Source organism: Stenotrophomonas rhizophila (assembly GCF_003751305.1).
In the GTDB taxonomy this organism is placed as follows: Bacteria; Pseudomonadota; Gammaproteobacteria; order Xanthomonadales; family Xanthomonadaceae; genus Stenotrophomonas; species Stenotrophomonas rhizophila_B.
On record NZ_RJKV01000002.1, the window covers coordinates 1,368,471 to 1,425,695 of the forward strand.

Consider the following 57,225-nt stretch of genomic DNA (forward strand, 5'->3'; position numbering starts at 1 on the left):
CAGCACATTGCCCACCGCCACGCCGGCGATCAGTGCCGGCAGCAGGCCGCCGACGAACAGCGCACGGTCCCAGTTCTCGCGCCAGCGCTTGCCGGGCATCTTGCTGCGGTACTTGAAGGCGACCGGGCGCAGGATCAGCCCGAACAGCATCAGGAACACCGCCAGGTAGAAGCCGGAGAAGCTGACCGCGTACAGCGGCGGCCAGGCGGCGAAGATCGCACCGCCACCGAGCACCAGCCACACTTGGTTGCCTTCCCACACCGGGCCGACGGTGTTGATCACCAGCCGGCGTTCGTCATCGGTCCTGGCCACGAACGGCAGCAACGTGCCGACGCCGAGGTCGAAACCGTCCATCACCGCCCAGGCGATCAGCAGGATGCCGAGCAGCAGCCACCAGATCACGCGGAGCGTGGTGTAATCGAGTCCAATGAATTCCATCTGGGTTCTCCTGCCTTACGCCCGACCGTGGGTCGGCGCAGCGGCATTGGGGGAAAGGGACGTGGCTGCAGCCTGCAGCGACGGCAGGATGTCGTCCGGGCCCTTGCGGATCGCCTTGAGCATCAGCTTCACTTCGATGATCAGCAGCACCGTGTACAGCGCGGTGAACACGGCCAGCGTGGTCAGGATTTCATGCAGGGCCAGGCCCGAGGCGGCGTAGAAGGTCGGCAGCACGCCGTCCACCGCCCACGGCTGGCGACCGTACTCGGCCACGAACCAACCGCATTCGATCGCGATCCACGGCGCCGGCAGCGACCACAGGGCAAGCTTGAGGAACCAGCGCTTGTCCTGGAAGTTGTGGCGGCACGAGTAATAGAAGGCCAGCGCGAAGAAGGCGATCAGGTAGAAGCCCAGCCCGGCCATGATGCGGAAGGTCCAGAACAGCGGGGCGACCCGCGGCACGGTGTCCATCGCGGCCTTGGAGATTTCTTCCGGGGTGGCGTTGAGGATGTCCTCGCGGTAGCGCTTGAGCAGCAGGCCGTGGCCCAGATCCTGCCAATGGCGGTCGAACATCTCGCGCGCTTCGACGTCGTTCTTGTCCTTGCGCACGCGTTCCAGTGCACCGTAAGCCAGCTGGCCACCGCGAATGCGGTTCTCGGCGCGCCCCACCAGTTCCAGGATGCCCGGGATCGGCTGGTCCAGCGAACGGGTGGCGATCAGGCCCATCAGGTACGGGATCTTGATCGCGTAATCGTTCTGCTGGGTGGTCTGGTTCGGAATGCCGAAGGCGGTGAAGTCGGCCGGCGCACGCTCGGTTTCCCACATGGCTTCGATCGCGGCCAGCTTCATCTTCTGGTGTTCGCTGGCGGCATAACCGCTTTCGTCACCCAGCACCACCACCGACAGCGAGGACAGCAGGCCGAAGGCGGCCGCCACCGCGAAGGAACGGCGTGCCATGTCCTTGTGCTTGTTGCGCAGCAGGAACAGGGCGCTGATCGACATCACGAACACCGCACCGGTCACGTAGCCGGCACTGACCGTATGCACGAACTTGGCCTGCGCCACCGGGTTGAACAGCACGGCGGCGAAATCCACCACCTCCATGCGCATCGTTTCCGGGTTGAAGATCGCGCCGGTCGGGTTCTGCATCCAGCCGTTGGCGATCAGGATCCACACCGCCGAGAGGTTGGTGCCCAGGGCCATCAGCCAGGTCACGGTGAGGTGCTTGACCGGGCTCAGGCGCTTCCAGCCGAAGAAGAACAGACCGATGAAGGTCGCTTCCAGGAAGAACGCCATCAGGCCTTCGATCGCCAGCGGTGCGCCGAAGATGTCACCCACGTAGTGGCTGTAATACGACCAGTTCATGCCGAACTGGAATTCCATCACGATGCCGGTGGCGACGCCGATGGCGAAGTTGATGCCGAACAACGTGCCCCAGAACAGCGTCATCTGGCGCCAGACCTGTTTGCGGGTCATGACGTAGACGCTCTCCATGATGGCCACCATGAAGGACAAGCCAAGCGTGAGGGGAACGAAAAGGAAGTGGTACATCGCGGTCAGAGCGAATTGCAGCCGCGACAGTTCTACGACTGTCTGATCAATCATGGCCTGGCTACCTCGTTGGGTTTTGCCGTTTCAGGTGGCGGGAAGGGGGGTCTACGGGGTGAATTCTGTGACCAGCAACTTCAAACAGCCTTGATTCAGATCAATGTACAAACAGACCAGCGCAGGGATCGTATGCATCCCACCCCTGCGACCGCTGGCCGCACGGAGGCGGGGCCAGCACCTACTACAATCGACGGAACCTCCCTGTGGCCGCCAGTGACTTGTTTTGAGCATACCCCCCGACGCGTCCATTGTTGAGACAACCGCCCTGCGCCGCCGTCGCCTGGATTGGCTGGGTGGGCTGGCGGCGGCTGCCCGCGGCAAGCAGCGGCTGGCGGCGATCTGCATCTGCCTGTCCGGCGCCTTGCTGATCGGGCAGGCGGCCGCCATCGCCTGGTTGATCCAGGCGGTGCTGGTCGATCACCGCCCGCTGGCCGACGCTACGCCCGTGCTGCTGGGGTTGCTGGCGGTGCTGGGCATCCGCACCCTGCTGGGGAGTGCGACCCAGGCAGCGGCCGGTGATGTCGCGGATGCGGCGCGGCTGGCGCTGCGTGAACGGGTTTATCAGCGGCTGCTCGGGCGCGGGCCCCTGTGGCTGCGCCAGCAACGCACCGGGGAACTCGGTGAACTGATGCTCGCCCATGCTGATGCGATCGAGAATTATTACTCCGGCTATCAGCCCGTCCGCATCGAAGTGGTGGTGGTCCCGCTGCTGATCGCCATCGCCGTTGCCTGGACCGATTGGGTGATCGCGCTGATTCTGTTGTTCACCGCGCCGCTGGTGCCGTTCTTCATGATGCTGGTCGGTTGGGGCGCTGAAGCCGCCGGCCGTGCGCAGCTGGGCGAACTGGCGCGGATGAGCGGCCACTTCGCCGATCGCATCAAGGGGCTCGGCCTGCTGCGCCTGTACGGGCGAGGCGAGGCCGAACTGGACGGTGTGGCCACAGCGGCAGAAGGCGTGCGCGAGCGTACCTTGAAAGTGCTGCGGATCGCCTTCCTCTCCTCCACGGTGCTGGAGTTCTTCGCGTCGGTCAGCGTGGCGATGGTCGCGCTGTATCTGGGCCTGAGCTATCTGGGCCTGATGTCGCTGCACGCGCACGTGCCGACGCTGGGCGTGGGCATGTTCTGCCTGCTGCTGGCACCGGAGTTCTATGCACCGCTGCGGCGCTTGGCCGCGCACTACCACGATCGCGCCAACGCCCTGGCCGCGGCGGCCGAAGTGGAGCGTCTGCTTGGCGAGTTGCCGGACGCACCCTTGGCCGAGGACGCATCGCCGGCCACTGCACGCGCTCCGGAACTGCTCGAACAGCACGCCCCCCCGGTGGTCGTACGCGGGGTGAGCCTGCGACCACTGGGTGCACATCACGATGTGGTGCAGCAGCTCTCGTTCCAGATCGAGCCCGGGCAGCGCGTGGCGCTGGTCGGCCCCAGCGGCAGTGGCAAGAGCACGTTGCTGGAAGCGCTGGCCGGCTGGTTGCCACCGCGCGAAGGCAGCATCGTACTGCGCCCCGGGTTGGACGTGGGCTACGCCGGGCAGCGCCCGTATCTGTTCCACGGCACTATCGCCGACAACCTGCGCCTGGCCGCACCCGGCGCGACTGATGCGCACCTGCGCGCCGTGGCCGAGGCCGCCCAGGTAATGCGCTTCGCTGCCGCACTGCCACAGGGGCTGGACACGGTGATCGGTGAGCGCGGCTTCGGATTGTCCGGTGGTGAAGCGCGCCGCATCGGCCTGGCCCGGCTGCTGCTGCGCGATCCACAGCTGCTGCTGCTCGACGAGCCGACCGCCTTCCTCGATCCCGATACCGAAGCCGATCTCCTGCGTACCCTGGCCGCCTTCGCGCGTGGGCGCAGCGTGGTGATCGCCACGCACAGCGAGACCGCGATGCGCTGGGCAGATACCCGCCTGACCTTGACTGCCGGCGGCGCGCGCCTGGCCTCGGAGGTAACGCCATGAAGGCCGCGCACATCGATTCGCTGAAGGGCGTGTTCGCCCGGCATCGCGGCCGCCTGCTGCTGACGGTGCTGCTGCTGTGGACCACGATGCTGGCCGGTACCGCCTTGCTCGGGCTGTCCGGTGGGTTCCTCACCGCCGCCGCCCTGGCCGGCGCGGCCGGGCTCGGCAATGGCTTCAACTTCTTCTCGCCCTCGGCGGGCATCCGCGGGCTGACCATGGCGCGCATCGTGTCGCGCTATTTCGAAAAGCTGGTCGGCCACGATGTCACCCTGCGCATCGCGCGTGACCTGCGCGTGTGGTTCTTCCGTCGTGCGCTGCCGCTGGCACCGGCGCGCCTGGCCGGTGTACGCACCGGTGAACTGCTGGCGCGGCTGATGTCCGATATCGGCGAGGTCGACGGTCTGCTGGTGCGCGCGATCGGCCCGCTGCTGGCGCTCGGTGGCATCTCGCTGGTCGCGGTGGTGTCTGCGGGCATCATCTATCTGCCGGCGGCCGCTCTGCTGGCGTTGCTCGCCTTGCTGATCGGGGTGGGGGTGCCGTGGCTGACCGTGCGTGGCGCGGCCGACCAGGAGCGCGACCGCGCGCTGCACCGGGCGCAACTGCGCACCCAATCTTTCGAAGGGCTGGAAGGCGCGGCCGATCTTGCCGCACTGCAGGCGAGCGAGCATTGGAACCAGCGCGTGCTGGTGGCGGCCAAACAGCTGAAGTCGCGTGACAAGCGCCGCCGCTGGCGCCTGATCAGTGGCAACGCACTGCACGGTCTGTGTGGCGCGGGTGGCTTGGTAGCGATGCTGTGGCTGGCCCTCCATGCCTTCGAGCGTGGCAGTGTGGATGCGGCGCTGGCGGCCGCACTCGTGTTCCTGACCGTCGCACTGCTGGAGCTGTGGGCCGGCATCGGGTTGGCCTGGCAATCGTGGCTGTCCGGTCGCGTCGCTGCGGTGCGGCTGGAGGCCATCGTGGATCAGGCGCCGGGCGTGGTGGAAGCCGACGCGCCGGTGGCCGTACCGTCGGTGCCCGTGACGCTGCGGTTCGATCAGGTGGTGTTCCGTTGGCCCGGCCAGACGCGCGTGTTGCTGGACCGTGTGCAGCTGGAGCTCGCGCCGGGCGAACGGATCGCGATCCGCGGTGACAGCGGCAGTGGCAAGACCACGCTGTCCTCTCTGCTGCTGCGGCTATGGGATCCGGAGGCCGGCAGCGTGCGTTACGGCGATGCCGATATCCGCAGTTTCGCGCAGGCCGACTGGCACCGTCAGATCGCCTGGCTGCCGCAGAACGCGCCGGTGTTCGCTGGCACCGTGGCGGACAACCTGCGGCTCGGCGATGTACAGGCCAGCGACGCGCGCTTGTGGCAGGTGCTGACGGAGGTCCGGCTACATGCCTGGGCCGAGCAGATCGGCGGGTTGGCGGCGTGGGTGGGCGAAAACGGCGCGACCATGTCAGCCGGGCAGGCGCGGCGCCTGGCGCTGGCGCGCGCGCTGCTGCGTGACGCGCCGATCCTGTTGCTGGATGAACCGACCGAAGGCCTGGATGTGGATACCGCGCATGCATTGCTGCAGGACATGGTGGCGGCGCTGGGTAATCGCAGTCTGTTGATGATCACCCACGACGAACTGCCCAAGGGCATCGTGCATCGCAGTTATCGATTGCGGGATGGACGGTTGGAAGGGTAGCGGCGAAGGCGATCCGCACACGGCGTGCAAAGCATCCACGCATGGCGTGGATCTACCCTGGGATGCTGCCGTTGTGGATCAGCCAGCCCATCGCCGCTATGTTGATCACTACCGCCACCCAGAACACTCGCTGGAAGGAGGCCTTGCGGTTCTTGTGGCGCAGCATGGCCTGCGCGATCAACGCACCCGGCCAGCCGCCCAGCAGGGCCAGGCCCTGCAGCGTGCTTTCCGGTGTGCGCTGGCGATCATTCTGGGCGGCGGATTTGTCATGCCAGTACCAGGCAAACGTCACCAGGCTCAGGCCCACGTAGGCACCCGGTACCCACATCGGCCAGTGCTGCCACATCGCCACGGCAATGAGGCCTGCGAGGAACACCAGTGCGATGGCCGTACGCGGCAATCGATCCGGCCCCGCACCACGCACCGCGGTGCGCGCAGCAGGACGGCCTCCATCCCGACCCAGCGCAAACCGCACCGCTACCGCACTGCGGCGCCCCTGCGCATCGGTCTGCACGTCATAGGTGATCACATCGCCCAGCACCGGGCGTCGATCGCGTGCCGAGAATGCGCGGATATGCACGAAGCATCGCTCGCCGCCGCCATTGGGCTGTACGAAGCCGAAGCCGCGCGCGTCGTTCCACTCGCTGATCTTTCCTTGAAGGCGCATGGGTAAACTCAGAGTGAGGAAAGAAAGCCGCTGACCGCCGGCCCGAACCGTGCGAAATCCACCAGGAACGCATCGTGCCCCTGCGGCGAATCCAGCCCGATGAACTGCGCCTCGGCACCGCCGGCACGCAGACCGTCGGCGATCTGCTGTTGCTGCTGCACCGGGAACAGGATGTCGGTGTTGGCGCCGATCGCCAGTGCCTTGCCCACCTGGATACGGGCCAGCCCGGCCATCACGTCGCCGTCGGCGTATTCGGCCAGGTCGAACCAGTCCATCGAGCGGCTCAGGTACAGATAGCAGTTGGGATCGAAGAAGCGCACGAAGCGGCGGGCATGGCCTTCCAGGTAACTCTCCACCTGGAACTCCAGGCCGAACGGATCGTCATCGGCCTGGTCCGAATCCAGCCGTACGCGGCCGAAGCGGCCATCCCATTCCAGTGCGGAGCGGTAGGTGATCACGCCGAGCTTACGCGCCATGCGCATGCCCGATTCCGGATAGGCCTGGTCGGTGTAGCGACCGCCATTCCACTGCGGATCAAGCCGGATCGCCTCGCGCTGCAGCGAGCGGATCGCGATGGAAAACGGCAGCGCCTGGGCACTGCCGGAAATGTTGATATGGCTGCGCGCGATGCCCGGGTGCAGCAGCAGCAGCGCCAATGCGGTCATCCCGCCCATCGAGTTGCCGATCACGCAGGCCAGCTTGGTGACGCCCAAGGCGCGCACCACCTCGACCGCCGCCCGCGCGCCATCTTCGATGGACAGTTCGGGGAAGCGCAGGCCATAGAGTTCGCCGGTGGCCGGATCGATACTGGCCGGCCCGGTGGAGCCCTTGCAGCTGCCCAGCGAGTTCACGCAGATCACGAACCAGCGGTCGGTATCGATTGGTTTGCCAGGCCCGACCATCGCCTCCCACCAGCCGGCGGCCGGGTTGTCGGCGTTGGCTGCGGCATGTGCATCGGGGGAGAGCCCGGTGACGATCAACACCGCATTGCCGGCATCGGCAGCGAGCGTGCCCCAGGTTTCGTAGGCAACGTGTGCGTCGCGCAGTTCACCGCCGCGCTTGAACGCGAACGGCGAGGGCAGGGCGTGATAACGGGTGCCGGGGGGAATGAATTCAGTCATGCGCGCAGTTTAGCCGGGCGCCGCGATGGCGCCGTAGTGGTGAGCGGCACGCTGCGTCGCGGCCGCGCATCGGTCATGGGCGATCAAACACCAGTGGCACCGGCCCGGCATGCGGCAGGCGCACCCGTACCGGCGCGGTCTCCACATCGTCCGGCTGGCGGTTGGCCTGGCCCGAACGCGACAGCCGCGCAATGACCTCGACCTCCTGCACCTGGGAGAGCGTGCTGGTGGGCATCGGGCTGTCGCCATCGCCGAGCGTGACCCGCAGCGGCAACTGGCTGGCCGGATGTTTCTGCACCGCGATCGGCATCGGCGGGCCATCGGGCGCGCGCGCGATCACGAACACGGTTGCGTTGGCCAACGTGGGATCCAACGTGGTTCCGGGCGCGAACCGGACCTGCACGGTGAGGGCGTGGTTGCCCGCCGCCGCAGGGGCGGAGGTGTCGGTCATGGGCGGCAGCCCGGCATTGCCGCGGGCGATGGCGATCTGCTCGCGCAGCGCACGCGCCGCGCCCGGTTCCAGGCGTGGCAGCAGCGCTTCCCAGGCGGCCGCCGCTTCGGCGTCCTGCCCGCGCTGGCGCAGGGCAATGCCGATCAGCCAGCCGGCGCGCTCACTCTCCGGCGCGAGTGTGTTGGCGTGTCGCAACCATTGCAGGGCCTGGTCATCGAATTGTTTGCCCGGTGCCGCCTGCGCGCGCGCCTGCGCTGCTTCGACCAGCACGCCGGGATCGTCCGGGGCGAGTTGCACCGCGCGGTCAAACGCGGCCGTGGCCTCGGCGAGCTTGCCCAGCGCCAGCTGCGAACGGCCAAGCAGAGCCCAGCCATCGGCGCGCTGTGGGTCCTTGGCCAGCGCCTGTTGCAGCGCCTGCACGCCATCCTCCAGCGTGGCAGGCTCGTCACTGGCCGCCGTCCGCTCGGCGGCATCCGGCGTGCCGACCAGCAGGTACAGCGCGCCACCGGCCAAGCCAAGGGCCAGCATCGCAATCACGAAGGGGCGGTGCTGGCCGCCCGCACGCAACGGCCACAGTACGCGTGCAGCAACGGCCGCCGCGACCACGGCGGCACTCAGGGCCATCCAAAGGCTCACCAGCGCTCCTCGCTCTTGTCCATCGGTTCAATCCCGCGGCTGCGCCGACGCACCACCCAGACCAGCACGCCTGCGCCGATCAACAGTGCCACCGGCGGCCCGAACCAGAGCAGCGCATTGCGTGCCTCCATCGGTGGCCGGTACAGCACGAACTCGCCATAACGGTCGACCAGGAACTGCTTGATCTGTGCGTCGCTGTTGCCCTGCTGCATCAGCACCAGCACCTCGCGGCGCAGGTCGTGCGCGATCTGCGCATTGGAATCGGCCAGCGACTGGTTCTGGCATTGCACGCAGCGCAGCTCCGCGGCCAGCGCATGGAAGCGGGCTTCCTCGGCGGCATCGCGGTACTGCAACGGGGTCGGGTCGGAGACGGCCTGCGCCATCGCCGGCGAGGCCAAGGCCAGCGACAGCGCGATCAGCGCCGCGCCGGCCTGGCGGAGCATCCGGTTACGGCGAGGCGGGGAGCTGCGGCTGGGCATTGGCATGGGCACGCTCCACCTTTTCCAGTTCCGGAATCAGCTGTGTATCGATGACGCGCTGGCTGAGTGCGCCGCTGTACTTCCAGCGCACCACGCCGCTGGCGTCGACCAGGAAGGTCTCCGGCGCGGCGGTGACGCCCCAGTCGATCGCGGTGCGGCCTTCAATGTCGCTCAGCACCAGCACGAACGGATTGCCCAGCTGCTCCAGCCAACGCAGCGCATCGGCCGGCTCGTCCTTCCAGTTGTAGCCGATCACGCGCACGCGCTTGGTTTCGGCGAATCTGGTCAGGATCGGATGTTCGTCGCGACAGGCCGCGCACCAGCTGCCCCACACGTTGAGCACGTAGGGGGCGCCGCGCAGTTCGGTGCTGCTGACCTTGATGTGCGGATCGTGCAGCACCGGCAGCTCGAAGGCCGGTGCCGGCTTGCCGATCAGTGCAGAAGGCAGGACGTCGCGGTCCGGCGCGCCGGATTTCATCACCCCGTAGATCATCAGCCCCAGCAGCCCGAAGAAGAACAGCACCCCGATGACGATGGCCACGGGCGGCAGCGGACGGGAGGCAGGGCGGGGATCGGACACGGGGAACTCCTAGGGACGACGGAAACGACGATCGGCGGCGGTGACGAAGCCACCCAGTGCCATCAGCAGCGCGCCCAGCCAGATCCAGCGGACGAACGGTTTGATGTGCACGCGCACGGCCCATGCATTGTTGCCCAGCGATTCGCCGAGTGCCACGTAAACATCGCCGTTGAGACGGGCGTGGATGCCCGCCTCGGTCATTACCTGCCCGCCACTGGCGTACAGGCGTTTTTCCGGATGCAGCAGGGCCAGTTCGCGGTCGTGCTGGAGCACGCGCAGGTGCCCGCGGTCGGCAATGTAGTTGGGGCCTTGCTGATGGTCCACGCCTTCAAAGCGCACTTCATAGCTGCCCACCACCAGCGACTGCCCGGGGGCGAGCGCGACTTCGCGCTGCACGTTCAATGCTTCCACCAGCAGCGCACCGGCCAGGAACACGGCCACGCCGCCATGGGCCAGCAGCATGCCGACCATCTCGGCAGTGAACCTGCCGTTGCCGCGCAGGCGGGTCCAGACGAAACGCCCGGTACCGAACGCGACCCAGGCCGCACCGGTCACGCCGGCAGCGGTCTTCAACGCGCCCTGCGGCGCCATGAAGTACGCGATCACGCCCAGCAGCAGCGCCAGCCCCGCCCACGGTGCCAGCATCGCCAACCGCCGCGAGGCCTGGTCGCGCTGCCAGTTGACCAGCGGCCCGAACGGCAGCAGCGCCACCAGCGGCGCCATCAACACCACGAACAGCGTGCCGAAGTAGGGCGGCCCGACCGAGACCTTGCCCAGGCCCAGTGCATCGGCCAGCAGGGGATACAGGGTGCCGAGCAGCACCATGCCGCAGGCGGCGGCGAGCAGCAGGTTGTTGGCCAGCAGCAGGGTCTCGCGCGAGGTCGGCAGGAAGCCGCGGCGCGGATCTTCGCTGGTCAGCGCGCCGGCCCGCAGCGCGTAGAGCAGCAGCGCGCCGCCGATCACCAGCGCCAGGAAAATCAGGATGAAGGTGCCGCGCGACGGATCGGCCGCGAACGAATGCACGCTGGTCAGCACGCCCGAGCGCACCAGGAACGTGCCAAGCAATGACAGCGCGAAGGCGGCGATGGCCAGCAGCAGCGTCCAGCTGGCGAAACTGCCGCGTTTTTCAGTGACGGCCTGCGAATGGATCAACGCGGCCCCGGCCAGCCACGGCATGAAGCTGGCGTTCTCGACCGGATCCCAGAACCACCAACCGCCCCAGCCCAGCTCGTAATACGCCCACCAGCTGCCCAGCGCGATGCCGATGGTCAGAAAGCCCCAGGCCACATTTGTCCACGGCCGGGTCCAGCGCAGCCAGCGCGCATCCACGCGTCCTTCCAGCAGTGCGGCGATCGCGAATGCGAAGGGCACCGAGAAACCCACGTACCCGATGTACAGCATCGGCGGGTGGATGATCAGCCCGGGATCCTGCAGCAGCGGATTGAGGTCGCGCCCTTCCAGCGGCGCCGGAATCAGCCGCGCGAACGGGTTGGAGGTGAAGATCAGGAAGGCGAGGAAGCCGATGCTGATGATGCCAAGCACACCCAGCACGCGGGCGGCCACCTCGGCCGGCAGGCGTTTGGACCACAGCGCCACGGCGCCGCACCACAGCGCGAGCACCAGCGCCCACAGCAGCAGCGAGCCTTCATGCGCGCCCCAGACCGCCGAGTAGCGGTAGGCCAGTGGCAGCAGCGAGTTGGAGTTCTCCGCCACATAGCGCACCGAGAAATCCTGGGTGACGAAGGCGGCCGTCAGCACGCCGAATGCACCCAGCAGCAGCGCGAGCTGCGCATACGCCGCCGGTCGTGCCACCGCCATCCACGTGGTGCGGCCGCGATGGGCGCCCCACAGTGGCAGCACGGTCTGCAGCACGGCCATCAACAGCGCGGTGACCAGCAGGATCTGCCCCAGTTCCGGCAGCACTCAGTACGTCTCCGGCGCCGGCACGGGCACATCGTGTTTGGTGTGTGCCTGGCCCATCTTGTCGGCCACTTCCTTGGGCATGTAGGTCTCGTCGTGCTTGGCCAGTACTTCCTCGGCGACAAAGCGACCGTCCTGCAGGCGGCCGGTGGCGACCACGGCGGTGCCCTCGGCGAACAGGTCCGGCAGGATCCGCGAGGTGATCACCGGCAGGGTCGCGTCACCGTCGGTGACCACGAAGTGCGCATCCAGCGAGCCGGGCGCACGTTGCAGCGAGCCTTTGACCACCATGCCGCCCAGGCGGAACCGGGCGTGATCGCCGGCATCGCCGCGCAGCACTTCGGACGGGGTATAGAGGTAGGCGATATTGCGTTGCAGGGCCATCGCGACCAGCGCGGTGGCCAGGCCGGAGGCCAGCACCAGCAGCATCACCCAGAGCAGGCGGCGACGCCGGACCGGATTCATCGGGTCAGCTCCGGCGCCAGCGGCGGCGCGCTGCCGGCCGCCGCACGGGCCTGTTGGCGCTGCTGGCGGCGGACCGCCAGGCGGCGCGCCCAGCGCAGGCGCAGCCAGGAGCCGATGGCATCGCTGCCCAGCACCAGCACGAACACCGCGTAGGCGGCAATCACATAGGGCAGGTGGGTCATGGGCGGCGGTCCTCCAGCGGTGCACGGATGCCGGCGGTGACCCAGGCCTTGCCGGCCTCGCGCAGCAGGTTGTCGGCGCGGGCCTTGGCCAGCAGCGAGCCGGCGAACCACAGCTTGGTCCCGATCACCATCAGCCACAGCGGCAGCGCCATGCTGGCATCCAGCGTGGATTCGCCGAACAGGCGGATGGTCTGGCCCTGGTGCAGGCTGCCCCACCATTCCACGGAATAGCGGATCACCGGCAGCAGGCTTACCCCGACGATGGCCAGCAGCCCGGCCGCGCGCGCGGCGCTGCGACGGTCCTCGATGGCGTAATACAGGCCGATCACGCCCAGGTAAAGGAGCAGCAGGATCAGCTCGGTGGTCATGCGCGGGTCCCAGTCCCACCAGGTGCCCCAGGTCGGCTTGCCCCAGATGCTGCCGGTGAGCAGGGTGATCAGGGTGAAGCCGGCGCCGAGCGGGGCGCAGGCCATCGCCAGGATTTCGCAGGTCTTGATCCGCCAGATCAGCGCGATCGCCGCGTACAGCGCCATCAGCGCGAACACGAACAGGCTCATCCACGCGCTGGGCACGTGGATGTAGAGAATGCGGAAGCTGTCCAGCTGCTTGGAATCGGCCGGCACCACTGCCAGCGCCTGCCAGATGCCGATCAGCAGCACCGGCACCGCCGCCAGGTAGAACACGCGCGACCAGCGCGCGGCAAAGCGGTCGAAGGTGGGCGGCGAACCGAGTTGGTGGAACCAGCGGACGATCGGGTGCATGCGGCAGTGGCTATCCAACGAAGGGCGACGATGGAACGGACGTGGAGTGGCTCGGCAACGGATGACGCGGATGCAGGTGACGCTCACAACGCAGCGCACGCCTCCGACAGTACGCCATACCGCTCAACTCAGCGAGATGCGGATCGCCGCGGCCGTCGCCAGCGGGGCCAGCACCAGCGCCACCACCAGCCCGGCGCCCAGCATCAGCAGCGCACCGATCGGATCCTGGCCGCGGGCGACCGCCGCCACACTGCCCGCACCGAACACCAGCACCGGCACATACAGCGGCAGGGCCAGCAGCGCCACGAGAATACCAGAGCGCCGGATGCTGACCGTCAGCGCGGCGACCACCCCGCCGATCAGGCTCAGCAAGGGCGTTCCCAGCAGCAACGATGCCAGCAACATCGGCAGCTGGTCATGCGGCAGATGCAGCATTTCCGCCAACAGCGGCGACATCACGATCAGCGGCAGCGCGGTGGTGAGCCAGTGCACCAGTACCCGCACCAGCACCAGCCAGGCCAACGGGACGGGGGCGAGCAACCATTGCTCCAGCGAGCCATCTTCGGCATCGCTGCGGAACAGCGAATCCATCGCCAGCTGACCGGCCAGCAGCACCGCCAGCCACATCACGGCTGCCGCCACCCGCGCCATGGCCTCCGGATCACGACCCAGTGCCAATGCGAACAGCACGACCACCAGCAGGGCGAACAGCACGGGCTGCAGCGCATCCCCACGGCGGCGCCAGAGCAGGCGCATGTCGCGGGCGACCAGCGCCCGTGCGGTCTGCCACAGGCCCGGTTCCGTCCCCGGCGCGATCATGCCGCCGCTCCCAGGGTCAGCAGGCGCGTGCGCACCGGCGGGGCGGAATAGGCGCCATGGGTGGTGACCAGAGCGGCGCCGCCGCTGCGCAGATGCGCGGAAATCATGCGGTTCACCAGGTTGATGCCGTCCAGATCCAGATTGGCGTAGGGCTCGTCGAGCAGCCACAGAGGCGCGGGCGAGAGCCAGATGCGGGCCAGCGCCAGGCGGCGCTTCTGCCCGGCCGACAGTTGCCGCACCAGGGTGTCCTCATACCCGGCCAGGCCGACGATGGCCAGCGCGTTTCCGGGCATCTGGCGGGCGCGGCGGCCGTGCAGGCCGCACAGGAAATGCAGGTTCTCCAGCGTGTCCAGGTCCTGCTTCAGCGCGGGCAGGTGGCTCAGGTAGGCCACGTAGTTCGCGCGTTCCTTGTGCCCGGCACGCTTGCCATCGATCTCCACCTGGCCGCTGTCGGCGCGCAGCAGGCCGGCCAGCACCCGCAGCAGGGTGGTCTTGCCGGCACCGTTGTCACCCTGCACCAGCAGGGCTTCGCCGGCATCCACGTGCAGGTCCAGCGGGCCGAAGACGGGTTCGTCGTTGCGACTGAAGCCAAGGCCATGCGCGGCCAGCAACGGAGGGGCGTTCAAGGGGCGGGATCTTTGCACCGGAATGGGCCGCCATTGTATCGGGGGAACGGGCTGGATGATTTGCGTACACTGGGAGTTCCCCCGGATCTTTCCCTGCTGCCGATGCAACCGCAAACCAAGCTGCCCAAGGTGGGCACCACCATCTTCACCGTGATGTCCCAGCTCGCCGCCGAACACGGGGCGGTCAACCTTGGCCAGGGGTTCCCGGATTTCTCCGCACCGCAGCGGCTGATCGATGAAACCATCGCCGCGATGCAGGGCGGTCTGAATCAATACCCGCCGATGACCGGCGTGGCGCCACTGCGTCAGGCCATCGCCCAGAAGTCGCTGGATCTGTACGGCGCCCAGGTGGATCCGGATACCGAGATCACCGTCACCAGCGGTGCCACCGAGGCAATCTTCAACGCCATCCACGCCGTGGTCCGTCCCGGCGAGGACGTGATCGTGCTCGACCCGGCCTACGACTGCTACGAGCCGGCGATCGACCTGGCCGGCGCGCGTGCCGTGCACGTGCCGCTGGACCCGCAGACCTTCGCGGTCGACTGGGACCGCGTGCGTGCCGCGATCACACCGCGTACCCGGCTGCTGATGGTCAACACGCCGCACAACCCGTCCGGCGCGATGCTCAGCGCCGACGACATGCAGGCGCTGGCCGATGTGTTGCGTGGCACCGACATCTACCTGATCTCCGATGAGGTGTACGAGCACATCATCTACGACGGCCGTCGCCACGAATCCTCGCTGCGCCATCCGGAACTGCGCGAGCGCGCGTTCGTGATTTCCAGCTTCGGCAAGACCTACCACTGCACCGGCTGGAAGATCGGGTATGCCATCGCGCCGCCGGCGATGACCGCCGAATTCCGCAAGGTGCATCAGTACAACACCTTCACCAGCTTCGGCCCGGCCCAGTATGGCTTCGCCGCGATGATCCGCGACGAGCCAGAACACCATCTGGACCTGGGCGCGTTCTACCAGGCCAAGCGCGACCGCTTCCGCGACCAGCTGCTGACCACGCGGCTGACACCGCTGCCGGTGCCGGGAGGCTACTTCCAGCTGGTGGATTACTCGGCCGTCAGCGATCTGCCGGACCACGAATTCGTGAAATGGCTGACCATCGAGAAGGGCGTGGCGGCGATCCCGCTGTCGCCGTTCTATGAGACCGCGCCGGCCGGCCAGCGCCTGGTCCGCCTGTGCTTTGCCAAGAACGACGCCACGATGGACGCGGCGATCGAACGCCTGCGGGCACTGTGATGAGTGCTGTGACCGAGCTGCAGGATCTGCGCGTTTCCCTGATCCAGGGTGACACCCGCTGGCACGACCCGGCGGGCAATCGCGCGCATTACGGTGCGCTGCTGGCGCCGCTGGCCGGGCAGACCGATCTGGTGATCCTGCCGGAGACCTTCACCAGTGGCTTCTCCAACGATGCCATCGACAAGGCCGAGGGCATGGACGGCCCCACCGTCGCCTGGATCCGCGAGCAGGCTGTGCGGCTGGGCGCGGCGGTCACCGGCAGCGTGCAGCTGCGGGTGGGCGAGGGCGTCTACAACCGCTTGCTGTGGGCCACACCGGAGGGCGAGCTGCAGTACTACGACAAGCGCCACCTGTTCCGTTACGGCGGCGAGCACGAACGCTATGCCGCTGGCCGCGAGCGCCTGAGCGTGGAGTGGAAGGGTTGGCGGATCAATCCGCAGGTCTGCTACGACCTGCGTTTCCCAGTGTTCTGCCGCAACCGCTACAACGTCGAGCGCGCCGACCAGCTGGATTTCGATCTGCAGATTTTCGTGGCCAACTGGCCGTCGGCCCGCGCCTATGCGTGGAAGACGCTGCTGCGTGCGCGTGCGATCGAGAACCTCTGCTATGTGGCGGCGGTGAACCGGATCGGTGTGGATGGCAATGAGCTGCATTACGCGGGCGACAGTGCGGTGATCGATTTCCTGGGTCAGCCGCAGGTGGAAGTACGCGAACGCGAGCAGGTGGTCACCACCACCCTCTCGGCAGCGGCCCTGGCCGGGCACCGCGCGCGCTTCCCGGCGATGCTCGATGCGGACAGCTTCAGCCTGCAGGAACGCAGCTGACGGCTGAACGGATGCCGGATGCGCGCGATGCGCATCATCCGCGCCACACGCGCCCGCTGCTAGATTCGGCTCGTTACCCCTTCAGTACGAGCGGACCTGCATGAAGAAGTTCTCCCTGGCATTGATCGCACTGGCCGGCATCTCGGCCGTCCCGGCCGCGCAGGCCGCCGGCAACATTGATTGCGAGCTGCACTACAACCTGGCCGGCTGGTCGGTGCTGTACAAAACCGCCTCGGGTACCGGCACCATCCAGTGCGACAACGGCACCCGCATCCCGGTCAAGATCACCGCCAAGGGCGGCGGCCTCACCGTGGGCAAGTCGAAGATCGTCGACGGCAAGGGCAAGTTCTCCGGTGCCTACTCGGTCAACGACCTGATCGGATCCTATGCGGCCGTTGAGGCGCACGCCGGCGCGGACAAATCCAGCAATGCGCAGGTGATGACCAAGGGCGATGTATCGCTTGCCTTGGCCGGAACCGGAAAGGGCTGGGATCTGGGCGTGGGCGTGGGGCGGTTCACCATCGAACGCCGTTGAGGGGGTAGGACTACGCCATGCGTGGCTGAAAGGCCCATCCGGCATGAAGCGCAGCCACCCATGGGGTGGCTCTACCGAACCGGGTTGATCGCCGCCCGCGCCGTCTCAACAAAAAACCCCGACCGAAGCCGGGGTTTTTTGATCTCAGCGTATCAGTGATCAGCCGCCGCGCGGGCCGCCACCACGGTGACCGCCGCCACCCGGGCCGCGATTGCCACCGGGACGACCACCCGGGCCGCCGGGACCACGAGCACCGGGGCCACCGGGGCCACCCGGGCCGCGATTGCCGCCCGGACCACGGTTGCCACCGGGACCGCCAGGGCCGCGCGCGTTGGCGCCACCCGGACCACGGGCACCGGGGCCACCTGGGCCGCGATTGCCACCCGGACCACCCGGGCCGCGGTTACCCGCCGGACGCGCGCTGCCGTACGGGCTGGACCCTGGATTGGCGTGATCGGACGGGAAGCTCGGGGCATTGCCCGGATGACCGTACGGATGGCGGGACGGCCCCTGGCCACCCTGGCCACCCTGGGCGCCGCGGTTGCCACCGCCACCGCCACCCGGACCGGCCGGACGACCCTGGCCACCGTAGCCGCCGCGGCTTTCGCCACCGCCGGCATAACCGCCACGACCTTCAGCACCGCCGCCGTAGCTGCCGCGACCCGGGCCGCCTGCGCCACCCGGACCCTTCGGCTTGCCGTACGGACGGCCCTGGCCGCCCGCACCTGCGCCGGCACCCGGACCACGCGCGCCGGGACCACGGGCTGCGCCCGGGCCGGCATTGCGGTGACCGCTCGGGCCGGTGCTGACGCCGTCCGGCACGTACCAGCTGCGGAACGCAGCCGGGTTGCCGTCCGGAAGCGCCCGGTTGCCCTTGTCCGGGCGCGCCTTGAACGGGCGCTGCGACTGCTTGGCCGCTGCTTCGCCGCTGACCGTCAGGCCACCCTTGAAGCCGCCGCCCTTGCCGCCGCGGCCACGACCGCGCTCTTCGCGCACGTTGTCGAAACGACGCAGCTCGCGGCCTTCATCGGCCGAGTTGTGGCCGTTGACGTAAGCGTTGCTCCGGCCGCCGTCGCGCGAGACGCGCACGGTGGTCTTGGCGGCGCGGCGCTGGCCGATCACCGGCTGCAGGGTCAGCGCCGACGGGGCGCCTTCTTCCAGCTTCAGTTCGGCGCGCAGCGCTTCAACCTGCTTGGCCGGCAGTTCGACCGACTGGCCACGCAGCAGTTCGCGCGGCAGGCTGACCTTGCCGTAGCGCGTACGCTTCAGGCGGCTGACCTGGCAGCCCTGCGATTCCCACAGGCGGCGGACTTCGCGGTTGCGGCCTTCCTTGACGACCACGCGGAACCAGTCGTGCGAATCGGTGCCGCCGATGCGTTCGATCTCGTCGAACTTGGCCGGGCCGTCTTCCAGCGCGACGCCACGGGCGAGGCGGTCGACGATGTTGTCCGGCACTTTCTCTTCGCCTTCCGGGGCGCGCACGCGCACCACGTACTCGCGTTCGACCTCGTAGGAGGGATGCATCATCGCGTTGGCCAGCTCACCATCGGTGGTCGCCAGCAGCAGGCCGGTGGTGTTGATGTCCAGGCGGCCGATCGCGATCCAGCGCGCGCCCTTGAGGGCAGGCAGCGCTTCGAACACGGTCGGGCGACCTTCGGGATCTTCACGCGTGGTCACTTCGCCTTCCGGCTTGTTGTAGGCCAGCACGCGGGAAGTTTCGGTCAGCGCGGTGGCAACGAAGCCACGGCCGTCCAGTTCGACTTTGTCGCCGCTCTTGATCGACTGGCCGGTCTGCGCGACCTCGCCGTTGACCTTGACCAGGCCATCGGCGATGCGCTGTTCCAGCGCGCGGCGCGAACCCAGGCCGGCCTGCGCCAGCACTTTGTGCAGGCGCTCTTCGAGCTTGGGCTGTTCGGAGGCGGATTCGCGCTTGAGCGAAAGCTTGTTCAACGACGGCTTGCGGGGGGTGTCACTCATTTACTTGGCTCCGGCCGGCAACGGGTGCGTCGGCCTCTGGTTCGGGATCGGCTTCGTCAACAGCCACGGTCGTCTTCGCGACGGCGTTGTTTTCGGTTTCGTTCTGGGGCGCCGCGCGCTCTCCCGGCGCGGTATCGGGTTCGCCATCGCTGGCGGTCGTATCCGCGTCGTCGTCGGCAAGCGACAACGGCGCATGGGATGGGGTGTCGGAGGCGCCCGCATCCGCGGAGGCCTCGCTATTGTCCGTATCTGCCGGTTGCTCCGCCAGCCGCGCCGAGGCCAGCGCCACACGGGCGGCCAGCCGGGCTGCGCCCGGGTCCGCCGGGCCGGCGGGCTCGGCCGGCGCCAGGGGCGTGTCGTCCTTGGCGGCGTCACTGTCCGGCTCGGCATCCGGTGTCGCAGCGCCTGCGGCCAGGCGACCGGCCGGTTGGCCTTCGTTGTCCAGCGGCAGCTGCGGTTCCAGCTCACCCAGGTCGCGCAGCTCGGACAGCGGCGGCAGTTCGTCCAGGCGCTTGAGCCCGAAATAATCCAGGAAGCCCTTGGTGGTCCCGAACAGCGCCGGCTTGCCGGGCACGTCGCGGTGGCCGATCACGCGGATCCATTCGCGTTCTTCCAGGGCCTGGATGATGTTGCTGCTGACCGCCACGCCGCGGACCTGTTCGATCTCGCCGCGGGTGATCGGCTGGCGGTAGGCGATCAGGGCCAGGGTTTCCAGCGTGGCACGGGTGTAGCGGGTCTTGCGTTCGGTCCACAGCCGGGTGATGTAGCCATGCACTTCACTGGTGACCTGGAAGCGGAAGCCGGAGGCCACTTCGACCAGTTCGACACCACGGTCGTGGCAGCCCTCGCGCAGCAGCTCCAGCGCGCGTTCGATGCTGCCCGGCGGTGCCGGTTCCTCTTCCGGGAACAGGCCCTGCAGCTGCGCCAGCGTCAACGGCTCACTGGCCGCCAGCAGGGCGCCTTCGACAATACGGTTGATCAGTGCTTGATCCATGCGTGGGTCGGGTACTCAGTCGGATTCGTTGGCGGCGTCGGCGTCGTCGAACTCGCTGTTGAACTGCAGCGGTTCGTTGGTGTTGCCGGCGGCCAGGGACTTGACGTAGATCGGCGCCAGCGGAGCTTCCTGGACGATGTCCAGCAGCTGTTCCTTGGCCAGTTCCAGCAGGGCCAGGAAGGTGACCAGCACCCCCAGCTTGCCTTCTTCGGCGGTGAACAGCGTTTCAAACCGGTAGAACCTGCCATCTTCCAGACGGCCCAGCACGTCGCCCATCCGTTGGCGCACGCTCAGCGCCTCGCGTTTGATCGCGTGGCCGGTGAACAGCTCGGCGCGCTTGAGCACGTCGTGCAGTGCCATCAGCATTTCCTTCAGATCCACCGGCGGCGGCAGCTTGACGGCCGCGCGGTCGGGGACGAAGGCATGGACCACGGTGGTGTCGCGGTCCTGGCGGGGCAGGCTGTCGATGTCCTCGGCGGCCTGCTTGAAACGTTCGTACTCCTGCAGCCGGCGGACCAGCTCGGCGCGCGGATCGGCTTCCTCGCCCTCCACGCTGGGTGGCCGCGGCAGCAGCATCCGCGACTTCACTTCGGCCAGGATCGCTGCCATCACCAGGTACTCGGCCGCCAGTTCGAAGCGCAGCTCCTGCATGACGTTGATGTATTCGACGTACTGGCGGGTGATCTCGGCGACCGGGATATCCAGGATGTCCAGGTTCTGCCGGCGGATCAGGTACAGCAGCAGGTCCAGTGGACCCTCGAAGGCATCCAGGATGACTTCCAGTGCGTCCGGCGGAATATACAGGTCCTGCGGAATCTGCAGGACCGGTTGTCCATGCACCACGGCCAGCGGCATTTCCTGCTGCTGTGGGGCGGGCACTCGGGTTGGCGGGTTCGCGTCGAGCGCGAGTTCGGCAGTCATCAAATAGACGTCAGTATTGCAACGGACCGGTCGCCGCACCACGCCAGCGTCCGGAACAGTGCCGGGCGGCAGGATGGCAAGCCATGACACGCCTGGGTCGGCGCGATTCCACACTTCAAACAGCAAGGCGCGCCGCGACGGGCAGCGACAGAACTACGGGGAGGTCGTCTACGTGTGCTGGTGTGGGGCAGTGGATCGGTCGTCGGTCGGCGGTGGAGCCGGTTGCCGACGGGGCGCTGCGTCCAGCCACGTGCAATGGACATAAGACTACGGGGTTGCCGCGCCAGTGTCCAGCCGGCCCCGCTAGAATGCCCGGGATTGATTCAACAAGACCTCGGAGTTGCCCGTGTGGTATGTGATTGAAGGCTATGACGGCACCGATGTGCTGGCCGCCCGTCTGGCGTCGCGCCCAGCCCATCTGGCCCGGCTGCAGGCCCTGCAGGACGAAGGACGGCTGCTGCTGGCCGGCCCGTGCCCGGCCATCGACAGTGAAGATCCCGGCCCGGCCGGCTTCAGCGGCAGCGTGGTGATCGCCGCGTTCGATTCGCTGACCCACGCCCAGGACTGGGCCGCCGCCGATCCTTATGTAGAGGCGGGCATCTACGTGCGCGTCCAGGTGCGTCCGTTCCGCAAGGTCCTGCCATGAACCGGGTCGAGCGCATCCGCCAGGCACTGCAGCAGGCGCTGGATCCGGAGCTGCTGGAGGTCAAGGACGACAGCCACCGCCACGCCGGCCATGAGGGCGCGCGTGACGGCCGGGGGCACTTCAAGGTGCACGTGGTCAGCGCAGCGTTCGAAGGAAAGCTCCCATTGGCGCGCCATCGGGCCGTCTATGCGGCCCTGGGCACCATGATGGAGACCGATATCCACGCGTTGTCCATTCGCGCCGAGACACCGGTCAAAAACCGCTGAAACCCTTGTCCCGCCTTGTCCTGGTCAGTCCCGAACGGGTCGCCCATGGACAGCTTTTGGTTACCGCCGTACGACAGGAGACTAACGTGGTGTTTACATCCGGGTTTGAAAACGCTTACATTCCGCGCCAAGCCCAGATCTCTAAGCCGTGGAGGGCGGCGAAGTGAACAAGGCAGCGATCACTATCAAAGATGTCGCCCGTGAAGCCCGTGTCTCTGTTGCCACGGTCTCGCGCGCACTCAATGGCCATGAAAATGTTGCCGAGCCCGTGCGCAAGCTGGTGCTGGAGGTGGCGGCGCGTCTGCGCTACACCCCGCATGCAGCGGCCAGGAGCCTGAGCAGCCGACGGACCAACACCATTGGCGTGGTGTTGCCCGATCTCTATGGCGAATTCTTCTCCGAACTGATGCGCGGCATCGATGGGGTCGCCCGCGAGCGTCGCCAGCATCTGCTCGTGTCCAGTTACCACGGTGACCAGGAGCAGCAGGGCGCGGCCCTGCGTGCCATGCGCGGTCGTGTCGATGGGTTGCTGGTGCTCTCGCCGTATGCAGAGAGCCCGGGTTTCCTCACCGACAACCTGCCGCAGTCGTTGCCCACGGTGCTGATCAATACCTATCTGCCCGAGCAGGATCATCCGGTGCTGAGCATCGATGACCATGCCGGTGCGATGACCATGACCCGCCACCTGCTGGACGTCGGGCATCGGCGCATCGCCTTCATTTCCGGTCCGGACCTCAACTACGACGCCCGTGAGCGCCTGCGCGGATTCCGCGATGCGCTGGCGGCCTTCGGCGATGCTGCCCAAGGTATCGAGTTGCCCGGTGACTTTGACGAAGCTTCCGGCCATCGCGCCGGACAGGAGTTGCTGGCAGCCGGCACGCTGCCCGATGCGGTGTTCGCCGCCAACGACATGATGGCGCTGGGGTGTCTGTATGCGTTCGCGCAGGCAGGTGTCCGTGTGCCGACCGATGTCGCCTTGGCGGGTTTCGATGACATTCCGCTGGCACGTTTCGTTCACCCATCGTTGACAACGATGCAGGTGAGTATCGCCGACCTCGGCGATAAGGCCGCGACGCGCCTGTTGCAGTTGATGGATGGCAAGAACACGGAAGGGGAGGGTGACAAGCAGACGCTCGTGCCGACCCTGATCGTGCGTGATTCAAGCAAGCCCAGAAACGAGCCGTAGGTCACGACCGTTGGTCATGACGCCTTAAAACAACGCAGTACATAAAACGACAGGGGCCGCAAAGACGGCCACCACCACCCGGAGAGTTACATGACGTATTCCAATCACCGCAATCGCGCACCCGCACGCAGCCTGTTGGCCAGCGCGCTGGTCACCTGCCTGATGCTGGGCGCCGCCCCGAGCGTCATGGCGCAGTCGGCCACCTCGTCGCTGCGCGGCCAGGTCGCTGATACCGCCGCCGGTACCGAGGTCACCGCGACCAACGTGGCCAGCGGCACCGTGCGCCGCGCCACCACCCGTGCCGATGGCAGCTACTCGCTGATGGGCCTGGATCCGGGCACCTACGACGTCGTGGCCAATGGCCAGACCCAGAAGGTGACGGTCACCGTGGCCTCGGCCGCGACCCTGAACTTCAGCGGCGCGCCGGCCAACGGCAGCACCGCCAACGCCACCAACCTGGACACGGTCAACGTGGTTGCGCCGACCCTGCTGCAGGAAGTGCGCACCTCCGAAGTGGGCAAGACCGTCAGCCTGCAGCAGATCCAGACCACCCCGCAGGTGTCGCGCAACTTCCTGGAATTCGCCGACGCGGTGCCGGGCCTGATCTTCACCCGTGATGCCAAGGGCAACACCTCCCTGCGTGGCGGTGCCACCAACTCCGATGGCACCAACGTCTACATCGACGGCGTGGGCCAGAAGAGCTACGTCAAGGGCGGCGGCGTGGCCGGCCAGTCCGGCAGCGCCGGCAACCCGTTCCCGCAGCTGGCGATCGGCGAATACAAGGTCATCAGCGGCAACTACAAGGCCGAGTACGGCCAGGTGTCGAGCGCGGCCGTGACCGCTGCCACCAAGTCCGGTACCAACGAGTTCAAGGGTGAAACCTTCTACCGTTATACCAACGAAGACATGCGCGCCAAGACCCCGGCCGAGCGTCAGGCTGGCCAGACGAAAGAGGCATCGGCCGAGAAGGAATACGGTTTTGCATTGGGTGGTCCGATCATCCAGGACAAGGCCCACTTCTTCGTGACCTATGAAGCCAAGCGCTTCGACCTGCCGGTCACCATCGCACCTGACGGCGCGGTCGGCCCTGCTGCCGCGCTGCTGCCGCCGGAAGGCGCCGCCGGCCTCGGCCCGGCCAGCCAGCCGTTCCAGCAGGATCTGATCTTCGCCAAGGTCGACTTCGAGCCGACCGACAACGATCGCATCGAGCTGACCTTCCAGGACCGTGATGAAACCCAGTCGCAGTTCAGCGGCCAGACCGCCCCGGAAGCCGGCCGTGAAGTGGTCAACACCGACCGTCGTTACGCCCTGCGCTGGAACCACAGCGGCGAGCGTTACTACAACGAACTGATGGTCACCCACGAAGACTCGTTCAACAACCCGACCCCGCTGACCCTGGCCAACGGCATCACCTACACCGCACCGGACGGCACCGAAGACCGCACCGTGGTGAAGATCGGTGGCGCATCGGCGCTGGATTCGCAGGTGAAGGGCCAGAAGGGCTGGTCGATCGAAGACAACCTGACCCTGGATGGCATCCAGTGGGCCGGCGATCACACCATCAAGATGGGCGCCAAGTACAAGCAGATCGACCTGTACGCATCCGATGCCGCGCAGATCAATCCGACCTTCACCTACAGCCTGGGTGATCCGGACTTCCCGTCTTCCATCCCGTACAAGGCGCAGTTCGTCAAGCCGGTGACCGGCGTGTCGGGCGTGTCGGGCGAAGTGCGTTCGAAGTCCAAGCAGATCGGCCTGTTCATCCAGGACGACTGGCAGGTCAACGACCATCTGCAGCTGAACCTCGGCCTGCGTTGGGACTACGAAAAGACCCCGTCCTACCTGGACTTCGTGACCCCGCAGCAGGTGGTCGACGCGATCTACTCGCAGGATCCGCGTGCGGCCGCTGGCCAGACCTACGCCGATTCGCTGGCGCTGGGTGGCCTGAACATCGGCGATTACATCAGCACTGGCCGCAACCGCAAGGCGTTCAAGGATGCCTGGCAGCCGCGCCTGGGCTTCTCGTATGACATCAACGCCGACGAGCAGCACGTGTTCCATGGTGGTGCCGGCCGTTCGTACGACCGCGACCTGTTCGACAACCTGCAGCTGGAAACCACCAAGCTGGCCCTGCCGCAGCCGACCATCTACTTCCGCAACCCGTCGACCGGTACCTGCATCAACGGCCAGGCCGCCTGCTATGACTGGAACCCGAACCTGCTCAACGGGATCGGCAACCTGCAGACCCTGGTCGGTTCGACCAGCAATGCCGGTCTGGAAGTCGATCTGCTGAACAACAACCTCAAAGTGCCGTACTCGGATCAGTTCAGCTTCGGCATGAGCAACCAGGTTGGTGAGTGGCTGACCGATGCCACCATTTCCCGCACCCTGAGCTACGACGGCTTCGCCTTCACCCTGGGCAACCGTTACCCGACCGGCCAGTTCTTCGATGACCCGCGCCTGTGCGGCGGCACCGACCCGGGCCTGAGCCAGGCCTGGAGCTGCAACGTGCCGGGCTTCGGCAGCCTGATCATCGGTCAGCAGGGCATCAAGACCCGTGCGACCCAGGTCCTGCTGTCGGCGCAGAAGCCGTTCACCCAGGAAAGCGGCTGGGGTACCTCGGTGGCCTACACCTGGACCACCGCGCGCCACAACCGCGACATCAACGAGAAGTACGCGTTCGACCGCGGCCTGATCGAGGACTACCCGACCATCCGTTCCAACGGCGCGCCGCGCCACCGCCTGGTGGTCACCGGTTCGTACGCGGGCTTCTGGGGCATCACCTTCGGTGGCAAGGTCACCCTGGCCACGCCGACCGCCGTCAATGACTGGTACCCGGTGCCGCAGGCCAGTGGCTATGACCTGCCGACCCCGCAGGCGGCGGTGCCCACGGCCAATGGCAAGTTCCTGCTGGGTGGCAAGATCTTCGGCTACCGTTCGGTCGATCTGCAGGCCACCAAGACGTTCAAGATGGCGGGCGATACCGAGCTGTATGCGCGTCTGGACATCATCAACGTCTTCAACTTCGACAACTTCGCGACGTACAACTACGTCAAGAGCAACGGCAAGCTGCAGGCCAGCTACAACGAGACCGGCGATATCGTCGGTACGCCGCGCCAGGTGAAGGCTGAAGTCGGCTTCCGCTTCTGATGCAACCACGGCCCCGTCTTCGGACGGGGCCGGTTTCACGGCAATGGCTGGCCTTCGGGCCAGTCCATTGTCCAGGCCGGTGCCACGGAGGGTGGCAGCGGCCTGGGCAATGACCCGCTCGCGAAGGCCACGCATGCGTGGTTTTTTAAAGCAGCGCTCTGTAAACGATTTCAGGTCATTGGACGTTATGCTTCCCAGTCACGAACAACGCACAAGGAGTTGGCCCATGCAGGCACGCCACCTGTTGACCGCTGCGACGATCAGTCTCGCCGCCGTTGCCTGCCAGCCGCAGGCCCAGCAGGAGCCCGCCAAGCCCAAGCCGCCGGTGATCCTGGTCGAGGCGGATGTGCCGCCGCGGCCGATGAAGCCGGAGCTGCCGCCGCTGTTCGACGATATCGAGCGTCGTACCTTCCAGTTCTTCTGGGATACCACCAACGAAGTGAACGGGCTCAGCCCGGACCGTTACCCGTCGCGTCCGTTCGCCAGCATCGCTTCGGTCGGCTACGCGCTGACCGCCTATCCGATCGGCATCGAGAACGGCTGGGTCAGCCGCAATCAGGCGATCGACCGGACCCTGCTGACGCTGAAGTTCTTCCGTGACCTGCCGATGGGCCCGCAGCGCACCGGCAAGGGCGGTTACAAGGGGTTCTACTACCATTTCCTGGACATGCAGGAAGGCCGCCGTTACGACAGCTGGGTGGAACTGTCCAGCGTGGATACCGCGCTGCTGATGATGGGCGTGCTGTTCGCCCAGTCCTACTACGACGGTGACGACGCGCGCGAAAAAGAGATCCGCGAGATCGCCGATACGCTCTACAAGCGCGTGGACTGGCCGTGGCTGCAGCAGCGCGCGCCGCTGATCTCGATGGGCTGGTTCCCGGAGAGCGGCTTCATTGACCACGACTGGATGGGCTACAACGAAGCGATGATGGTCTACATCCTCGCGCTCGGCTCGCCGACCCACCCGGTCAGCCCGGACGCCTGGACGGTCTGGACGCGCACCTACGACAACGACTGGGGCGTCTACCAGGGCCAGGAATACCTGTCCTTCGGGCCGCTGTTCGGCCACCAGTACACGCATGTGTGGGTGGACTTCCGCGACATCCAGGATGCCTACATGCGCGAGCGGGGCAGCACCTACTTCCTCAACAGCCGGTCAGCCGCCCTGGCGCAGCGTGAGTACGCGATCGCCAACCCGATGAACTGGAAGGATTACGGCCAGAACGTGTGGGGCCTGACCGCCAGCGACGGCCCGCAGAACACCACCCAGGAATACCGTGGTGAGCAGCGCCAGTTCCGGCATTACTCTTCGCGCGGCGCCGGCCTGCGCGAGAACTTCGATGACGGCACCATCGCGCCGACCGCGGCGATCTCCTCGATCGTGTTCGCACCGGAAGAAGTCATTCCGGCCGCGGTGGAAATGCACAAGCGCTATGGCGATTACATCTATTCCAGCTACGGCTTCCTGGACTCGTTCAACCCGAGTTTCAACTACGACATCCCGATCAAGACCGGTCGCCTGGTGCCGGATCGCGGCTGGGTGGCCAGCGATTACATCGGTATCGACCAGGGCCCGATCCTGACCATGATCGCCAACTACCGGAATGATTTCGTCTGGGATGTGATGAAGAAGAATCCGCACATCCGCAAGGGCCTGGAACGCGCCGGTTTCACCGGTGGCTGGCTGACGCCGGAAGGCGAGGATCAGCCGATGGAACTGCAGAAAGATGAAAAGGCGGCCTCGGCCCGCTCGGTCGGCATCGCCGAATCGCGTGCGGCCGCGGCGCAGGAACAGAAAAACAATTCCAATTCGAACCGCAACCAGCAGCAGGGGAAGTAAGCAGTGCCATTGTCGTCGCGCCCGAAGCTGGGGTTGAGTCTGTTGCTGCTGATTGCCGGCAGCCTGTTGTTGAGTGCCTGCCGGAAAGAACCGGAAGGGGTCACCGTGCGTTTCTGGGCGATGGGCCGCGAGGCCGAAGTCGTCACCGGCCTGGTGCGCGAGTTCGAGGCTGAAAATCCCGGCATCCATGTCGATGTCCAGAACATTCCGTGGACGGCCGCGCATGAAAAGCTGCTGACCGCGTTCGCCGCCGAAGGGCTGCCGGACGTATGCCAGCTGGGCAATACCTGGATCCCCGAGTTCGCCGAACTCAATACCCTGACCCCGCTGCAGCCCTACGTGGCGCAGTCCAAGGTCGTTGACCCGGCCGACTACTTCCAGGGCATCTGGGACACCAACGTCATCCACGACGAACTGGTCGGGGTGCCGTGGTACGTGGATACGCGCCTGCTGTATTACCGCAAGGACCTGCTCGCCAAGGCCGGCTACGACCACCCGCCGCGTACCTGGGCCGAGTGGAACGAGATGATGGCGGCGATCAAGACGATGCAGGGCCCGAACCGCTACGCGGTGCTGATGCCGATCAACGAGTTCGAGCAGCAGCTGTCCTTCGCCCTCCAGCAGCCCGATCCGCTGCTGCGCGATGAAGACACCCGTGGCAATTTCAGCAGCCCGGGCTTCCGCAGGACGCTGGGCTTCTACGAGAACATGTTCGCGCAGGGCTGGGCCCCGCGCATGTCCGAGACGCAGATCTCCAACGTCTGGGACGAGTTCTTCCGCGGCTTCAACGTGTTCTACGTGTCCGGCCCCTGGAACATCCGCGAGTTCAAGAAGCTGCAGCCCAAGGCGCTGGAAGGGCAATGGGGCACCGCCGCACTGCCGGGTCCGGATGGCCTGGGCGCGGGCATCGCCGGCGGGACCAGCCTGGTGATCTTCCGCGATTCGAAGCAGAAAGAAGCCTCGTGGAAACTGATCGAGTTCCTGTCGCGCCCGGCGATCCAGGAGCGCTTCCATTCGATCATCGGCGACCTGCCGCCGCGTCGCAGCACCTGGGAATATCCCTCGCTGGCCAACGACCCATTGGCGCAGCCGTTCCGCGACCAGCTCGAGCGGGTCAAGCCGACCCCGAAGGTGCTGGAGTGGGAGCGGATCGCCCAGGAAATGCGGATCACCACCGAACAGGTGGTGCGTGGTGGCCTAGACCAGGATCAAGCAGTGAAAGAGCTGGACGAACGCGTGGACAAGGTCCTCGCCAAACGCCGCTGGATGCATGAGCAGCACCGGCAGGAATCCTCCGGGGCGAGCGACACGGCGCACTCCAGTGCCGTGGCCACGGAGGCGGCACCATGAAGCAGCGTTCGCTTGCCGGCTGGATGTTCGCCGGTCCGGCCATTCTGGTCATCGCCGTGTTCTTCGGCTTGCCCGTGTTCTCGGCGCTGGCGCTGAGCATCACCGATTTCGACCTGTACGCACTGGCCGACGGTGACAACCTGCGCTTCGTCGGCCTGGGCAACTACATCGATCTGCTGCAGACCCCGATGTTCTGGAAGTCGCTGTGGAATACCACGTATTTCGTGATCGTCGGTGTACCGCTGTCGATCGCGGTGTCGTTGGGTGCGGCGATCCTGCTCAATGCCCCGGCCGCCCGCTTCAAAGCGTTGTTCCGTACCGCGCTGTTCGCCCCGGTGGTGACCACCCTGGTCGCGGTGGCGGTGATCTGGCGTTACCTGTTCCATACCAGCTACGGCCTGGTGAACTATGGCCTGGGCCATCTGGGCATCAGCCCGATCGACTGGCTGGGCGACCCGAACTGGGCGATGCCGACCATCATGCTGTTCGCGGTGTGGAAGAACTTCGGCTACAACATGGTGATCTTCCTGGCCGGCCTGCAGGCGATTCCGCATGACCTGTACGAGGCCGCGCGTATCGACGGTGCCTCGCGCTGGAAGCAGTTCCTGCACATCACCCTGCCGATGCTCGGCCCGGTGCTGCTGGTGGTTGGCGTGATCACGGTGTCCGGCTACTTCCAGCTGTTTGCAGAGCCCTACGTGATGACGCGTGGCGACCCACTGCAGAGCACCGTCAGCGTGCTGTATTTCATGTTTGAAGAAGGCTTCAAGTGGTGGAACCTGGGGCGCGCCTCCGCGGTGGCGTTCCTGCTGTTCCTGATCATCCTGGGCGTGACCAGCATCATGCTGCGTTTCGGCCGCAAGAGGCAGTTGGTATGAGTCGTGAAATCGGTCAATCGCGCTGGCATGCCTGGTGGGTCAATGGTGGCCTGGTGGTGCTGGCGGTCCTGAGCCTGGCGCCGCTGTTGTGGATGCTGTCGGTGTCGTTCATGCCGACCGGCGAAGCGGCGCATTTCCCGCCGCCGCTGCTGCCGTCCTCGCTGACCACCGCGAACTACCATGAGTTGTTCGCACGCACCGGCATGGCCAACAACTTCGTCAACAGCCTGATGGTGTCGCTGGCGATCACCTTCGGCTCGCTGCTGCTCAACACCATGGCCGGCTATGCCTTCGCCAAGCTGCGCTTCGCTGGGCGCGAGCGCATCTTCCAGCTGCTGCTGGCCGCGCTGGTGATCCCAGCGCAGGTGGCGATGCTGCCGCTGTTCCTGCTGATGAAGCAGCTGGGCCTGGTCAACAACTTCGGCGGCGTGATCGTGCCGGCGCTGGCGACGGTGTTCGGCATCTTCCTGGTCCGCCAGTACGCCCGTTCGATCCCGGACGAGCTGCTGGAAGCGGCCCGCATTGACGGGGCAGGGGAGCTGCGGATCTTCTTCCAGATCGTGCTGCCGATGCTCAAGCCGGTGCTGGTGACGCTGTCGATCTTCACCTTCATGGCCGCCTGGAACGATTTCATGTGGCCCTTGATCGTGTTGACCGATCAGGAGCACTACACTCTCCCGGTGGCCCTGGCCACGCTCTCGCGCGAGCACATCATGGACGTTGAAATGATGATGGCCGGCGCGGTGGTCACGGTAGTTCCGGTGCTGCTGCTGTTCCTGGCATTGCAGCGTTATTACATCCAAGGTCTGTTGCTGGGGAGTGTCAAAGGGTGAAGCATGCCGTCGTCGCGGTGGGTCTGGGTCTGGTCTGGTCACTGGCGGCCTCGGCCGCACCGCCGGCGACGCCGGTGTTGCCCGCACCCAAGGTGCTGGACAGCTTCGATGACATGACCCCGTGGAAGCTGGTCGTCTCCGACCAGGTCAGCGGCTCGCTGCGCAGCGTGGCCGGTAGTGGGGGTGGCCGCGCGCTGTGCGTGGATTACGACTTCCACAACGTGTCCGGCTATGTCGGCATCCGCCGCGAGCTGGGCATCCAGTACCCGGAGAACTACCAGTTCGGCTTCCAGCTGCGCGGCGACTCGCCGGCCAACGACCTGCAGTTCAAGCTCATCGACGCCAGCGGCGACAACGTGTGGTGGGTCAACCGCCCCGGCTATGCCTTCCCCAAAACCTGGACGCCGGTGCAGTACCGCAAGCGCCAGATCGACAAGGCCTGGGGCCCGGAGACCGACAAGACGCTCAAGCGCAGCGCGGCCGTGGAGTTCACGATCTACAGCAAGGTCGGCGGCAAGGGCACGGTCTGTTTCGACCGGCTGACGCTGCAGGGCCTGCCCGCCGCTGACACCTCTTCGCTGAGCCCGTCGGTGATCGCCGATACCGCCACTGCGCTGCAGAACCGCATCGTCGATGGCAAGCCGGACACGGTCTGGATCAGTGGCGGCGTGGCCGAGCAGACCATCAGCCTGGACCTGCACAAGGTGCGCGAGTTTGGCGGGGCGGTGATCGAATGGCTGCCCGGGCTGGAGGCCACGCGTTACGTGGTGCGTTCGTCGGCCGACGGCCGCACCTGGAACACGGTGCGCGAGGTGACCGCCGGTGGGGGTGCCCGCGACTGGCTGGCGCTGCCGGATACGGAGGCGCGCTACCTGCGCTTCGACCTCAAGGGCGGCCCGAGCTGGCGCTACGGTATCCGTGACATCACGCTCAAACCGCTCGACTTCGCTGCAACCCCGAATGATTTCGTCCGTTCGGTCGGTGCCGACCTGCCGCGCGGTTCAGTGCCCCGCGGCTTCACCGGTGAGCAGCCGTACTGGACGCTGCTCGGACTGGATGGCGGCCGCGAGCAGGCGCTGATCGGTGAGGACGGTGCGCTGGAGGTGGCCAAGTCTAGCTTCAGCCTGGAGCCGTTCGTGCTGGTCGACAACAAGCTGCTGAGCTGGGCCGACGTCAAGACCAGCCAGTCGCTGCAGGATGATTACCTGCCGATCGCCAACGTCGGCTGGACCCACGACAAGGCTGGCCTGCAGGTGACCGGCTTCGTGCAGGGCACGCCGGACAACGCGCAGCTGGTCGGTCGTTACACCCTGCGCAACCCGGACAAGGTCGCCCACGAGTACACCCTGGCCCTGGCCGTGCGCCCATGGCAGGTGAACCCGCCGACCCAGTTCCTCAATACCGTCGGCGGCGTCAGCCCGATCAACAACCTGTCCTTCGACCCGACCCATGTCGACGTCAACGGCACGCCGCGGCTGTACCCGGCGCAGGCACCGGACGTGGCGTTCGCCACCGCGTTCGACAGCAAGCTCGACGTGGTGCACCTGGCCAGCGGCAAGCTGCCGGCGACCACCGAGGTCAAGGATGTCACCGGCCTGGCGTCGGGCGCGCTGCTGTACCGCTGGAAGCTGGAGCCTGGCCAGAGCCGCGAGGTCGCCATCGTGCTGCCGCAGACCGGCAACTGGGTGATGCCCAAGGCCTTCGATGCGGCCAAGGCGCAGCAGCAGGTCGCCTCGATGTGGCGGACCAAGCTGGACCAGGTGACGCTGCAGGTCCCCGCGGCCGGCAAGCCGCTGGCCGATACGCTGCGCACCTCGCTGGCGCACATGCTGATATCGCGCATCGGCCCCAGCCTGCAGCCGGGCACGCGTTCGTATTCGCGCAGCTGGATCCGCGATGGCGCAATGATTTCCGAAGGTCTGCTGCGCATGGGCCGCAGCGATGCGGTGCGCCAGTATGTGAACTGGTATGCGCCGTATCAGTTCGACAATGGCAAGGTGCCGTGCTGCGTGGATTCGCGCGGCAGCGACCCGGTGCCGGAGAACGACAGCCATGGCGAGCTGATCTTCAACATCGCCGAGTACTGGCGCTACACCGGTGACACCACCTTCCTGGAGGTGATGTGGCCGCACGTGCAGGGCGCCTACCAGTACATGGAGCAGTTGCGTCTGAGCGAACGCACCGAAGAAAACCGTGCGCGCAACCCCGCCTTCTACGGGATGATGCCGGTCTCGATCAGCCACGAAGGCTATTCGGCCAAGCCGATGCATTCGTACTGGGACAACTTCTGGGCGCTGCGCGGCTACAAGGATGCGGCCATCATCGCCAGCACGCTCGGCAAGGCCGAAGCGATGCAGATCAGTGCGTCGCGCGATCAGTTCCGTGACGACCTGCAGGCGTCGCTGCTGGCGGCGACCGCGCAGCACAAGATCGACTACCTGCCCGGTTCGGCCGAGCTGGGCGATTTCGACGCGACCTCGACCACCATCGCACTGGCGCCGGCCGGCGAGCAGGGGCGCTTGCCGCAGCCGTACTTGAACAACACCTTCGAGCGCTACTGGAGCGAGTTCGAAGCGCGTCGCGATGGCAAGCGCGAGTGGAAGGACTACACCCCGTACGAGTGGCGCAACGTGGCCGCCTTCGTGCGCCTGGGCTGGCGCGACCGCGCCTGGCAGGCGACCGAGTTCTTCTTCAAGGACCGTGCACCGCAGCCGTGGAACCAGTGGGCCGAAGTGGTCTCGCGCACGCCGCGCAAACCGTTTTTCCTGGGTGACCTGCCCCACGCGTGGGTGGCCTCGGACTTCGTGCGTTCGGCATTGGACATGTTCGCCTACAGCCGCGACATCGATGACAGCCTGGTGCTGGCCGCCGGCGTGCCGTCGCGCTGGCTGGAAGGCAAGGGTGTTGGCGTGCAGGGTCTGCGCACCCCGAACGGGCAGCTCAATTACGCGCTGATCCGCAACGACAAACAGCTCACCCTGACCGTGTCGGCCGGCCTGGTGCCGCCGGCCGGTGGCGTGGTGCTGCCGTGGCCGTACAGTGGCGAGCCGGGGGCCACCACCGTCAATGGTGAGCCGGCGGAATGGGTGGGCGGCGAACTGCGCGTGATGCAGGTGCCGGCCAAGGTCGAGATCGAGATTCCGGCGGCGGTACGCCGGGCGGAACGCAAGGCACCGTAATGCGGCAGATGACGATGATGATGCGCGGCCTGCTGGCCGCCGTGCTGGCGTTGGCGCCGCTGGTGGCGCTGGCGCAGGGCGATGGGGCAGGGCAGTCGATGACCATGGTCACCTTCAACCTGCACCACGACCGCGAAGACTGGCCGGCCCGCCGGCAGGTGATCCTGCGCGAGCTGCAGGCACTCAAGCCCGATGCCATCGCCCTGCAGGAAGTGATCCAGAAGCCCCACGTGCGCAACCAGGCCGCATGGCTGGCGCGCAAGCTGGGCTACGACTATCAGTTCGTCTCCACCGATCCGCCGGGCCGTTTCAAGCGCTATGGCAATGCGTTGCTGACACGTCGTCCGGTGCTGTCGCGCAACGACCACTTGCTGGCGCCGCTGGGCGACTACCGCACCGTGGCGCATCTGCGCATCGATGTGGACGGTCGGCCGGTCAATGTCTATGCCACGCACTTGAACGAGCGCTCGGACGAGGTCGGCAGCCGCATCCGTGGAGAACAGGTGGCGGATCTGCTGGCCTTCATCGCGCAGAGCGCAGGCGACGCGCCGGTGGTCGTGGCGGGGGACTTCAATGCACTGGTGGATGCCGGTGATCTGAGCGAGTTGCGCAACCACTATGGCGACAGCTACGGCAGCGTGCACGTCAACAACGAACTGGCCCAGGTCAGCACGCTCAACCGGCACTACTACGACGCGCCCTCGCGCATCGACCATATCTTCTTCCAGCAGGATCGACTGCTTGCCCGTGAGGCGAAGATCCTGTTCGACCAGCCGTACGCCGATGGCCGTTGGGCCTCGGACCATTACGGCGTGTGGACCCGGCTGCAGTTCGCGCCGGCCACCGGAAACGCCGGCGCGACGACGCCCTGAGGTGCGCGCCGCGTCGTCGGTGACGGCGTAGCACGCAAACGGCCGCATCCACGTGTGGCGTGGATCTGCATTTGATGTATCCCGTGCAGGATCCACGCGTGGCGTGGGTCTACCCTTGTTGCATCCGATGGCCTGTGTAGATCCACGCCATGCGTGGATTGCTCTCAGTGCCGCCCTCATGACCGCCTGACGCACCCGCTGCCTGCGCCATCCCCCCCCCAAACGCAGACAGCGGCCCGAAGGCCGCTGTCTGTTTGTTGCGTCACTCACTCAGGATCAGAGCGTGTCTTTCTTTTCCTGGTCGGCCTTGTCGCCTTCCTCGGCCTGCGGGGCATCGGTGGGGATGTCCTCGCGGGCTTCGGCCTGCGCGGCCTGTTCGGCGGCGTTGGTCGCGGCCGGGGTTTCGCTGGCGGCCGAACCGAACAGCTGGCCGTTGTGCACGACCGGGCCGGCCGGGGCCGATTCGGTGCGGGCCTGCGGGGCTGCCGGCTGTGCCGGGGCCTGGGTCGCATCGACGGCATCCAGCATGCTGGTCTGCACCGGTGCGACGGTCGGCTCCTTCACTTCCTGCGGGGCGGTCTCAACGACCGGAGCCGCCGGAGCAGCAACCGGAGCCGGAGCCACCGGTGCAGCAACCGGAGCCGGAGCCGCCGGAGCAGCAACCGGAGCCGGAGCCACCGGTGCAGCAACCGGTGCCGGAGCCGCCGGAGCAGCAACCGGTGCCGGAGCCGCCGGAGCAGCGACCGGGGCCGGAGCCGCCGGAGCCGGCCTCGGGCTTTCCACGAACGGCACCGGGTCGTTGTAGGAGGCCGGGGCCTTCTCAGCGACCGGCTCGACGGCCGGCGCAGCGGCCTTCTCGACGACCGGAGTCGGGGCCTTCTCGGCCACCGGTGCCGTTACCGGGGCCGGCTCTGCATGACCGGCGGTCACGACCGGGCTGCTGACCACGGCGACCGGAGCGGCGGCAGCAACTGCCGCCACCGGGGCCGGGCGCGGGGCCTGGACCGGTGCGGGGGCAGCGGCCGGCGCGTTGCCGGATTCGTCGTCGAACTCGAACTCCGGCTGCGGCTGACCGTTGTTGGCCACCTGACGCTCGGTCGGGGCAGCGTTGCCGCTGTCCTGATCGCCGTCTTGGTCGTCGCCATCGTCATCCAGACCGTTGTCATCACCGTTCAGGCCATCGCCGCCGGCAGCCTGCTCGCCATTGCCACGACGACGACGACGGCCGCCGCGACGACCGCGACGACGGCGCGAGGCGCCTTCACCGGTACCGTCTTCGGCATTGGCCGGCGCATCACCCTGTTCGGTGGCGTCGGTATCGCTCAGCTGTGCATCCTCGGCCGGGGCGGCCTTGGCCGTTTCCTGGACGTGGGCGGCCGGCGCGACGGCATCGGTGGTCACCACGGCCGCCGCAGCGATCACGGCGGCGTCGGCAGCGACCGGTGCAGCGGTGGTCGGCTTGGGTGCATCGACCTGCGGCTGGCGCGCGGGCTTCTCGCTCACGGCCGGCTTGTCGCCGTCGTTCTGCTGCGGCTTGGCCTGGCCGTTCTGGCCCTGCTTCTGCTTCAGCTTCGGCTGCTGCTGGTCATTGCGCGGTTCATTGCGCGGCTTGGCCGGCTGCTGCTCGTTGCGCGGCTTGCCCTGGCCGGGTGCCTGCACCTGTGCCGCATTGCCATTGGCCGGTGCGGCGGTGTCCTGGCGGCGTTCGTCGCGACGCTCGCCCTTCGGGCCGCGTTCGCCACGCTCACCACGGTCCTTGCCACGGCCCTGCGCCTGCGCATTGCCGTTGCCACCACGTTCGCCACGCTCATCGCGGCGACCGTTGCGGTCCTTGCCGTTGCGATCCTTGTTGCGACCGTTGCGGTTGCCGTCCTGGCCCGAGCGGTTGCTCGGCTGCGGTGCGGCGGCCGGGGCCGGTTCGCCACCGAAGATGCGCTTGAGCCAACCCACCACGCCGGTTGCCGCCGGGGCGGCAACGGGGGCGGCGACCGGGGCCGGTGCGGCTTCCGGTTCCGGGGCTTCACGCACCGGGGCCGGCTGGCTGTGCTTGACCTGGGTCACCACCGGGGCGACCGGGATGTTCAGCTGGGCCTTGGTCAGTGCATGCACCGGCAGCTTGCGCGGGGTACCGCGCTGGTAGCTCGGCTTGCCGCTTTCCTCGCCCAGCTCGTTCTCACGCAGGCGGGTCACTTCGTAATGCGGGGTGTGCAGCTGCTCGTCGGCGACGATCACGATCGGCGCGTCATGGCGCTGTTCGATCTCGCGCAGCGCGCTGCGCTTTTCGTTGAGCAGGTAATTGGCGATCTCGACCGGGGCCTGGACCAGCACCTGTCCGGTGTTCTCCTTCATCGCATGCTCTTCAGCCACGCGGATGATGGACAGCGACAGCGACTCGACGCTGCGCATGCGGCCATGGCCGTCGCAACGCGGGCAGACGATCTGGCTGGATTCGCCCAGGCTCGGACGCAGGCGCTGGCGGCTCATTTCCATCAGGCCAAAGCGCGAGATGCGGCCCAGCTGCACGCGCGCACGGTCGTACTTGAGCGCGTTCTGCAGGCGGTTCTCGACTTCGCGCTGGTGCTTGTTGGAGGCCATGTCGATGAAATCGATGACCACCAGGCCACCCAGATCGCGCAGGCGCAGCTGGCGGGCCACTTCTTCAGCCGCTTCCAGGTTGGTCTGGAAGGCGGTGTCCTCGATGTCGCTGCCCTTGGTGGCGCGCGAGGAGTTCACGTCGATGGCGGTCAGCGCTTCGGTCTGGTCGACCACGATCGAGCCGCCCGACGGCAGGCGGACGTTGCGTTCATACGCGCCTTCGATCTGCGATTCGATCTGGAAGCGGTTGAACAGCGGGATGTCGTCCTTGTAATGCTTGAGCTTGCGCAGGGTCTGCGGCATCACCTGCTGCATGAACTCCTGGGCGGTCTCGTACAGCTCTTCGGTGTCCACCAGGATCTCGCCGACATCGGCGCGCAAGTAGTCACGCAGGGCGCGCACGATCAGGCGCGATTCCTGGTAGATCAGGAACGAGGCCGGCTTGGTGAGCGCCGCTTCGGCGATCGACTTCCAGACCTGCAGCAGGTAATCCAGATCCCACTGCAGCTCTTCGGCATCGCGGCCGACGCCGGCGGTGCGGATGATCACGCCCATGTCGTCGGGGATGTTCAGCTTGTCCAGTGCTTCTTTCAGCGCGGCACGGTCTTCGCCCTCGATGCGACGCGAGACGCCACCGGCGCTCGGCGAGTTCGGCATCAGCACCATGTAACGGCCGGCCAGCGAGATGAACGTGGTCAGGGCAGCGCCCTTGTTGCCGCGCTCTTCCTTGTCCACCTGGACCACGACTTCCTGGCCTTCACGCAGCAGTTCGCGGATGCCGGCCTTGTTGTGGTCGACGCCAGCCTGGAAGTAATCGCGGGAGATTTCCTTCAGCGGCAGGAAGCCATGGCGCTCACCGCCGTATTCGACGAAGGCCGCTTCCAGTGAAGGCTCAAGGCGCGTGATGCGACCCTTGTAGATGTTCGACTTTTTCTGTTCCTTGGACGGCTGTTCGATGTCGATGTCGTACAGCGTCTGGCCATCCACGATGGCTACCCGCAGCTCTTCAGCCTGCGTGGCATTGATCAGCATTCGCTTCATTCTTGCGTTCCTCGCGCGCTGCTACCGCGCGGAACGCCATGGGGTTTCGCTTCTGGTCACGCTTCACCGCCCATCGCGCATGCGCGGGGAGGGCGGTTTGGGTTTCCAGCGCTACAACACCACGGCAGGCCGCGGGAGCGCTTCATTTGTTTTGGTTTGGGTGTAACGGGGCCGGAGGCAGCTTTCAGCCAGGCTGGAGCGCCACAGGGACATGTTCAGCGCGAATGCGTGTCAGACATCCGGCGATGGCCGGGACCGCCGGTGAGCCGCTAACATGGCCGCCCCGGGGGCGGTGGCTGCGCACTGTGCCGGAATCGCGGGAAGTCGGGCTTCTGGCCCAGAGCAACTTCCAACGAAATCAATCCCTTATCTCGCCCGCCGAGTGTAACAGAATAAAAGGCCAATGACCGTTACCGAGCCCACCCCCAAAGCCGCTGAAGCCATGACCAGCGTACGTATCATCACTGTCCCGGCCGACCGCGCCGGGCAACGCCTGGACAACTTCCTGCTCGGCCAGCTCAAGGGTGCACCGCGCAGCCTGATCTACAAGCTCGTCCGCAGTGGCCAGGTCCGCGTCAACGGCGGCCGCGCCAAGGCCGAGCGCAAACTCGAAGGCGGCGACGAAGTCCGGGTCCCGCCGGTCCGCCTCAACGAGGAGGGCGACAAAGCCGGTCCGCCCGCTGCGTTCATGAAACGGCTGGAAGATGCCATCGTGTTCGAAGACGATCGGCTGCTGGCGCTGAATAAGCCGTCTGGCGTGGCCAGCCACGGCGGCAGCGGCATCAGCTTCGGCGCGATCGAAACGCTGCGCGCCCTGCGCCCGGGCAAGACCCTGGAGCTGGTGCATCGGCTGGACCGGGATACCTCGGGCCTGCTGATCGTGGCCAAGAAGCGCTCGGCGTTGAGCGAGCTGCAGGCGCTACTGCGTGAAGACCACGGCGCCGGCATCCGCAAGCGCTACCTGACCCTGCTGGCCGGCCGGATGCCCGATGGCACCATGACCGTGGACGCCCCGCTGCACGTGGGTTTGCGCCAGGGTGGGGAGCGGCATGTGCAGGTGAATCCGATCGGCAAGGAGTCGATCAGCCACTTCAAGGTGCTGGAGCGCAAGGGCGGGCATTCATATTGCGAGGTCCGGATCGAAACTGGCCGCACCCACCAGATCCGCGTGCATGCCCAGCATCTGGGTCACCCGGTGGCCGGTGACGACAAGTACGGCGATCCGGACGTCAACAAGCGGCTTCGTGAGCAGATCGGCCTGAAACGGCTGTTCCTGCACGCGGCCTCGCTGGAGTTCGCGCTGGACGCGGGCAAGACGCCGTATCTGATCAATGCACCGCTGGCCGAGGAGCTGGTCGAGGTGTTGAACCGGTTGAAGTGAGCGCCGGCAGATAACGCCGTGCCGAATGGAGGGTAGTGCCGGCCGCTGGCCGGCTCTGCACCGTCACCATTTGAACAACACCAGGCTGATCGCCAGGCTGCCCATGCCGGCCACCAGGCCGTACACGGTCTCGTGGCCCTTGGCGTAGCGCTTGGCCGCCGGCAGCAGTTCGTCCAGGGCCAGGAACACCATCACGCCCGAAATGATCCCGAACACCCAGCCGAAGGTGGCGTGGTTGAGCACTCCTGAGAGCACCACATACCCGATCGCCGCGCCGATCGGTTCGGCCAGGCCGGACAGCAGGCTGGCGCCGAACGCATAGAACTTGTTCTGCGTGGCGAAATAGACCGGGACCGCGATGGCGATGCCCTCGGGGATGTTGTGGATGGCGATGGCGAAGGCCAGCGGCATGCCCACCGACGGGCTTTCCAGCGTAGCGAAGAACGTGGCCAGGCCCTCGGGGAAGTTGTGCGCGGTGATCGCCACCGCCGTCAGCAGGCCGACCCGCTTGATGTAGGCCTTGTTGTTGTCGCGGAACAGGGGGTCCTGCTTGTCCAGGCTTTCGTGCGGGTTCGGGATCAGATGGTCGATCACCACGATCAGCAGCACGCCGACCAGGAAGGCGGCCGTGCCGTAGGCAAAGCCCATCCGGGCGTCGTACGCCTGGGTGAACGAGTCGATCGCCTTGTTGAGGATCTCGGTCAGCGAGACGAAGACCATGGCGCCACCGGCGAAGGCCAGGCCGAACGCCAGCAGGCGCGGGTTGGGCCGGCGTGAGAACAGCACCATGAGGCTGCCCAGCGCGGTGGCCAGGCCGGCGGCCAGGGTGACCGCCAGGGCGATCCATACGTTTTCACTGGAAATATCAGGCATCCGCCAACGCGTCCTTGTAGAAGTGCAGCGCGCCCCGGGCAACAACACCGGGGCGCGGAGTAGGGAACACGAGGTTTGCGGCGGCTGACCTCAACACAACGCGGCGATCAGCCGCCGCGGCGCAGCCGTTCTTCGACCGCGAAGCACTGGTCCGGCTTGGGCTGCGGCGGGTTGAAGCTGACCGGCACCTGGATCGTGGTCGGGACCGTCTGCCCGGCGCGGGTGGCCGCCTTGAACTGCCAGGCCTGTACGGCCTTCTGCGCCTGCTCGTCGAGCTGGGCGTTGCCGCTGCCACTGGCGAGCTGGACCTGGCTGGGCTGGCCGTCGGCGGCGATGGTCACCTTGAAGGTGCTGGTGCCGCCGATTCCCTGGCAGGCCAGTTCGATCGGGTACTCCGGCGGCGGCGTCTTGACCGCGGCGACCTCGGTGGGCGCAGCGACCGGGGCGGCCGGTTCGGCGGGTGTCTTGTTGCAGCCGGCCAGGGCGGCCAGGGCAAGGCTGGATAGCACGATGTACTGCAGTTTCATTGGCTTACTCCGTCAGGGCCGAGGCTTTCGCCGCGCAGATGAAGTCGTTCTCGCTCAGGCCGCCCACATCGTGGGTGGAAAAGCGCACCACGGCGCGGTCGTAATGCACGCCCAGGTCCGGGTGATGGTCTTCACGATGGGCCACCCAGGCGAGCGCGTTCACGAAGGCCATGGTGCCGTGGTAGTTGTCGAAGCGGAAGGTACGGGTCAGCGCTTGGCCGGCCTCGGCCAGCTCCCAGCCGGGAATCTGGGCCAGCAGCTCGGTGACCCGGGCGGTGCCGAGCTTGTGGTCGCTGCCTTTGCGTGGCACGCAGTGGGCTTGCGCCAGCGGAATCAGGTCGGCCATGGGTTCCTCCACATCTGTATGACTGAACAATGCGCGGTCCGGTGTATAAACCGAATGAGCGCATCACAAGGGATTGGCTAGAATAGCCCGATGATCCAGATATCCGACACTGCCCAATCCTATTTCCGCAAGCTGATCGAACGTGAGGCCGTGCCCGGCATGGGTGTGCGCCTGACCGCCGTCGATGCGGGTACCCCGCGCGCCGATGCCCGCCTTGAGTTCGCTGATCCCAGTGAACTGCTGGGTGATGAGTGGGCGGTGGACTGCGATGGCTTCACCCTTTACGTGGCCGCCGCCAGTGTGGCCTGGGTCGATGGCGCCGAGATCGATTTCGTCACCAATGCCACCGGCAGCCAGCAGTTGACCATCAAGGCGCCGAAGATCAAGGGCGAGGCGCCGACCGAAGGCTCCTCGCTGGTCGAGCGCGTGCGCTGGGTGGTGGAGAACGAAGTCAATCCACAGCTGGCGTCGCACGGTGGCAAGGTCGCGGTGCAGGAAGTTTCCGCCGATGGCGTCGTGCTGCTGCGTTTCGGCGGCGGCTGCCAGGGCTGCGGCATGGCCGATGTCACGCTCAAGCAGGGGATTGAAAAGACCCTGATGGGGCGGGTGCCGGGCATCACTGCGGTGCGCGATGCGACCGACCACGAGAGTGGCGACGCGCCGTACATTCCCCGCGGCACGGCAGCCTGATCCCGCTGCGTGCCACTGCGCCGGGCTGACGACATCCTCGAGTGGCTGCTGGCTCGCCAGCCGGACACGCGCTTTCTTGAAAAAACCACCGGCCTCCCCTATGGGTGGGGCCTGTGGCTGCGTGCGTTGTCGCCGCTCCCGCGTCCGTTCCGGGCCAGCGAAGTGCTGGCCGAGCTGGCCCAGCGCGCGCCGCTTCCGCAGGGCGGGCGCCTGCCTGAACTGAGTTTCGTCCAGGCGATGCGTCGCCTGCTTTGGCAAGGCTGGGATCCGGCCCCCCGCGATCAGCGCTGGATGCGCTGGACCTCGGCAGTGATCAGCGCGTTGCTGCATCTGATGTTCGCGCTGTTGCTGCTGTGGGTCGCCTTGATCCGGCCGCCGAGTGAGCCGGAGCAGGGCGGTGAGAGTGGTCGCGTGCAGGTCGCGTTCGTCGGCCGTGGCACGCCGCAACAGGAAGAGGGTAGCCAGCCGCCCGCAGCCGAACCGGCGTCCGCCGAAGCCGCCATCGCAGCCGCGATGGCCAATGCGCAGGCGATGGCCCAAGCCGAAGCCGATGCGCGCGAGCCGTCCGCATCCGCACCGCAGCCCGCTGCCACGCCCGCGCCGCCCAGCGAACCGCAGCCAGCACCTCCCTCGCCAGCGACACCGGCGGTGGAGCAACCGGTGCAGGCGACGGACGTGGCCCAGGCGACATCCGATTTCGTGGTGCCACCCACCAGCGTGCCCCGCACCGAGGTGCGCGTGGTCACGCGCGATCCGCAGGACATCGCCGTGCGCGAGCGCACCGTGGTGACCGTGGAAGCGCCGACGCCGCGCAGCAACGTACCGACGCCGCGCCCGGTCGAGCCGCAACTGCGCACACCCGAAGTGAGCGTGCAGGAACGCCAGGTGACCGTCATCGAAGCGCCGGCACCGGCCGTCAGGGTGCCGGGCCCACAGGTGGATGCCAGCGTTCGGCAGCGCGAGCTGCAGGTGCGCGAGCGCGAGATCCGGCCGGTCACCGCGCCGGCGGTGACGGTCGCCACGCTGCCCACGCGCGAGGTGACCTTGCCGGGCCGATCGCCGGAGGTCGCCGTGCGCGAACGTGCCGTACCCAATGCCGCACCGCGCCCGGCGCCACCGTCGCCAACTGCGCCGAGCAGCACTGCCACGGCATCGGCGCCTTCCACTCCCCCAGGCGCCACCCGTGCGCCCGGCAACCGCGCGTCGACCCCGGCCGGTTCGCCCGCCAGCCAGGCGGCAGCAGCGTCGGGCAACTGGGCAACCCCCAATCGCGCGGACGACTGGGGTGCGGCCAACCATCCGCAGGATGCCGATCTCAACGGGCGGGCGGTCAGCGCGACCGGCAAGAGCGGCGGCAGCCTGTTCAATGCCGATGGCAGCGTGCGCGTGCCAGGGCAGGCGGGAACTGGCAACACCGAGCGCGGTGCACCCGGCGGCGAGAAAGACGGCTGGAGCAAGGAGCGCATCGCGCAGTCCGGCACCTGGCTCAAGCGTCCACCCTATGACTACACCCCGACCTCGTTCGACAAGTACTGGGCGCCCAACGAATCACTGCTGGCCGAGTGGGTCCGCAAGGGCATCAAGGCGGTCGAGATCCCGATCCCGGGCACGAGCTCGACAATCTCCTGCGTGATCTCCGTCCTGCAGTTCGGTGGCGGGTGCGGCCTGAGTGATCCAAACATGCAGGACCAGCCTGCCATCGCCCGGCCGCCGCCGGACATCCCGTTCAAGAAAGAGCTGCAGGAAGACAACGGCAGCCGATGAGGCTGCGCCTCATCGGCAGGTAGAGCCACCCCATGGGTGGCTGCCCTAGGGTCAGCATCATTGGGCGTCACAGCCACGCATGGCGTGGCTACCCGGATACGGTTACGGCGTCGCGGCGCCTTCGTCCAGTCCCACGTCTGCATCGCGCAATGCCACGAACGCCCAGAACGGCACGTTGCTGTCACTCCAGTAGCGGCTGGCTTCATCGAGCACATCCAGCAGCGTGTCGAAATCGGCGCCGGCATCGCTGCGCAGGGCATCGGCGTCGCTGAAGAACAGCGCATAGCCGTTGGCCGGCAGCCAGGCCAGGTCGCGCAGGTTGTCGGTCAGCGCGTCCCAGTTGCCGCCAAAGCCGGTTGGAAAATCCAGGCGGGCGGCCAGCCGCATCAGCAGCGTGCGTTTGTCGTGGCAGCCGTCCAGGTCGATCTGGATCACGCGCAGGCCGGCATCGCGCATCGCGGCCGACAACGGGGCGACATCGTCATTGCCGATCGCATAGATGCCGGCGTTGTTGATGTCGTGCAGGCCCAACTCGAATCCGTCATGCGTCATTGCCAGCTCCCGGCAGGTGGAACGTCGAAACTACGGAACGTTTCATAGTGATCATCGGTGTAGAACCAGCCAGTAGGGGGTGTGCCGCCGGTGACGATGCGCCGTGCGCCGCGATTGCTGGCACCGGGCGTGTCCACCGTGTATTCGTGGTAGTAGCCGCGCGGCCGCTGCGGCAGGCGTTGTTCGCGGTTGCTGAAAATGCTGCCGTCCTGCCGGTGCGGGAACGGGCCGCCGCGCTGGATCAGCGCGATGGTGTCGCGCGCCTCGGCGGGCAGGAACGGGGGCAGGGGATCGCGCGCTGCCTTGGCCGATGCCGGCGATGACGTCACTGCACCGGCGGCCGGCGCCGCGTCCGGTTGCGTCAGCGATGGCGCGAACTGCGGCGCGGGCGGACGCTGGGCGAGCTTGATGGCGGCCAGGCCACCGACCAGCAGCACGATGGCGATCAACAACAGCAGCGGCTTGCGCATGAGGGGCCAGGAGCGATGAGCGAGGCGACTACTCTACTGCGATCACCGGTCCGCACGGTGAGGCGCAGCCGAACAGGCGTGCTCCGCTGCAAGAGGGCCTGCGGCACCTGCGCGTCACCGTCACTTTCGCGTAACGATCCCGACACGCGATCGACCGCGCAGGACGAAGTTTCCTTTACATGGCCCTTGGTAAGCTCATCGGCCATCCCCATCATCGACTCCGCAACGCCCGGTCTTTGCCGGGTGAGTGAGCTACCAGGAGAACCACATGGCCTATACCCTCCCCAAGCTGTCCTACGCCTACGACGCGCTCGAGCCGCATATCGACGCAGCGACGATGGAAATCCACCACACCAAGCATCACCAGACGTACATCAACAACGTCAACGCCGCGCTGGAAGGCACCGAGTTCGCCGACCTGCCGGTAGAAGAACTGGTCAAGAAGACCAAGTCCCTTCCGGAAAACCTGCAGGGCGTCGTGCGCAACAACGGCGGCGGCCATGCCAACCACACCCTGTTCTGGACCGTGATGTCGCCCAACGGCGGCGGCGCTCCGGTGGGCGACGTGGCCAAGGCGATCGATTCGCAGCTGGGCGGCCTGGAAAAGTTCAAGGAAGCCTTCACCAAGGCGGCCCTGACCCGTTTCGGCAGCGGCTGGGCCTGGCTGAGCGTCACCCCGGACAAGAAGGTCGTGGTGGAAAGCAGCGCCAACCAGGACAGCCCGCTGATGGACGGCAACACGCCGATCCTGGCGCTGGACGTGTGGGAACACGCGTACTACCTGAAGTATCAGAACCGTCGCCCGGAATACATCGGCGCGTTCTTCAACGTCGTTGACTGGAATGAAGTCGAGCGTCGTTACCAGGAAGCCATTGCCTGATCGGCAGAGTCACCTGACACACGAACGGCCAGGCAGCGATGCCTGGCCGTTTTTCGTTGCGCTACTGGAAGCGGTGCGATTCAGGGCGCGCTGGCGCTTTCCGGAGTCTGCAGACGCAGGGTCGCCATCGTGCCCAGCCGCATCGCGTTGGGGTCACCTTCGGTGGCCGGCAGTTTGATGCTGTCCTGGCGGATCCCGCCGAAGTGCTTGACCTGGAACAGTACGTCCAGGCCGTGACCGCGTGCCGCGCCGGCCAACGAGGGCGGATCCACGCGTTCACCGGGGTTCTTGCGCGCTGGCTGGAACCCCGGGGTGCTGCCGACCAGTTCGCCGATGTCGGCCGAGAAGTCTCCGGCGATCAGCGAGGGCAGGCCATCGGCGGTCGCACCGATCCAGGTCATCAGGTCGCTGGTCTGGTGCCGGCGGATCTGTGCGTCGTCCGGCTCCGGCCGCAGCCGGGCGATATAGATGTTGACCAGCTCCTCGCGCAGCTTGACCCGCAACATGCCGGCCGCGCTGAACTGCCCGGGCGGGTGCAGCAGGGTGACGGCGTCATCGGTCACCGGCAGGCGGGTGAGCATCGCGCTGCCGTGCCGCAGCGGCTGGCTCGGCGGGTCGGCGGTGACGAAATCGCAGCTGTAGCGCAGCCGGCTGGCCAGCCAGCAGGCCGGATTGCGGCCCTGGCTCTGCTGCACCCGCTGCACCGCGATCACGTCCGGCTGCATGGATTCAAGCAGCTGCAGCACCTGATCCCGCCGTTGCTGCCACTGCGCATCGTCCTGGGTTGGCAGTTCCAACGTGGCGATCTTCAGCGAGGGCAGGGCATCCTCGGCCTGACGCGCATGCGCGCCTGCGGCGGGGGCCGCCAGCAACAGCAGCAGGATCCAGCCTGTCCAACGTCGGGTCCCACCGGTGATGTGCGTGCGCATAACGATAAGTTTACGCTTCCGCCGTGGACGATCCGTGACATGGGTGCCATCCCGCGCGGTCGTTTTCGGCCCACCTGCCATGTCCGGCGCCGCCTGTCATGCAGCTGTGCAGCGTGCGCTGGGGTGGGGGCTTCCGGTAATCTTGGTCCTTTCGTGTTCGCAGGACAGCCCCACAGGATGAGCAATATCGCAGCCGCCAGCGCCGGCAAAGGCAAGATGCCGCGCCAGATTCCCTACATCATCGGCAATGAGGCCTGCGAACGCTTCAGCTTCTATGGGATGCGCAACATCCTGGTGCAGTTCCTGATCACCTCGCTGCTGCTGCAGGAGATCACCGCCGATGGCCGCGCCGGCGAGGCGAAGGACATCATGCACAGCTTCATGATCGGCGTGTACTTCTTCCCGCTGCTCGGTGGCTGGCTGGCGGACAAGTTCTTCGGCAAGTACCACACCATCCTGTGGTTCAGCCTGATCTATTGCGCCGGTCACGCCTGTCTGGCCATCTTCGAGGACAGCCGCCAGGGCTTCTTCGTCGGCCTGGGCCTGATCGCGCTGGGCGCGGGCGGCATCAAGCCGCTGGTGGCCTCGTTCATGGGCGACCAGTTCGACCAGAGCAACAAGCATCTGGCCAAGGTCGTGTTCGACGCCTTCTACTGGATCATCAACTTCGGTTCGCTGTTCGCCTCGCTGCTGATCCCGCTGGCGCTGAAGAACCTGGGCCCGTCGTGGGCGTTCGGCATTCCGGGCATCCTGATGTTCGTGGCCACCTTCGTGTTCTGGATGGGGCGCAAGCGCTATGTGCTGGTGCCGCTGCCGCCGAAGGACCCGCATTCGTTCGGCAACGTGGTGCGCACCGCGCTGTCGGCGCAGGTGCCGGGCAAGGGCCGTCCGGGTCGTACGTTGGCCATTCTCGGTGCGGTGCTGGCCGTGGCCTCGATGGGTCTGGTGGGCAGCCTGGGCATCGTGATCTGCCTGTGCATCGCGCTGGTCCTGCTGCTGGCGGGCATCGGTGGGGGCACCTGGATCCAGCTGGACCGCGCCCGTGCGGTGCATCCAGCCGAGGCCGTGGAAGGTGTGCGCTCGGTGTTGCGCGTGCTGGTGATCTTCGCCCTGACCACCCCGTTCTTCTCGCTGTTCGACCAGAAGGCCTCGACCTGGGTCCTGCAGGGCCAGCAGATGGCCATGCCGAGCTGGTTCACCGCGTCGCAGATGCAGGCGCTGAATCCGCTGCTGGTGATGATCCTGATTCCCTTCAACAACCTCGTGCTGTACCCGATGCTGCGCCGCTTCGGCTTCGAGCCGACCGCGCTGCGCCGGATGACCGCCGGTATCGCCTTCAGCGGCCTGGCCTGGATCGTGGTCGGCGGCATCCAGGTGATGATGGATGGCGGCAACGTGATGTCCATCTTCTGGCAGATGCTGCCCTATGCGCTGCTCACCTTCGGTGAGGTGCTGGTCTCGGCCACCGGCCTGGAGTTCGCCTACAGCCAGGCGCCGCAGGCGATGAAGGGCGTGGTGATGAGCTTCTGGAACCTGACCACCACCATCGGCAACCTGTGGGTGCTGCTGTCCAACGCGGCGGTGCGCAACGATACGGTCACCCACCAGATCGCCAGTACCGGCTTGAGCGAGGCGGCGTTCCTGATGTTCTTCTTCGCCGGCTTTGCGTTCCTGGCGGCGTTGGCCTTCGGTTGGTATGCCAAGCGCTATCGTATGGTCGACAACTACCGCACCGCCTGAGCCTGACATGACCCCAGTCAACCTGCTGCTGATCGCCATCACCGTCATCGTGTCGTGGATGGCGTTCAAAAACCGAGCGCTGGCCGACCGCCTGATCCTGTGGCCGCCGGCGGTGGACCGCAACCGTCAGTACGATCGCCTGATCACGTACGGGTTCATCCACGCCGATCTCTCGCATCTGGCGTTCAACATGATCACGCTGTTCTTCTTCGGCGGCTTCATCGAACAGGTGATGCTGCAGTTGAGCGGCAGCTACCTGACCTATCCGGCGTTCTACCTGGGTGCGTTGCTGGTATCGATCCTGCCGAGCTACCTGAAGAACCAGAAGAACCCGAACTACCTCAGCCTCGGGGCGTCCGGTGCGGTGTCGGCGGTGCTGTTCGCCTTCATCCTGATCAAGCCGTGGTCGATCATCCTGGTGCTGTTCATTCCGGCCCCGGCGATCATCTATGCGGTGTTCTACGTGGGCTACAGCATCTGGATGGACCGCCGTGGCGGCGACCGGATCAACCACAGTGCACACCTGGCCGGTGCGGCGTTCGGCGTGCTGTTCATGCTGGCCATGCAGCCGAGCATCTTCAGCCACTTCCTGCGTGAGCTGAGCAACCCGACCTTCCGCCTCGGCGGTTGAGGCAGGGCGTACCGACCAACGGTCGGTACCTGCGCGGTGTGTCGGTCGCGGGTCAACCCGCGACCGTCGGGCACCTCACGACCGTTGGTCGTGAGTGCGGCAACCGTCAGGCGGCCTTCTTGCCGTCCACGCCATAGGTGCTGAGCAGCCGGGCATAGACTTCGTTGTCGATCTGATCGAATTCCCAGCCCTGGGTCTGGCCATTCACGGCCAGCTGGAACAGACCTTCAAGCAGCGAGCTGTCGGCATCGCCGTGCGCGGCGGGGGCGGGTGCAGTGTTGTCCATGCGGACCTCCGGAAAGCGGGTTCGTACCGGTCAGGTCTTCGCAAAAGCCATGCCAGCTTTTACGCCCTGTCCGAACCTAATATCGGCTTGAGCCGTGCAGGCTTTAGGTCGGCAAGTGACGTGATGCGTCGCTGGCTGACCCTGTTCAGGCTTCACACGATCATGGCGGCCGGCTGCGCACTATCGCGTCAGTCGCCGCAGGAGACACCGCTCATGGCTTCGGTCACGCCGCCCGGACTGGCTTACGAAGTGGAGCACGATCTGGACCACCACCGCTTCCAGGCCCGGGTCAAAGGGCATCTGGCGCTGCTGGACTACCAGATCAAGCGCAAGCGGATGATCATTACCCACACCGAGGTCCCCGAGCCGATCGCCGGCCGCGGCGTCGCGGGCGAATTGACCAAGGTGGCGCTGCGTTACGCGCGCGACAACAAGTTCAAGGTCGTGCCGGCCTGTGCGTATGCCGAGGCGTTCCTGCAGCGGCACGAGGAGTACGACGACCTGCTGGTCCGATGACGACAGCGGGTCATGCTTCAGGGATGGCTGATCATGATGGTGGGTTACAACAAGGGGATGTCAGGATGAACATTGCAGGAAACCGTCGCGCGCTGCGCGTCAGCGCGCTGGCCTTGGCCATGGGCGTGGTGGTGGTGGCAGGATGCAAGCGCGACGGCGAAACAGCGGCACCGGCCGCACCAGTGGAGACGGCCGCCGAACCCGCGGCACCGACCGTGGCAGCAGACGCACCGGTCGAATTGCGCGACGTCATCGAGACCTCGCCGCAGGCCGTGGTCGGGATCAGCTATCCGCCGGACATCGCCCGGTATCCCGGGCTGGCCAAGGCATTGGCTGGCTACGCCGACAGTGCGCGCGCCGAACTGCAGCAGGCGGTGGACGGGCTGGGCAATGACAAGCCGACGATGCCGTACGAGCTGTCGCTGAGCTTCGAAAAAGTACTGGAAACGCCGCAGCTGGTGGTGGTCACCGCCGATGGCAGCCGCTACACCGGTGGCGCCCATGGCGAGCCGCTGGTAGCGCGTTTCGTGTGGCTGCCGGAGCAGCAGCAGATGCTGACCGCCGACAAGCTGGTGGCCGATGCCAAGGGCTGGAAAGCGATCAGTGATTACGTGGCCGACCAGCTGCGCGAGCGGGTGGCGACGCGACTGAGTGGCGATGAGCTGGAGCCGGCACAGATGCAGGAATCGCTGCGCAATGCGAGTCGGATGATCGCCGACGGCACCGGGCCGAGCGCGGACAACTTCAGCCAGTTCCAGCCGCTTACTGGTGCCGACGGGCACATCGCTGCGATACGCTTTGTGTTCCCGCCCTACCAGGTAGGGCCGTACTCGGACGGCACGCAGACCGTGGACGTTCCGGCCGCGGTGCTGGTGCCGCACGTGGCGCAGGATGTCGCGGGGCTGTTCGCCCGGGGCTGATCGACGGAGGCGATGTGGACGCTGGGCTGCAACGACGGGTCACAGGGTTGCTGCATGAGGCGGGGGTCACCGTTGATGGTGACCAGCCGCAGGACATCACGGTGCACGACCCGCGCTTCTACGCGCGGGTCATGGCCCAGGGCTCGCTGGGCCTGGGCGAGAGTTACATGGACGGGCAGTGGGATGCCCGCGCGCTGGATGCCTTTCTGTTTCATCTGATGCAGGCGCACCTGGACGAGCGCGTACACGGCTGGCGCGATCTGGCCGATGCGCTCAGGGCGCGCGTGTTCAACCTGCAGGCCGGGGCCGGCAGTTTCGAGGTGGGCCGGCGTCACTACGATCTGGGCAACGATCTGTACGAGGCGATGCTCGGGCAGCGGCTGGTCTACAGCTGTGGCTACTGGCGCCAGGCAACGGATCTGGATGCTGCGCAGGTGGCCAAGCTCGATCTGATCTGCCGCAAGCTGCGGCTGCGTGCTGGCCAGCACATTCTGGATATCGGCTGCGGGTGGGGCGAGGCGCTGAAGTTCGCGGCCGAGCGCTATGGCGTGTCCGGGGTGGGGGTGACGATCTCGCAGGAGCAGGCGGAGTACGCGCGCAAGCTGTGCGCGGGGCTGCCGATCGAGATCCGGCTGCAGGACTATCACGAGGTGGACGAGTCGTTCGACGCGATCCTGTCAGTGGGCATGTTCGAGCACGTCGGCGACAAGAACTATCGCGGGTATTTCGAGATGGTGCGCCGCTGCCTGCGGCCGGAGGGCTTGTTCGTGCTGCATTCGATCGGCAGCAATCTGTCGCGGCATCGCACCGATCCGTGGATCGCCAAGTACATCTTCCCCAATTCGATGCTGCCCTCGGCGGCGCAGGTGACGCAGGCGCTGGAGGGGGTGTTCGTGCTGGAGGACTGGCACAGCTTCGGCGCGGATTACGACCGGACGCTGCAGGCGTGGCGGGCCAACATCGAGGCGGCGTGGCCGCGGCTGGATGCGCAGCGCTATGACGAACGCTTCCGCCGGATGTGGCGGTTCTATCTGGCGGCGTCGATGGCGAGTTTCCGCTGCCGGCATGCACAGCTGTGGCAGTTGGTGTTGTCGCCGAATGGCGTGCCTGGGGGCTATGTGGCGCCGCGGTGAGGGAAACAAAAAAACGCCCGGCATTGCCGGGCGTTTTCTGTATTGCACGTCGTTGAAGCGGACGCTTACTTCTTGCTGTCACCCGAGGTCAGGCCGCGCTTTTCGAGCAGCGGCTCGATCTGCGGGGCGTGGCCGGCGAAGTTCTGGAACAGCTCCATCGCATCGACGCTGCCGCCCTTGGAGAGCAGGGTCTGGCGGAAGTGGTCGCCGTTCTTGCGGCTCAGGCCGCCGTTTTCGCGGAACCACTTCTGGGTGTTGGCATCCAACACTTCGGACCAGATGTAGGCGTAGTAGCCGGCCGAGTAGCCGCCCATGATGTGGCTGAAGTACGGCGTCTTGTAACGCGGCGGGACCGGCGCGTAGAAGATGCCGTCCTTGGCCAGGGCCTCAGCTTCGAACTTCATCACGTCCTTGGCGGCCGGGACCTGGTCCGGACCGATCTGGTGCCAGCGCTGATCGAGCATGGCCGCACCGAGGTACTCGGTGGTGGCGAAGCCCTGGTTGAACTTGGCGGCGGCGACGACCTTGTCGAGCAGGGCCTGCGGCATGGCCGTGCCGTTCTGGTAGTGCTTGGCGTAGTTCTTCAGTATGACCGGATCATCGGCCCACATCTCGTTGACCTGCGAGGGGAACTCGACGAAGTCGCGCGGCACCGAGGTGCCGGAGAAGTAGGGGTACTTCACGTTCGAGAACATGCCGTGCAGAGCATGGCCGAATTCGTGGAAGGTGGTGGTCACTTCATCCCAGGTCAGCAGGGTCGGCTTGCCGGCCGGCGGCTTGGGGATGTTGAGATGGTTGGCGACCACCGGCTTGAAGCCGGTCAGCTCGGACTGCGACACGTACGAGTTCATCCACGCGCCGCCGCGCTTGGAGGCGCGTGCATACGGGTCGAAGATGAAGATCGCCAGCTGGCTGCCGTCGGCATCGAACACGTCATAGACGGTGACGTCTTCGTGGTAGACCGGCAGGTCGGTACGCTGCTTGAAGGTCAGGCCGAATTCGAGCTGGGCGGCATGGAAGACGCCGTTCTCGAGCACGTTCTTCATTTCGAAGTACGGCTTGAGCTGGGATTCGTCGAAGTTGTACTTGGCCTGGCGGACCTTCTCGCTGTAGAACGCCCAATCCCATGCTTCCAGCTTGAAGGTGGGCTTGCCGGCAGCCTTCTGTTCCTTGTCGATCATGGCCTGCAGGTCGGCGGCTTCGCGCTTGGCGTTGGCGACGGCGGCCGGGGCGAGCTGGCCGAGCATGGCGTTGACGGCTTCGGGGGTCTTGGCGGTCTGGTTGGTGAGGTTGTAGGCGGCGAAATTCGCAAAGCCCATCAGCTTGGCCTTGTCGGCACGCAGCTGCATGATGCGCGAGACCAGGGCGGTGTTGTCGTACTCACCACCGCGGCTGCCACGGGTCACCGAGGCTTCGTAGATCTTCTGGCGCAGCGCGCGGTTGGCCAGGTTGGTCAGCGGCGGCTGGCCGGTGGTGTTGAGCAGGGTGATGACGTACTTGCCGTCCTGGCCACGGGCCTTGGCGGCTTCGGCAGCGGCGGAGATCTGCTCCTGCGAGAGACCGGCCAGTTCCTTGACGTCATCGACGGTGATCGCCGAGGCATTCACTTCGGCCAGCACGTTCTGGCTGAACTTGGTGCCCAGGTTGGCCAGTTCGGCGTTCATTTCCTTGAGCTTGGTCTTGTCGCTTTCGGACAGCTTGGCGCCGGCGCGGACGTAGCTCTCGTAGTACTTCTCGACCAGGCGCACGCCTTCGGCGTCGAGGCCGAGCGCGGCGCGACCGTCGTACAGGCTCTGGATGCGGGCGAACAGCTTGCCGTTCAGCGCGATGGCGTCGCTGTGCGCGGCGAAGCGGGCGGAGTAGTCGGCCTGCAGCTTCTTGCGTGCGTCGTTGGTGTCGGCACCCACGAGGCTGAAGAAGACGGTGGTGGCGCGATCCAGGGTGTCACCGCTCTTTTCCAGGGCGATGATGGTGTTGTCGAAGGTCGGCTTGGCCTTGTTGTTGGCGATCGCGTCGACTTCCTTCAGCTGCTGGGCCATGCCGGCGTCGAAGGCGGGAGCGAAGTCGCTGTCCTTGATCTTGTCGAACTGCGGGAAGTGCAGCGGCAGCGGGCTGTCGGCGAAGAACGGGTTGGCCTGCTGGGCGGTGGTCGCGGCCGGGGTGGCGGCGGTGGCGGAATAGGCGGGCAGGGCAAGGCCGAGGGTCACGGCGACGGCGAGGGCAAGACGGGTGGTCAAGGGGAATTCTCCGGTCAGACAAGTCTTTGAGGGTAACCCGAGCCGTTGCGGAGGGGCTTGTGTCGAAAGACATGTTTTGGCCGGACCACGGCCGGGGCATTGCGAAAGGGCGCGGTCACTGCAGCAGCAATAGCGACAGCAACAGCAACAGCAGGGGTCGGCTGCTGCGAGGCGCGGGGCGGGTGGGGGCCGGCGGGGCACGCTGTGAATACGTCCATGTACGCTCGTAGTGCGCCATCCATGGCGCACTACGGCCCCGCCAACCCCCACCCGCCCCGCGCTGGACAGTTGATTGGCGCCTCGAGAAGGAGCGTGTGGCCCTGAGTGTGGGGTAGTGCCGGCCGCTGGCCGGCTCCTCAGCCAACCAAGCCGAACGCCGCAGGCGAGCTAAGATGAGGTCTTTCCACCGGAACCCCTGCCATGACCACTGCCTTCGATTTCCCGTTCGTGGACCTGTCCGGTCAGCCGCAGGCGTTGGCGCAGTATCGGGGCAAGGTGTTGCTGCTGGTCAATGTGGCCAGCAAGTGCGGCTTTACGCCGCAGTACGAGGGGCTGGAGGCGCTGTGGCGGGAGTTCGGGCCGCGGGGGCTGGTGGTGGTCGGGTTTCCCTGCGATCAGTTCGGGCACCAGGAGCCTGGCGATGCGGCGCAGATCGGGGAATTCTGCTCGCTGACCTACGGGGTCAGTTTCCCGATGTCGGACAAGGTCGAGGTCAACGGCGCCGGCGCTGATCCGCTCTGGCAGTGGCTCAAGGCCGAGAAGGCCGGGGTATTGGGCACGCGCGGGATCAAGTGGAACTTCAGCAAGTTCCTGGTCGGCCGCGATGGGCAGGTGCTGGCGCGCTACGCGCCGACCGACAAGCCCGAATCGCTGCGCGGGGATATCGAGGCGGCGCTGGGGTGAGGCGGTTGCCCGACCACGACGGGCCGTGATCGGGGAGCGCCGGCCGCTGGCCGGCTGCTCGTGTTGCATGACCTTCGCGGCTCCAGCCACGCATGGCGCGGCGCTACCTCACTTTTCGACGAAGGCGCGCTCGAACACGTAATGGCCCGGAGTGCCGATACGCGGGGAGGTCTGGAAGCCGCGGCTGTCCAGCACGGTGCGCAGGTCGGCCAGCATCTGCGGGCTGCCGCAGATCATGGCGCGGTCATTTTCCGGGTCCAGCGGCGGCAGGCCGAGGGTCTTCTGCATCTCGCCGCTTTCCATCAGCGAGGTCAGCCGGCCCTGGTTGGGGAAGGCTTCGCGGGTCACGGCCGGGTAGTAGAGCAGCTTGTCGCCGATCATCTCGCCGAGGAATTCGTGCTCGCGCAGTTCCTTCTCGAACAGGTCGCGGTAGGCCAGGTCCTTTTCGTAGCGCACGCCGTGGGTGAGGATCACCTTGTCGAAGCGCTCGTAGGTTTCCGGGTCCTTGATCACCGACAGCCACGGCGCCAGACCGGTGCCGGTGCCAAGCAGGTACAGGTGCTTGCCCGGGTGCAGGTCGCTGATCAGCAGGGTGCCGGTGGGCTTCTTGCCGACCAGTACTTTGTCGCCTGGCTTGATGTGCTGCAGGCGCGAGGTCAGCGGGCCGTCCTGGACCTTGATGCTGAAGAACTCCAGGTTTTCTTCCCAGTTGGCACTGGCGATGGAGTACGCGCGCAGCAGCGGGCGCGCCTCGGTTTCCAGGCCGATCATCACGAACTGGCCGTTCTCGAAGCGGAAGCCGCTGTCGCGGGTCGTGGTGAAGCTGAAGTAGGCGTCGGTCCAGTGACGGACCTCAAGCACCGTTTCGGCGCCAAAAGCGGAAGACATGGGGGTGGGGTTCTGGTCGGTTTCGTCGGGCCTAGTTTATCTCAAATGAGATAAATTCTCATTGACTGACTGGACAGGCCCGCCAGCCGTGGGTTTCAGCGGTAGCCAGCCGCCTGCAGCTCGAACAGTTCGGCGTAGCGGCCGCCCTGGGTCATCAATTCTGCATGGGTCCCGCTGGCCTCGATCCTGCCGCCGGCCAGCACCAGGATGCGGTCGGCCATGCGCACCGAGGAGAAGCGGTGCGAGATCAGCACCGCGGTGCGGTTGTCGGACAGTTCCTTGAAGCGCTGGAATACCTCGAACTCGCTGCGGGCATCCAGGGCCGCGGTCGGTTCATCGAGGATCATGACCTGCGCATCGCGCATGTAGGCACGGGCGATCGCGATCTTCTGCCATTGCCCACCGGATAGGTCCACGCCCATCTTGAAGCGACGGCCGATCAGCTGGTCATAACCACCGGGCAGGCCGGCGATGACTTCGTCGGCCATGCCACGACGCGCGGCATCGCGGATGCGGGCGTCGTCGGTCATCGCCTCGACCAGGCCGACGCCGATGTTCTCGCCGGCGCTGAGGTTGTACCGCACGAAATCCTGGAAGATCACGCCCATGTTGGCGCGCAGGTCATCGAGGTCGTAATCGCGCAGGTCCCGGCCATCAAGCAGGATGCGGCCTTCGTCGGGGTCGTACAGGCGGGCCAGCAGCTTGACCAGGGTGGTCTTGCCGGCACCGTTCTCGCCGACCAGCGCCAGCACTTCGCCTGCACGCAGTTCGAAATCCAGGTGGCGTACCGCCCAGCTTTCCGCATCGGGATAGCGGAAGCCGACGTTCTCGAAGACGAAGCCCT

At 66.5% G+C, this 57,225-nt stretch carries 52 protein-coding genes (2 of these 52 running past the window's edge); 25 read left to right on the forward strand and 27 right to left on the reverse strand.

The window, feature by feature from the left end:
- Both cydB and EDF74_RS14585 read right to left on the reverse strand, forming a co-directional pair.
- Positions 1-438: the start of a cytochrome d ubiquinol oxidase subunit II gene (gene cydB, locus EDF74_RS14580; RefSeq protein WP_121038151.1), read on the reverse strand. 717 nt of this gene lie to the left of the window's left edge; only the first 438 of its 1,155 coding nucleotides appear in the window; its start codon is at positions 436-438; the stop codon falls past the left edge of the window.
- Between the two features lie 15 nt (positions 439-453).
- On the reverse strand, positions 454-2,043 hold the full coding sequence (locus tag EDF74_RS14585; protein ID WP_123730734.1) for a cytochrome ubiquinol oxidase subunit I: 1,590 nt from the start codon (positions 2,041-2,043) through the stop codon (positions 454-456).
- Between the two features lie 226 nt (positions 2,044-2,269).
- On the opposite strand from EDF74_RS14585, the gene cydD reads away from it, so the two are divergent.
- Positions 2,270-4,000 (forward strand): thiol reductant ABC exporter subunit CydD, encoded by a 1,731-nt coding sequence (gene cydD, locus EDF74_RS14590; protein WP_123730735.1) that lies wholly within the window; start codon positions 2,270-2,272, stop codon positions 3,998-4,000.
- Positions 3,997-5,670, forward strand: a complete 1,674-nt coding sequence (gene cydC, locus EDF74_RS14595; protein ID WP_123730736.1) for a thiol reductant ABC exporter subunit CydC — start codon at positions 3,997-3,999, stop codon at positions 5,668-5,670. The genes cydD and cydC overlap by 4 nt, the downstream gene beginning before the upstream one ends.
- Before the next feature lie 52 nt (positions 5,671-5,722).
- Here the strand turns inward: cydC and EDF74_RS14600 are convergent, their stop codons facing one another.
- From EDF74_RS14600 to ccmA, 11 genes are all read right to left on the reverse strand, one after another.
- Positions 5,723-6,337 carry a DUF1294 domain-containing protein gene (locus EDF74_RS14600; RefSeq protein WP_123730737.1) on the reverse strand — a complete coding sequence of 205 codons (615 nt, stop codon included), beginning with the start codon at positions 6,335-6,337 and terminating at the stop codon, positions 5,723-5,725.
- Between the two features lie 8 nt (positions 6,338-6,345).
- Entirely contained in the window at positions 6,346-7,458 is a 1,113-nt protein-coding gene (gene metX / locus EDF74_RS14605; RefSeq protein WP_123730738.1) for a homoserine O-acetyltransferase MetX, read from the reverse strand.
- Positions 7,459-7,531: 73 nt separating this feature from the next.
- Positions 7,532-8,548, reverse strand: a complete 1,017-nt coding sequence (locus EDF74_RS14610) for a tetratricopeptide repeat protein (protein ID WP_123730739.1) — start codon at positions 8,546-8,548, stop codon at positions 7,532-7,534.
- Positions 8,542-8,988, reverse strand: a complete 447-nt coding sequence (locus tag EDF74_RS14615) for a cytochrome c-type biogenesis protein (protein WP_123730740.1) — start codon at positions 8,986-8,988, stop codon at positions 8,542-8,544. The genes EDF74_RS14610 and EDF74_RS14615 overlap by 7 nt, the downstream gene beginning before the upstream one ends.
- 4 nt (positions 8,989-8,992) lie before the next feature.
- Positions 8,993-9,604, reverse strand: a complete 612-nt coding sequence (locus EDF74_RS14620; RefSeq protein ID WP_123730741.1) for a DsbE family thiol:disulfide interchange protein — start codon at positions 9,602-9,604, stop codon at positions 8,993-8,995.
- Between the two features lie 9 nt (positions 9,605-9,613).
- Positions 9,614-11,527 (reverse strand): heme lyase CcmF/NrfE family subunit, encoded by a 1,914-nt coding sequence (locus tag EDF74_RS14625; protein WP_123730742.1) that lies wholly within the window; start codon positions 11,525-11,527, stop codon positions 9,614-9,616.
- Positions 11,528-11,989: a cytochrome c maturation protein CcmE gene (gene ccmE, locus EDF74_RS14630; protein WP_123730743.1), complete on the reverse strand. Its 462-nt coding sequence runs from the start codon at positions 11,987-11,989 to the stop codon at positions 11,528-11,530.
- Positions 11,986-12,171 carry a heme exporter protein CcmD gene (locus EDF74_RS14635; RefSeq protein ID WP_123730744.1) on the reverse strand — a complete coding sequence of 62 codons (186 nt, stop codon included), beginning with the start codon at positions 12,169-12,171 and terminating at the stop codon, positions 11,986-11,988. The genes ccmE and EDF74_RS14635 overlap by 4 nt, the downstream gene beginning before the upstream one ends.
- The gene (gene ccmC / locus EDF74_RS14640) at positions 12,168-12,932 is read right to left on the reverse strand and encodes a heme ABC transporter permease CcmC (RefSeq protein WP_123730745.1); all 765 of its coding nucleotides are present in this window, start codon (positions 12,930-12,932) and stop codon (positions 12,168-12,170) included. Before ccmC ends, EDF74_RS14635 begins: the two co-directional genes overlap by 4 nt.
- Positions 12,933-13,055: 123 nt before the next feature.
- Positions 13,056-13,751, reverse strand: coding sequence for a heme exporter protein CcmB (gene ccmB, locus EDF74_RS14645; protein ID WP_123730746.1), 696 nt, complete (start codon positions 13,749-13,751; stop codon positions 13,056-13,058).
- The gene (gene ccmA, locus EDF74_RS14650; protein WP_123730747.1) at positions 13,748-14,377 is read right to left on the reverse strand and encodes a heme ABC exporter ATP-binding protein CcmA; all 630 of its coding nucleotides are present in this window, start codon (positions 14,375-14,377) and stop codon (positions 13,748-13,750) included. Before ccmA ends, ccmB begins: the two co-directional genes overlap by 4 nt.
- A 102-nt stretch (positions 14,378-14,479) precedes the next feature.
- On the opposite strand from ccmA, the gene EDF74_RS14655 reads away from it, so the two are divergent.
- The 3 genes from EDF74_RS14655 to EDF74_RS14665 all read left to right on the forward strand — a co-directional run bounded on the left by EDF74_RS14655 (position 14,480) and on the right by EDF74_RS14665 (position 16,987).
- Positions 14,480-15,628, forward strand: a complete 1,149-nt coding sequence (locus tag EDF74_RS14655; protein ID WP_123730748.1) for a pyridoxal phosphate-dependent aminotransferase — start codon at positions 14,480-14,482, stop codon at positions 15,626-15,628.
- Positions 15,629-15,645: 17 nt separating this feature from the next.
- Positions 15,646-16,452, forward strand: coding sequence for an amidohydrolase (locus tag EDF74_RS14660; protein WP_123730902.1), 807 nt, complete (start codon positions 15,646-15,648; stop codon positions 16,450-16,452).
- A gap of 100 nt (positions 16,453-16,552) precedes the next feature.
- Entirely contained in the window at positions 16,553-16,987 is a 435-nt protein-coding gene (locus EDF74_RS14665; protein WP_123730749.1) for a hypothetical protein, read from the forward strand.
- 159 nt (positions 16,988-17,146) lie between these two features.
- Here the strand turns inward: EDF74_RS14665 and EDF74_RS14670 are convergent, their stop codons facing one another.
- The 3 genes from EDF74_RS14670 to EDF74_RS14680 are packed head-to-tail and all read right to left on the reverse strand — an operon-like array spanning position 17,147 to position 20,879.
- A complete protein-coding gene (locus tag EDF74_RS14670) occupies positions 17,147-18,964 on the reverse strand; it encodes a pseudouridine synthase (protein ID WP_123730750.1) in 1,818 nt (605 codons plus the stop codon).
- A complete protein-coding gene (scpB, locus tag EDF74_RS14675; RefSeq protein ID WP_123730751.1) occupies positions 18,957-19,958 on the reverse strand; it encodes an SMC-Scp complex subunit ScpB in 1,002 nt (333 codons plus the stop codon). The genes EDF74_RS14670 and scpB overlap by 8 nt, the downstream gene beginning before the upstream one ends.
- Before the next feature lie 15 nt (positions 19,959-19,973).
- A complete protein-coding gene (locus EDF74_RS14680; protein ID WP_123730752.1) occupies positions 19,974-20,879 on the reverse strand; it encodes a segregation and condensation protein A in 906 nt (301 codons plus the stop codon).
- A gap of 346 nt (positions 20,880-21,225) precedes the next feature.
- Between EDF74_RS14680 and EDF74_RS14685 the strand changes: the two genes are divergently transcribed.
- The 10 genes from EDF74_RS14685 (at position 21,226) to EDF74_RS14730 (ending at position 35,079) form a co-directional block, all read left to right on the forward strand.
- A complete protein-coding gene (locus EDF74_RS14685; RefSeq protein WP_123730753.1) occupies positions 21,226-21,525 on the forward strand; it encodes a YciI family protein in 300 nt (99 codons plus the stop codon).
- Positions 21,522-21,791 (forward strand): BolA family protein, encoded by a 270-nt coding sequence (locus tag EDF74_RS14690; RefSeq protein WP_121038102.1) that lies wholly within the window; start codon positions 21,522-21,524, stop codon positions 21,789-21,791. The genes EDF74_RS14685 and EDF74_RS14690 overlap by 4 nt, the downstream gene beginning before the upstream one ends.
- A 148-nt stretch (positions 21,792-21,939) precedes the next feature.
- Positions 21,940-22,977: a LacI family DNA-binding transcriptional regulator gene (locus EDF74_RS14695; RefSeq protein ID WP_123730754.1), complete on the forward strand. Its 1,038-nt coding sequence runs from the start codon at positions 21,940-21,942 to the stop codon at positions 22,975-22,977.
- Between the two features lie 90 nt (positions 22,978-23,067).
- A complete protein-coding gene (locus EDF74_RS14700; protein WP_123730755.1) occupies positions 23,068-26,127 on the forward strand; it encodes a TonB-dependent receptor in 3,060 nt (1,019 codons plus the stop codon).
- Positions 26,128-26,353: 226 nt separating this feature from the next.
- Complete coding sequence (locus EDF74_RS14705) at positions 26,354-27,967, forward strand: glucoamylase family protein (protein WP_123730756.1); 1,614 nt, start codon at positions 26,354-26,356, stop codon at positions 27,965-27,967.
- 27 nt (positions 27,968-27,994) lie between these two features.
- Complete coding sequence (locus EDF74_RS14710; protein WP_260232287.1) at positions 27,995-29,317, forward strand: sugar ABC transporter substrate-binding protein; 1,323 nt, start codon at positions 27,995-27,997, stop codon at positions 29,315-29,317.
- Positions 29,314-30,195: a carbohydrate ABC transporter permease gene (locus EDF74_RS14715; protein ID WP_123730758.1), complete on the forward strand. Its 882-nt coding sequence runs from the start codon at positions 29,314-29,316 to the stop codon at positions 30,193-30,195. The genes EDF74_RS14710 and EDF74_RS14715 overlap by 4 nt, the downstream gene beginning before the upstream one ends.
- Positions 30,192-31,028 carry a carbohydrate ABC transporter permease gene (locus EDF74_RS14720; protein ID WP_123730759.1) on the forward strand — a complete coding sequence of 279 codons (837 nt, stop codon included), beginning with the start codon at positions 30,192-30,194 and terminating at the stop codon, positions 31,026-31,028. Before EDF74_RS14715 ends, EDF74_RS14720 begins: the two co-directional genes overlap by 4 nt.
- Positions 31,025-34,207 carry a discoidin domain-containing protein gene (locus EDF74_RS14725; RefSeq protein ID WP_123730760.1) on the forward strand — a complete coding sequence of 1,061 codons (3,183 nt, stop codon included), beginning with the start codon at positions 31,025-31,027 and terminating at the stop codon, positions 34,205-34,207. Before EDF74_RS14720 ends, EDF74_RS14725 begins: the two co-directional genes overlap by 4 nt.
- The gene (locus EDF74_RS14730; RefSeq protein ID WP_123730761.1) at positions 34,207-35,079 is read left to right on the forward strand and encodes an endonuclease/exonuclease/phosphatase family protein; all 873 of its coding nucleotides are present in this window, start codon (positions 34,207-34,209) and stop codon (positions 35,077-35,079) included. The genes EDF74_RS14725 and EDF74_RS14730 overlap by 1 nt, the downstream gene beginning before the upstream one ends.
- Positions 35,080-35,355: 276 nt before the next feature.
- Here EDF74_RS14730 and EDF74_RS14735 read toward each other — a convergent pair whose 3' ends face one another.
- On the reverse strand, positions 35,356-38,715 hold the full coding sequence (locus EDF74_RS14735) for an Rne/Rng family ribonuclease (protein WP_123730762.1): 3,360 nt from the start codon (positions 38,713-38,715) through the stop codon (positions 35,356-35,358).
- A gap of 403 nt (positions 38,716-39,118) precedes the next feature.
- On the opposite strand from EDF74_RS14735, the gene EDF74_RS14740 reads away from it, so the two are divergent.
- Positions 39,119-40,096: an RluA family pseudouridine synthase gene (locus EDF74_RS14740; RefSeq protein ID WP_026069733.1), complete on the forward strand. Its 978-nt coding sequence runs from the start codon at positions 39,119-39,121 to the stop codon at positions 40,094-40,096.
- A gap of 63 nt (positions 40,097-40,159) precedes the next feature.
- On the opposite strand, the gene zupT is transcribed toward EDF74_RS14740, so the two are convergent.
- The 3 genes from zupT to EDF74_RS14755 form a co-directional block, all read right to left on the reverse strand.
- Entirely contained in the window at positions 40,160-40,969 is an 810-nt protein-coding gene (zupT, locus tag EDF74_RS14745) for a zinc transporter ZupT (RefSeq protein ID WP_123730763.1), read from the reverse strand.
- A gap of 107 nt (positions 40,970-41,076) precedes the next feature.
- Entirely contained in the window at positions 41,077-41,496 is a 420-nt protein-coding gene (locus tag EDF74_RS14750; RefSeq protein ID WP_123730764.1) for an energy transducer TonB, read from the reverse strand.
- Positions 41,497-41,500: 4 nt separating this feature from the next.
- On the reverse strand, positions 41,501-41,842 hold the full coding sequence (locus tag EDF74_RS14755) for a 4a-hydroxytetrahydrobiopterin dehydratase (RefSeq protein ID WP_019182889.1): 342 nt from the start codon (positions 41,840-41,842) through the stop codon (positions 41,501-41,503).
- 90 nt (positions 41,843-41,932) lie between these two features.
- Here EDF74_RS14755 and EDF74_RS14760 point away from each other — a divergent pair, with 90 nt between their 5' ends.
- Positions 41,933-42,532 carry an NfuA family Fe-S biogenesis protein gene (locus EDF74_RS14760; RefSeq protein WP_123730765.1) on the forward strand — a complete coding sequence of 200 codons (600 nt, stop codon included), beginning with the start codon at positions 41,933-41,935 and terminating at the stop codon, positions 42,530-42,532.
- Between the two features lie 9 nt (positions 42,533-42,541).
- Positions 42,542-44,296, forward strand: a complete 1,755-nt coding sequence (locus tag EDF74_RS14765) for a hypothetical protein (RefSeq protein ID WP_123730766.1) — start codon at positions 42,542-42,544, stop codon at positions 44,294-44,296.
- Between the two features lie 102 nt (positions 44,297-44,398).
- Here EDF74_RS14765 and EDF74_RS14770 read toward each other — a convergent pair whose 3' ends face one another.
- Complete coding sequence (locus EDF74_RS14770) at positions 44,399-44,848, reverse strand: barstar family protein (RefSeq protein WP_123730767.1); 450 nt, start codon at positions 44,846-44,848, stop codon at positions 44,399-44,401.
- Positions 44,845-45,318 carry a ribonuclease domain-containing protein gene (locus EDF74_RS14775; RefSeq protein ID WP_123730768.1) on the reverse strand — a complete coding sequence of 158 codons (474 nt, stop codon included), beginning with the start codon at positions 45,316-45,318 and terminating at the stop codon, positions 44,845-44,847. Before EDF74_RS14775 ends, EDF74_RS14770 begins: the two co-directional genes overlap by 4 nt.
- 268 nt (positions 45,319-45,586) lie before the next feature.
- On the opposite strand from EDF74_RS14775, the gene EDF74_RS14780 reads away from it, so the two are divergent.
- Positions 45,587-46,198 (forward strand): superoxide dismutase, encoded by a 612-nt coding sequence (locus tag EDF74_RS14780; protein WP_123730769.1) that lies wholly within the window; start codon positions 45,587-45,589, stop codon positions 46,196-46,198.
- An 80-nt stretch (positions 46,199-46,278) separates the two neighbouring features.
- Here the strand turns inward: EDF74_RS14780 and EDF74_RS14785 are convergent, their stop codons facing one another.
- Positions 46,279-47,127 carry an endonuclease/exonuclease/phosphatase family protein gene (locus tag EDF74_RS14785; RefSeq protein ID WP_123730770.1) on the reverse strand — a complete coding sequence of 283 codons (849 nt, stop codon included), beginning with the start codon at positions 47,125-47,127 and terminating at the stop codon, positions 46,279-46,281.
- Between the two features lie 177 nt (positions 47,128-47,304).
- On the opposite strand from EDF74_RS14785, the gene EDF74_RS14790 reads away from it, so the two are divergent.
- Both EDF74_RS14790 and EDF74_RS14795 read left to right on the forward strand, forming a co-directional pair.
- The gene (locus tag EDF74_RS14790) at positions 47,305-48,867 is read left to right on the forward strand and encodes an oligopeptide:H+ symporter (protein ID WP_070470348.1); all 1,563 of its coding nucleotides are present in this window, start codon (positions 47,305-47,307) and stop codon (positions 48,865-48,867) included.
- 7 nt (positions 48,868-48,874) lie between these two features.
- Entirely contained in the window at positions 48,875-49,498 is a 624-nt protein-coding gene (locus EDF74_RS14795; RefSeq protein ID WP_019182898.1) for a rhomboid family intramembrane serine protease, read from the forward strand.
- Between the two features lie 106 nt (positions 49,499-49,604).
- Here EDF74_RS14795 and EDF74_RS14800 read toward each other — a convergent pair whose 3' ends face one another.
- Positions 49,605-49,784, reverse strand: a complete 180-nt coding sequence (locus EDF74_RS14800; RefSeq protein WP_123730771.1) for a hypothetical protein — start codon at positions 49,782-49,784, stop codon at positions 49,605-49,607.
- Positions 49,785-49,997: 213 nt separating this feature from the next.
- Here EDF74_RS14800 and EDF74_RS14805 point away from each other — a divergent pair, with 213 nt between their 5' ends.
- The 3 genes from EDF74_RS14805 (at position 49,998) to cfa (ending at position 52,353) form a co-directional block, all read left to right on the forward strand.
- Positions 49,998-50,300 (forward strand): GNAT family N-acetyltransferase, encoded by a 303-nt coding sequence (locus EDF74_RS14805; protein ID WP_123730903.1) that lies wholly within the window; start codon positions 49,998-50,000, stop codon positions 50,298-50,300.
- Between the two features lie 65 nt (positions 50,301-50,365).
- Complete coding sequence (locus tag EDF74_RS14810; protein WP_123730772.1) at positions 50,366-51,220, forward strand: DUF3298 and DUF4163 domain-containing protein; 855 nt, start codon at positions 50,366-50,368, stop codon at positions 51,218-51,220.
- 14 nt (positions 51,221-51,234) lie between these two features.
- A complete protein-coding gene (gene cfa, locus EDF74_RS14815; protein ID WP_123730773.1) occupies positions 51,235-52,353 on the forward strand; it encodes a cyclopropane fatty acyl phospholipid synthase in 1,119 nt (372 codons plus the stop codon).
- Between the two features lie 65 nt (positions 52,354-52,418).
- Here cfa and EDF74_RS14820 read toward each other — a convergent pair whose 3' ends face one another.
- On the reverse strand, positions 52,419-54,590 hold the full coding sequence (locus tag EDF74_RS14820) for a M3 family metallopeptidase (RefSeq protein ID WP_123730774.1): 2,172 nt from the start codon (positions 54,588-54,590) through the stop codon (positions 52,419-52,421).
- 420 nt (positions 54,591-55,010) lie between these two features.
- Here EDF74_RS14820 and EDF74_RS14825 point away from each other — a divergent pair, with 420 nt between their 5' ends.
- Positions 55,011-55,493, forward strand: a complete 483-nt coding sequence (locus tag EDF74_RS14825; protein ID WP_123730775.1) for a glutathione peroxidase — start codon at positions 55,011-55,013, stop codon at positions 55,491-55,493.
- Positions 55,494-55,601: 108 nt separating this feature from the next.
- Here EDF74_RS14825 and EDF74_RS14830 read toward each other — a convergent pair whose 3' ends face one another.
- A complete protein-coding gene (locus EDF74_RS14830; RefSeq protein ID WP_019185907.1) occupies positions 55,602-56,381 on the reverse strand; it encodes a ferredoxin--NADP reductase in 780 nt (259 codons plus the stop codon).
- 95 nt (positions 56,382-56,476) lie between these two features.
- Positions 56,477-57,225, reverse strand: the 3' portion of a protein-coding gene (locus tag EDF74_RS14835) for an ABC transporter ATP-binding protein (RefSeq protein WP_123730776.1). It continues 1,123 nt past the right edge of the window; only the last 749 of its 1,872 coding nucleotides appear in the window; the start codon falls outside the window, past its right edge — the gene reads right to left on this strand; it ends in the stop codon at positions 56,477-56,479.

Bases quoted from the DNA above. Each gene is read 5' to 3' on its own strand.
- EDF74_RS14585 (WP_123730734.1), bottom strand. From the start codon at position 2,043: ATGATTGATCAGACAGTCGTAGAACTGTCGCGGCTGCAATTCGCTCTG.
- cydC (WP_123730736.1), top strand. From the start codon at position 3,997: ATGAAGGCCGCGCACATCGATTCGCTGAAGGGCGTGTTCGCCCGGCAT.
- EDF74_RS14600 (WP_123730737.1), bottom strand. From the start codon at position 6,337: ATGCGCCTTCAAGGAAAGATCAGCGAGTGGAACGACGCGCGCGGCTTC.
- metX (WP_123730738.1), bottom strand. From the start codon at position 7,458: ATGACTGAATTCATTCCCCCCGGCACCCGTTATCACGCCCTGCCCTCG.
- EDF74_RS14615 (WP_123730740.1), bottom strand. From the start codon at position 8,988: ATGCTCCGCCAGGCCGGCGCGGCGCTGATCGCGCTGTCGCTGGCCTTG.
- ccmE (WP_123730743.1), bottom strand. From the start codon at position 11,989: ATGAATCCGGTCCGGCGTCGCCGCCTGCTCTGGGTGATGCTGCTGGTG.
- EDF74_RS14635 (WP_123730744.1), bottom strand. From the start codon at position 12,171: ATGACCCACCTGCCCTATGTGATTGCCGCCTACGCGGTGTTCGTGCTG.
- ccmC (WP_123730745.1), bottom strand. From the start codon at position 12,932: ATGCACCCGATCGTCCGCTGGTTCCACCAACTCGGTTCGCCGCCCACC.
- ccmB (WP_123730746.1), bottom strand. From the start codon at position 13,751: ATGATCGCGCCGGGGACGGAACCGGGCCTGTGGCAGACCGCACGGGCG.
- EDF74_RS14655 (WP_123730748.1), top strand. From the start codon at position 14,480: ATGCAACCGCAAACCAAGCTGCCCAAGGTGGGCACCACCATCTTCACC.
- EDF74_RS14665 (WP_123730749.1), top strand. From the start codon at position 16,553: ATGAAGAAGTTCTCCCTGGCATTGATCGCACTGGCCGGCATCTCGGCC.
- EDF74_RS14670 (WP_123730750.1), bottom strand. From the start codon at position 18,964: ATGAGTGACACCCCCCGCAAGCCGTCGTTGAACAAGCTTTCGCTCAAG.
- scpB (WP_123730751.1), bottom strand. From the start codon at position 19,958: ATGGATCAAGCACTGATCAACCGTATTGTCGAAGGCGCCCTGCTGGCG.
- EDF74_RS14680 (WP_123730752.1), bottom strand. From the start codon at position 20,879: ATGACTGCCGAACTCGCGCTCGACGCGAACCCGCCAACCCGAGTGCCC.
- EDF74_RS14690 (WP_121038102.1), top strand. From the start codon at position 21,522: ATGAACCGGGTCGAGCGCATCCGCCAGGCACTGCAGCAGGCGCTGGAT.
- EDF74_RS14700 (WP_123730755.1), top strand. From the start codon at position 23,068: ATGACGTATTCCAATCACCGCAATCGCGCACCCGCACGCAGCCTGTTG.
- EDF74_RS14705 (WP_123730756.1), top strand. From the start codon at position 26,354: ATGCAGGCACGCCACCTGTTGACCGCTGCGACGATCAGTCTCGCCGCC.
- EDF74_RS14715 (WP_123730758.1), top strand. From the start codon at position 29,314: ATGAAGCAGCGTTCGCTTGCCGGCTGGATGTTCGCCGGTCCGGCCATT.
- EDF74_RS14720 (WP_123730759.1), top strand. From the start codon at position 30,192: ATGAGTCGTGAAATCGGTCAATCGCGCTGGCATGCCTGGTGGGTCAAT.
- EDF74_RS14730 (WP_123730761.1), top strand. From the start codon at position 34,207: ATGCGGCAGATGACGATGATGATGCGCGGCCTGCTGGCCGCCGTGCTG.
- EDF74_RS14735 (WP_123730762.1), bottom strand. From the start codon at position 38,715: ATGAAGCGAATGCTGATCAATGCCACGCAGGCTGAAGAGCTGCGGGTA.
- EDF74_RS14740 (WP_026069733.1), top strand. From the start codon at position 39,119: ATGACCGTTACCGAGCCCACCCCCAAAGCCGCTGAAGCCATGACCAGC.
- zupT (WP_123730763.1), bottom strand. From the start codon at position 40,969: ATGCCTGATATTTCCAGTGAAAACGTATGGATCGCCCTGGCGGTCACC.
- EDF74_RS14750 (WP_123730764.1), bottom strand. From the start codon at position 41,496: ATGAAACTGCAGTACATCGTGCTATCCAGCCTTGCCCTGGCCGCCCTG.
- EDF74_RS14755 (WP_019182889.1), bottom strand. From the start codon at position 41,842: ATGGCCGACCTGATTCCGCTGGCGCAAGCCCACTGCGTGCCACGCAAA.
- EDF74_RS14760 (WP_123730765.1), top strand. From the start codon at position 41,933: ATGATCCAGATATCCGACACTGCCCAATCCTATTTCCGCAAGCTGATC.
- EDF74_RS14770 (WP_123730767.1), bottom strand. From the start codon at position 44,848: ATGACGCATGACGGATTCGAGTTGGGCCTGCACGACATCAACAACGCC.
- EDF74_RS14775 (WP_123730768.1), bottom strand. From the start codon at position 45,318: ATGCGCAAGCCGCTGCTGTTGTTGATCGCCATCGTGCTGCTGGTCGGT.
- EDF74_RS14780 (WP_123730769.1), top strand. From the start codon at position 45,587: ATGGCCTATACCCTCCCCAAGCTGTCCTACGCCTACGACGCGCTCGAG.
- EDF74_RS14785 (WP_123730770.1), bottom strand. From the start codon at position 47,127: ATGCGCACGCACATCACCGGTGGGACCCGACGTTGGACAGGCTGGATC.
- EDF74_RS14790 (WP_070470348.1), top strand. From the start codon at position 47,305: ATGAGCAATATCGCAGCCGCCAGCGCCGGCAAAGGCAAGATGCCGCGC.
- EDF74_RS14795 (WP_019182898.1), top strand. From the start codon at position 48,875: ATGACCCCAGTCAACCTGCTGCTGATCGCCATCACCGTCATCGTGTCG.
- EDF74_RS14800 (WP_123730771.1), bottom strand. From the start codon at position 49,784: ATGGACAACACTGCACCCGCCCCCGCCGCGCACGGCGATGCCGACAGC.
- EDF74_RS14805 (WP_123730903.1), top strand. From the start codon at position 49,998: ATGGCTTCGGTCACGCCGCCCGGACTGGCTTACGAAGTGGAGCACGAT.
- EDF74_RS14810 (WP_123730772.1), top strand. From the start codon at position 50,366: ATGAACATTGCAGGAAACCGTCGCGCGCTGCGCGTCAGCGCGCTGGCC.
- EDF74_RS14825 (WP_123730775.1), top strand. From the start codon at position 55,011: ATGACCACTGCCTTCGATTTCCCGTTCGTGGACCTGTCCGGTCAGCCG.
- EDF74_RS14830 (WP_019185907.1), bottom strand. From the start codon at position 56,381: ATGTCTTCCGCTTTTGGCGCCGAAACGGTGCTTGAGGTCCGTCACTGG.